The sequence below is a fragment of the Mesorhizobium sp. M0166 genome, from assembly GCF_040322255.1.
GTDB lineage: Bacteria > Pseudomonadota > Alphaproteobacteria > Rhizobiales > Rhizobiaceae > Mesorhizobium.
In genome coordinates this window covers 1-54,916 of the sequence record NZ_JAMYTD010000025.1, presented here as the reverse complement: position 1 = coordinate 54,916, position 54,916 = coordinate 1, and the positions used below count along the sequence as shown (strand labels likewise).

General features: G+C 63.5%; 59 protein-coding genes (1 of these 59 cut by a window edge). 23 read left to right on the top strand and 36 right to left on the bottom strand.

The annotated features are described in order from the left end of the window. A protein-coding gene (locus tag NKJ46_RS23740; protein WP_352668082.1) for an RAD23 family protein crosses the window boundary here: on the bottom strand, window positions 1-89 show its start. 292 nt of this gene lie to the left of the window's left edge; 89 of the gene's 381 nt are visible here — the first part of the coding sequence; the start codon lies at window positions 87-89; its stop codon lies beyond the left edge, outside the window. Between the two features lie 252 nt (window positions 90-341). Between NKJ46_RS23740 and NKJ46_RS23735 the strand changes: the two genes are divergently transcribed. After that, complete coding sequence (locus tag NKJ46_RS23735) at window positions 342-701, top strand: hypothetical protein (protein WP_352668080.1); 360 nt, start codon at window positions 342-344, stop codon at window positions 699-701. Here the strand turns inward: NKJ46_RS23735 and NKJ46_RS23730 are convergent. Next, entirely contained in the window at window positions 685-1,905 is a 1,221-nt protein-coding gene (locus NKJ46_RS23730; protein ID WP_352668077.1) for a GGDEF domain-containing protein, read from the bottom strand. The genes NKJ46_RS23735 and NKJ46_RS23730 overlap by 17 nt on opposite strands. A 78-nt stretch (window positions 1,906-1,983) precedes the next feature. After that, a complete protein-coding gene (locus NKJ46_RS23725) occupies window positions 1,984-3,180 on the bottom strand; it encodes a GGDEF domain-containing protein (protein ID WP_352668075.1) in 1,197 nt (398 codons plus the stop codon). Between the two features lie 160 nt (window positions 3,181-3,340). On the opposite strand from NKJ46_RS23725, the gene NKJ46_RS23720 reads away from it, so the two are divergent. Next, a complete protein-coding gene (locus NKJ46_RS23720; RefSeq protein ID WP_352493166.1) occupies window positions 3,341-3,652 on the top strand; it encodes a hypothetical protein in 312 nt (103 codons plus the stop codon). Between the two features lie 62 nt (window positions 3,653-3,714). On the opposite strand, the gene leuC is transcribed toward NKJ46_RS23720, so the two are convergent. The 6 genes from leuC to rplS all read right to left on the bottom strand — a co-directional run bounded on the left by leuC (window position 3,715) and on the right by rplS (window position 8,965). After that, window positions 3,715-5,124 (bottom strand): 3-isopropylmalate dehydratase large subunit, encoded by a 1,410-nt coding sequence (gene leuC, locus NKJ46_RS23715; protein ID WP_352493165.1) that lies wholly within the window; start codon window positions 5,122-5,124, stop codon window positions 3,715-3,717. Between the two features lie 73 nt (window positions 5,125-5,197). Further along, the gene (locus NKJ46_RS23710) at window positions 5,198-5,350 is read right to left on the bottom strand and encodes a hypothetical protein (protein WP_352668119.1); all 153 of its coding nucleotides are present in this window, start codon (window positions 5,348-5,350) and stop codon (window positions 5,198-5,200) included. 249 nt (window positions 5,351-5,599) lie between these two features. Beyond that, window positions 5,600-6,235 (bottom strand): class I SAM-dependent DNA methyltransferase, encoded by a 636-nt coding sequence (locus NKJ46_RS23705; protein WP_352668073.1) that lies wholly within the window; start codon window positions 6,233-6,235, stop codon window positions 5,600-5,602. Between the two features lie 50 nt (window positions 6,236-6,285). Further along, window positions 6,286-7,098, bottom strand: a complete 813-nt coding sequence (locus NKJ46_RS23700; RefSeq protein ID WP_352668070.1) for an amino acid ABC transporter permease — start codon at window positions 7,096-7,098, stop codon at window positions 6,286-6,288. Window positions 7,099-7,364: 266 nt separating this feature from the next. Then, window positions 7,365-8,162, bottom strand: coding sequence for a transporter substrate-binding domain-containing protein (locus tag NKJ46_RS23695; RefSeq protein ID WP_352468079.1), 798 nt, complete (start codon window positions 8,160-8,162; stop codon window positions 7,365-7,367). A 263-nt stretch (window positions 8,163-8,425) separates the two neighbouring features. Further along, a complete protein-coding gene (gene rplS, locus NKJ46_RS23690; protein ID WP_254817835.1) occupies window positions 8,426-8,965 on the bottom strand; it encodes a 50S ribosomal protein L19 in 540 nt (179 codons plus the stop codon). A 368-nt stretch (window positions 8,966-9,333) separates the two neighbouring features. Here rplS and NKJ46_RS23685 point away from each other — a divergent pair, with 368 nt between their 5' ends. After that, window positions 9,334-10,086 carry a sulfite exporter TauE/SafE family protein gene (locus NKJ46_RS23685; RefSeq protein WP_352668068.1) on the top strand — a complete coding sequence of 251 codons (753 nt, stop codon included), beginning with the start codon at window positions 9,334-9,336 and terminating at the stop codon, window positions 10,084-10,086. Here NKJ46_RS23685 and trmD read toward each other — a convergent pair. Together trmD and rimM are read right to left on the bottom strand one after the other, a co-directional pair. Beyond that, on the bottom strand, window positions 10,068-10,766 hold the full coding sequence (gene trmD / locus NKJ46_RS23680; RefSeq protein WP_352668066.1) for a tRNA (guanosine(37)-N1)-methyltransferase TrmD: 699 nt from the start codon (window positions 10,764-10,766) through the stop codon (window positions 10,068-10,070). The two genes, NKJ46_RS23685 and trmD, sit on opposite strands and share 19 nt — an antisense overlap. Continuing rightward, on the bottom strand, window positions 10,763-11,362 hold the full coding sequence (rimM, locus tag NKJ46_RS23675) for a ribosome maturation factor RimM (RefSeq protein WP_352668063.1): 600 nt from the start codon (window positions 11,360-11,362) through the stop codon (window positions 10,763-10,765). The genes trmD and rimM overlap by 4 nt, the downstream gene beginning before the upstream one ends. A gap of 129 nt (window positions 11,363-11,491) precedes the next feature. Between rimM and NKJ46_RS23670 the strand changes: the two genes are divergently transcribed. Further along, on the top strand, window positions 11,492-12,430 hold the full coding sequence (locus NKJ46_RS23670) for a tyrosine recombinase XerC (RefSeq protein WP_352668062.1): 939 nt from the start codon (window positions 11,492-11,494) through the stop codon (window positions 12,428-12,430). Window positions 12,431-12,515: 85 nt separating this feature from the next. Further along, window positions 12,516-13,583, top strand: coding sequence for a TraB/GumN family protein (locus NKJ46_RS23665; RefSeq protein WP_352668060.1), 1,068 nt, complete (start codon window positions 12,516-12,518; stop codon window positions 13,581-13,583). Window positions 13,584-14,327: 744 nt separating this feature from the next. Here the strand turns inward: NKJ46_RS23665 and lpdA are convergent. The 10 genes from lpdA to mdh all read right to left on the bottom strand — a co-directional run bounded on the left by lpdA (window position 14,328) and on the right by mdh (window position 25,495). Beyond that, window positions 14,328-15,734, bottom strand: coding sequence for a dihydrolipoyl dehydrogenase (gene lpdA / locus NKJ46_RS23660; protein ID WP_352668058.1), 1,407 nt, complete (start codon window positions 15,732-15,734; stop codon window positions 14,328-14,330). Between the two features lie 18 nt (window positions 15,735-15,752). Beyond that, a complete protein-coding gene (locus tag NKJ46_RS23655) occupies window positions 15,753-16,508 on the bottom strand; it encodes an SDR family oxidoreductase (protein ID WP_352668057.1) in 756 nt (251 codons plus the stop codon). Beyond that, window positions 16,505-17,014 (bottom strand): hypothetical protein, encoded by a 510-nt coding sequence (locus NKJ46_RS23650; protein WP_352668114.1) that lies wholly within the window; start codon window positions 17,012-17,014, stop codon window positions 16,505-16,507. Before NKJ46_RS23650 ends, NKJ46_RS23655 begins: the two co-directional genes overlap by 4 nt. Window positions 17,015-17,055: 41 nt before the next feature. Beyond that, the gene (gene odhB / locus NKJ46_RS23645; RefSeq protein ID WP_352668054.1) at window positions 17,056-18,357 is read right to left on the bottom strand and encodes a 2-oxoglutarate dehydrogenase complex dihydrolipoyllysine-residue succinyltransferase; all 1,302 of its coding nucleotides are present in this window, start codon (window positions 18,355-18,357) and stop codon (window positions 17,056-17,058) included. A 29-nt stretch (window positions 18,358-18,386) separates the two neighbouring features. Then, window positions 18,387-21,374 (bottom strand): 2-oxoglutarate dehydrogenase E1 component, encoded by a 2,988-nt coding sequence (locus NKJ46_RS23640; protein WP_352668053.1) that lies wholly within the window; start codon window positions 21,372-21,374, stop codon window positions 18,387-18,389. 126 nt (window positions 21,375-21,500) lie between these two features. Continuing rightward, a complete protein-coding gene (gene sucD / locus NKJ46_RS23635; protein ID WP_352668052.1) occupies window positions 21,501-22,403 on the bottom strand; it encodes a succinate--CoA ligase subunit alpha in 903 nt (300 codons plus the stop codon). A 12-nt stretch (window positions 22,404-22,415) separates the two neighbouring features. Further along, on the bottom strand, window positions 22,416-22,913 hold the full coding sequence (locus NKJ46_RS23630) for a DUF1579 family protein (protein ID WP_352668050.1): 498 nt from the start codon (window positions 22,911-22,913) through the stop codon (window positions 22,416-22,418). A 2-nt stretch (window positions 22,914-22,915) separates the two neighbouring features. Then, window positions 22,916-23,287 (bottom strand): cupin domain-containing protein, encoded by a 372-nt coding sequence (locus NKJ46_RS23625; protein WP_352668047.1) that lies wholly within the window; start codon window positions 23,285-23,287, stop codon window positions 22,916-22,918. A 4-nt stretch (window positions 23,288-23,291) separates the two neighbouring features. Further along, window positions 23,292-24,485, bottom strand: a complete 1,194-nt coding sequence (gene sucC / locus NKJ46_RS23620) for an ADP-forming succinate--CoA ligase subunit beta (RefSeq protein ID WP_352668045.1) — start codon at window positions 24,483-24,485, stop codon at window positions 23,292-23,294. Window positions 24,486-24,526: 41 nt separating this feature from the next. Continuing rightward, entirely contained in the window at window positions 24,527-25,495 is a 969-nt protein-coding gene (gene mdh / locus NKJ46_RS23615; RefSeq protein WP_352668043.1) for a malate dehydrogenase, read from the bottom strand. A gap of 231 nt (window positions 25,496-25,726) precedes the next feature. Between mdh and NKJ46_RS23610 the strand changes: the two genes are divergently transcribed. After that, window positions 25,727-25,933 (top strand): hypothetical protein, encoded by a 207-nt coding sequence (locus NKJ46_RS23610; RefSeq protein WP_352668042.1) that lies wholly within the window; start codon window positions 25,727-25,729, stop codon window positions 25,931-25,933. Between the two features lie 76 nt (window positions 25,934-26,009). On the opposite strand, the gene NKJ46_RS23605 is transcribed toward NKJ46_RS23610, so the two are convergent. From NKJ46_RS23605 to NKJ46_RS23595, 3 genes are all read right to left on the bottom strand, one after another. Then, window positions 26,010-26,657, bottom strand: coding sequence for a suppressor of fused domain protein (locus NKJ46_RS23605; protein ID WP_352668039.1), 648 nt, complete (start codon window positions 26,655-26,657; stop codon window positions 26,010-26,012). Window positions 26,658-26,777: 120 nt separating this feature from the next. Further along, window positions 26,778-27,980: a cell division protein ZapE gene (zapE, locus tag NKJ46_RS23600; RefSeq protein ID WP_352668037.1), complete on the bottom strand. Its 1,203-nt coding sequence runs from the start codon at window positions 27,978-27,980 to the stop codon at window positions 26,778-26,780. An 83-nt stretch (window positions 27,981-28,063) separates the two neighbouring features. Beyond that, window positions 28,064-28,603 (bottom strand): protease inhibitor Inh/omp19 family protein, encoded by a 540-nt coding sequence (locus NKJ46_RS23595; protein ID WP_352668036.1) that lies wholly within the window; start codon window positions 28,601-28,603, stop codon window positions 28,064-28,066. A gap of 303 nt (window positions 28,604-28,906) precedes the next feature. On the opposite strand from NKJ46_RS23595, the gene NKJ46_RS23590 reads away from it, so the two are divergent. From NKJ46_RS23590 to NKJ46_RS23555, 8 genes are all read left to right on the top strand, one after another. After that, window positions 28,907-29,917 (top strand): MBL fold metallo-hydrolase, encoded by a 1,011-nt coding sequence (locus NKJ46_RS23590; RefSeq protein ID WP_352668034.1) that lies wholly within the window; start codon window positions 28,907-28,909, stop codon window positions 29,915-29,917. Between the two features lie 70 nt (window positions 29,918-29,987). After that, the gene (locus tag NKJ46_RS23585; RefSeq protein WP_352479665.1) at window positions 29,988-30,149 is read left to right on the top strand and encodes a DUF1328 domain-containing protein; all 162 of its coding nucleotides are present in this window, start codon (window positions 29,988-29,990) and stop codon (window positions 30,147-30,149) included. A gap of 74 nt (window positions 30,150-30,223) precedes the next feature. Beyond that, window positions 30,224-31,108 carry a diaminopimelate epimerase gene (gene dapF / locus NKJ46_RS23580; RefSeq protein WP_352668031.1) on the top strand — a complete coding sequence of 295 codons (885 nt, stop codon included), beginning with the start codon at window positions 30,224-30,226 and terminating at the stop codon, window positions 31,106-31,108. Next, a complete protein-coding gene (gene mtaB / locus NKJ46_RS23575; RefSeq protein ID WP_352668029.1) occupies window positions 31,108-32,409 on the top strand; it encodes a tRNA (N(6)-L-threonylcarbamoyladenosine(37)-C(2))-methylthiotransferase MtaB in 1,302 nt (433 codons plus the stop codon). The genes dapF and mtaB overlap by 1 nt, the downstream gene beginning before the upstream one ends. Before the next feature lie 11 nt (window positions 32,410-32,420). Beyond that, complete coding sequence (gene ftsY, locus NKJ46_RS23570) at window positions 32,421-34,175, top strand: signal recognition particle-docking protein FtsY (protein ID WP_352668028.1); 1,755 nt, start codon at window positions 32,421-32,423, stop codon at window positions 34,173-34,175. Between the two features lie 60 nt (window positions 34,176-34,235). Beyond that, window positions 34,236-34,901 carry a septation protein A gene (locus NKJ46_RS23565; RefSeq protein WP_352468104.1) on the top strand — a complete coding sequence of 222 codons (666 nt, stop codon included), beginning with the start codon at window positions 34,236-34,238 and terminating at the stop codon, window positions 34,899-34,901. 80 nt (window positions 34,902-34,981) lie between these two features. Beyond that, window positions 34,982-35,602: a pyridoxamine 5'-phosphate oxidase family protein gene (locus NKJ46_RS23560; protein ID WP_352668025.1), complete on the top strand. Its 621-nt coding sequence runs from the start codon at window positions 34,982-34,984 to the stop codon at window positions 35,600-35,602. A gap of 40 nt (window positions 35,603-35,642) precedes the next feature. Beyond that, window positions 35,643-36,176 carry an NADPH-dependent FMN reductase gene (locus NKJ46_RS23555; protein ID WP_352668112.1) on the top strand — a complete coding sequence of 178 codons (534 nt, stop codon included), beginning with the start codon at window positions 35,643-35,645 and terminating at the stop codon, window positions 36,174-36,176. Window positions 36,177-36,450: 274 nt separating this feature from the next. On the opposite strand, the gene NKJ46_RS23550 is transcribed toward NKJ46_RS23555, so the two are convergent. Continuing rightward, on the bottom strand, window positions 36,451-36,660 hold the full coding sequence (locus NKJ46_RS23550) for a tautomerase family protein (protein ID WP_352668024.1): 210 nt from the start codon (window positions 36,658-36,660) through the stop codon (window positions 36,451-36,453). Window positions 36,661-36,692: 32 nt separating this feature from the next. Next, entirely contained in the window at window positions 36,693-37,610 is a 918-nt protein-coding gene (locus NKJ46_RS23545; RefSeq protein ID WP_352668023.1) for an SMP-30/gluconolactonase/LRE family protein, read from the bottom strand. Window positions 37,611-37,873: 263 nt separating this feature from the next. On the opposite strand from NKJ46_RS23545, the gene NKJ46_RS23540 reads away from it, so the two are divergent. After that, the gene (locus NKJ46_RS23540) at window positions 37,874-38,041 is read left to right on the top strand and encodes a hypothetical protein (RefSeq protein ID WP_023721879.1); all 168 of its coding nucleotides are present in this window, start codon (window positions 37,874-37,876) and stop codon (window positions 38,039-38,041) included. Window positions 38,042-38,280: 239 nt separating this feature from the next. Here the strand turns inward: NKJ46_RS23540 and NKJ46_RS23535 are convergent, their stop codons facing one another. The 4 genes from NKJ46_RS23535 to ccmA form a co-directional block, all read right to left on the bottom strand. After that, complete coding sequence (locus NKJ46_RS23535; RefSeq protein WP_352668020.1) at window positions 38,281-38,856, bottom strand: DsbE family thiol:disulfide interchange protein; 576 nt, start codon at window positions 38,854-38,856, stop codon at window positions 38,281-38,283. Continuing rightward, a complete protein-coding gene (gene ccmD, locus NKJ46_RS23530) occupies window positions 38,853-39,020 on the bottom strand; it encodes a heme exporter protein CcmD (protein WP_352567342.1) in 168 nt (55 codons plus the stop codon). Before ccmD ends, NKJ46_RS23535 begins: the two co-directional genes overlap by 4 nt. Before the next feature lie 126 nt (window positions 39,021-39,146). Further along, window positions 39,147-39,812, bottom strand: a complete 666-nt coding sequence (gene ccmB / locus NKJ46_RS23525; protein WP_352668019.1) for a heme exporter protein CcmB — start codon at window positions 39,810-39,812, stop codon at window positions 39,147-39,149. Between the two features lie 70 nt (window positions 39,813-39,882). After that, entirely contained in the window at window positions 39,883-40,491 is a 609-nt protein-coding gene (ccmA, locus tag NKJ46_RS23520) for a heme ABC exporter ATP-binding protein CcmA (RefSeq protein WP_352668017.1), read from the bottom strand. A gap of 282 nt (window positions 40,492-40,773) precedes the next feature. Between ccmA and acnA the strand changes: the two genes are divergently transcribed. Next, entirely contained in the window at window positions 40,774-43,464 is a 2,691-nt protein-coding gene (gene acnA, locus NKJ46_RS23515; protein ID WP_352668016.1) for an aconitate hydratase AcnA, read from the top strand. A gap of 66 nt (window positions 43,465-43,530) precedes the next feature. On the opposite strand, the gene NKJ46_RS23510 is transcribed toward acnA, so the two are convergent. Continuing rightward, the gene (locus tag NKJ46_RS23510; protein WP_352668015.1) at window positions 43,531-44,193 is read right to left on the bottom strand and encodes a ceramidase domain-containing protein; all 663 of its coding nucleotides are present in this window, start codon (window positions 44,191-44,193) and stop codon (window positions 43,531-43,533) included. Between the two features lie 175 nt (window positions 44,194-44,368). Here NKJ46_RS23510 and NKJ46_RS23505 point away from each other — a divergent pair, with 175 nt between their 5' ends. Beyond that, window positions 44,369-45,118 carry a DUF1223 domain-containing protein gene (locus NKJ46_RS23505; RefSeq protein ID WP_352668013.1) on the top strand — a complete coding sequence of 250 codons (750 nt, stop codon included), beginning with the start codon at window positions 44,369-44,371 and terminating at the stop codon, window positions 45,116-45,118. 478 nt (window positions 45,119-45,596) lie between these two features. Continuing rightward, window positions 45,597-45,983 (top strand): DUF2794 domain-containing protein, encoded by a 387-nt coding sequence (locus tag NKJ46_RS23500; RefSeq protein WP_352668011.1) that lies wholly within the window; start codon window positions 45,597-45,599, stop codon window positions 45,981-45,983. A gap of 4 nt (window positions 45,984-45,987) precedes the next feature. Here NKJ46_RS23500 and NKJ46_RS23495 read toward each other — a convergent pair whose 3' ends face one another. The 4 genes from NKJ46_RS23495 to NKJ46_RS23480 all read right to left on the bottom strand — a co-directional run bounded on the left by NKJ46_RS23495 (window position 45,988) and on the right by NKJ46_RS23480 (window position 50,983). Continuing rightward, window positions 45,988-46,557 (bottom strand): GNAT family N-acetyltransferase, encoded by a 570-nt coding sequence (locus NKJ46_RS23495; protein ID WP_352668009.1) that lies wholly within the window; start codon window positions 46,555-46,557, stop codon window positions 45,988-45,990. A 167-nt stretch (window positions 46,558-46,724) separates the two neighbouring features. Continuing rightward, window positions 46,725-47,504, bottom strand: a complete 780-nt coding sequence (locus NKJ46_RS23490; protein WP_352668007.1) for a Bax inhibitor-1/YccA family protein — start codon at window positions 47,502-47,504, stop codon at window positions 46,725-46,727. A gap of 219 nt (window positions 47,505-47,723) precedes the next feature. After that, window positions 47,724-50,273 (bottom strand): ABC transporter permease, encoded by a 2,550-nt coding sequence (locus NKJ46_RS23485; protein WP_352668005.1) that lies wholly within the window; start codon window positions 50,271-50,273, stop codon window positions 47,724-47,726. Beyond that, complete coding sequence (locus tag NKJ46_RS23480; protein ID WP_352668002.1) at window positions 50,273-50,983, bottom strand: ABC transporter ATP-binding protein; 711 nt, start codon at window positions 50,981-50,983, stop codon at window positions 50,273-50,275. Before NKJ46_RS23480 ends, NKJ46_RS23485 begins: the two co-directional genes overlap by 1 nt. A gap of 107 nt (window positions 50,984-51,090) precedes the next feature. On the opposite strand from NKJ46_RS23480, the gene NKJ46_RS23475 reads away from it, so the two are divergent. The 4 genes from NKJ46_RS23475 to NKJ46_RS23460 all read left to right on the top strand — a co-directional run bounded on the left by NKJ46_RS23475 (window position 51,091) and on the right by NKJ46_RS23460 (window position 53,230). Continuing rightward, window positions 51,091-51,738 carry an arylesterase gene (locus NKJ46_RS23475; RefSeq protein WP_352668000.1) on the top strand — a complete coding sequence of 216 codons (648 nt, stop codon included), beginning with the start codon at window positions 51,091-51,093 and terminating at the stop codon, window positions 51,736-51,738. Between the two features lie 137 nt (window positions 51,739-51,875). Then, the gene (thpR, locus tag NKJ46_RS23470) at window positions 51,876-52,472 is read left to right on the top strand and encodes an RNA 2',3'-cyclic phosphodiesterase (RefSeq protein ID WP_352667998.1); all 597 of its coding nucleotides are present in this window, start codon (window positions 51,876-51,878) and stop codon (window positions 52,470-52,472) included. A 6-nt stretch (window positions 52,473-52,478) separates the two neighbouring features. Beyond that, the gene (locus NKJ46_RS23465; protein ID WP_352667997.1) at window positions 52,479-52,775 is read left to right on the top strand and encodes a 4a-hydroxytetrahydrobiopterin dehydratase; all 297 of its coding nucleotides are present in this window, start codon (window positions 52,479-52,481) and stop codon (window positions 52,773-52,775) included. 92 nt (window positions 52,776-52,867) lie between these two features. Next, window positions 52,868-53,230, top strand: a complete 363-nt coding sequence (locus NKJ46_RS23460; RefSeq protein WP_031212728.1) for a YkvA family protein — start codon at window positions 52,868-52,870, stop codon at window positions 53,228-53,230. Window positions 53,231-53,276: 46 nt separating this feature from the next. Here the strand turns inward: NKJ46_RS23460 and NKJ46_RS23455 are convergent, their stop codons facing one another. Further along, window positions 53,277-53,882: a methyltransferase family protein gene (locus tag NKJ46_RS23455; protein WP_352667994.1), complete on the bottom strand. Its 606-nt coding sequence runs from the start codon at window positions 53,880-53,882 to the stop codon at window positions 53,277-53,279. Between the two features lie 362 nt (window positions 53,883-54,244). On the opposite strand from NKJ46_RS23455, the gene NKJ46_RS23450 reads away from it, so the two are divergent. After that, on the top strand, window positions 54,245-54,751 hold the full coding sequence (locus NKJ46_RS23450) for an invasion associated locus B family protein (RefSeq protein ID WP_352667992.1): 507 nt from the start codon (window positions 54,245-54,247) through the stop codon (window positions 54,749-54,751). Window positions 54,752-54,916: the final 165 nt, after the last annotated feature.

The following is a 54,916-nucleotide window of genomic DNA, read 5'->3' as shown; positions in this document are numbered from 1 at the left end:
TTGGGCGCGCTGGTCTGCGGCGCGCAGGCGGCGGCGGTTAGCAGCGGCGGAATGGCCAGCGCCATCCGAAACGTGCGGCGTAATCTCATGCTGCTTTTCTCCCGCGCATCGAACCCGCCGCGATGCTCCGGCAAGCCCCCGGATTTTCATGCTTTTTGAGTCGCGCTCGATGCCGGCGATGGTGGGAACACGGCATGGCCGAATGATGGCCGGTGGGTGCTCGAAATTAACCATGTTTTCCGAGACCTCGCCCCGGCTGCCGTTGCCCTCTTAACAAAGGTTAATAAAAGGTTAATTTCTGATTCGAGGAGGCTTGCCTCTCAGCAAAGGAGCAGCACGCCATGCATTCGAATTCAGCAGGATCGCGCCTTCCCTGGTTCCTATTGGCGGCGCTCGCCCTCGGCATCGCCGCACCAGCACTCGCCGGGACGCGTCACCACGACCGCGTCTATGCCGATTCCTTCGGCAATCTCGTCATCGAAAGCGCCGCCGGCTACAAGCGTATCCTCGTCGGCGAGGGCAAGCTCGCCAAGGAATTGTCCGCCTACACCAGCGCCGGCCAGCCCGACGTGATCTACGAAAACGAATCGGACGATGTCCGCGGCGGCGACTGCTACAGGCCGCCGGTTTTCGTCAAGGGCCGCAGCTATATGTACGGCCTCTCCGACGGCGAAATGCCGGAGCTCAGCCCCTGCCGCTGACGGCCACGCCGCCTTTTGCCACCGCTGCCGGCTGGGCAACAGCCGACCCCACCGAGACACGCACACAATCGCGGCCGCTGCCCTTCGCCTGATAGAGCGCTTTGTCGGCGCGCCGCAGCAGGTCGGAAAAGCTTTCGCCCGGACCAAGCTCGGCAACGCCGAAACTGGCGCTGCAGCGGTGATCCGCGGGCAGGCAGTCGATCGGCGTGGCACCGAAGGCGCTACGCGTACCCTCGGCAAAGAGCCGGGCGGCGGCTAGATTGGTCCCTGGCAGGAAAATAGCGAATTCCTCGCCGCCGATGCGGCCGGCAACATGATGGTCGGCCGCGGCATCGCGGAGAAAACCGGCAAAGGTCTCGATGACCCGATCGCCGGACGCGTGGCCGTAAGTATCGTTGATGCGCTTGAAATGGTCGAGATCGGCAATGACCAGTGCCGCTGGAACGGCCCGCCGCATGGCGTCGCGCAGTGCGATCTCGGCATGGCGCTCGAAGCCGCCACGGTTGAGCAGCCGTGAAAGCGTATCGGTTTCCGACTTCGACGTCGCCTCGGCGAGCACGTCGCGGACCAGGATAGCCAGCGTCACCAGCGCAAGCGCCAGGCCGAACACGGTGCCGATCGACTGCGACACCAACGCGTAACTGGTCTGCGCATAAGATTGCGGGTTGGCACCCCAGCCGCCGAGCGCATGGGCGATGAAGGGTTTGCTGGCGAACTGCAAGGTGCTGGCCGCCAGGACAGCCATCAGCATATAGTCGAGCCGCTCGCGTCTTTGCCTGGACGACAAGACGATCGCCAGCCCGGTGAATTGCATGGCCGCATAGGGAAGCTGGTAGGCCGCCATTCGCACAAAGGATTGGCGTGGCAGGTCCTGGACGAAGTAGACCGCGAGGGTGGCGAAGACCAGGAAGAACAGCATCGGCGGCCAAGGCGGCGAAACGCGGTATTTATGGGCAAGCCCGCCATTGAAGGCGACGGTAGCGCCGAGGAAGGCGGCAAAGGCGGCGACAACCACGGGACGCGCATTGTCGAAGGCAGGAATGCTGAACTCGATCGCGAAATAAGCCATGCCGAGCACATAGCCGAACGCCAGCCAGCGCGCCGACACCCGGCCGGCGTCATAGACCGCGATCGTCATGAAGGCCGCCGCCAGCAGCCCGGCAACGAACAGGTTGATCACCAGGATGAAATTAGCGCTGCCCATGGCGTTTTTGGCACTCCCCGCCGAACAGCAAATCACCGAGGCGCGAAAAAGACGTTAATTCGACGGCGCCGCTGACGCTCAGCCAGCACTGGTCCGATTGGGAAGGACGACTGTTTCAGGCCGCTGATAGGACAGGCACACGCTGTCGCGGCCATTCCTCTTGGCTTTGTAGAGTGCTTCGTCGGCACGGCGCATCAGCGGGTCCAGCCCTTCGTCGCTAGTGCGGGCGGCCACGCCGAAGCTCGCGGTCACCCTTGTCTCGGGCGGAAGCCCGTCGATTCTGCCCGCCGAATAGAGCGTGCGAATGGTTTCGGCAAACAGTCTCGCCGCGCCAAGGTCGCTGAGCGGCAAAAGCACGGCAAACTCCTCGCCGCCGATGCGGCCGGCAACGCCACCCGTACCTGCAGCCGATAGAAGCTTGGCGGCGAAGTCAGCGATGACACGATCGCCGGCCGCGTGACCATGCTGATCGTTGAGTGCCTTGAAATGATCGAGATCGGCCAGCACCAGCGTAACCGGCAACCGCGCCGTGGCACAGTGCTGCAGGACCACCGTGGCACGCTCTTCGAAACCGCGGCGGTTGAGCAGCCCCGACAGCGGGTCTGTCAGGGTTTCGGTCTTCAGGGCCTTCATCACATCCAGCGCGGCGGCGCCGAACAGGCAAAGTGCAATAAGCAGCGACAGCAATGCATGCGACAGCAGCGCCGTCGTCCAGTAGGACGAGGTGTAAAGCCCTTCATAGCTGGTGAACGGCCCATGCGCGATGACGACGGCAAGGGTCCGCGCCAGGAAGTTCAGGCCGGAAAGCAGCGACAGCACGAACAAGATCATTTCCGTCGGGCCGTTGTTGCGCACCACGCGCAACTCGGCGGCGACAACCAGGCTGATGCCCCCGAAGCTGAAATTGATTGCAAGGATGCGCCAGGTGAGATCCGGCCGGGCAAAAAGAAACCACGAGAACGCGGCCAGTCCGCCGCAGGCCAGAATGCCGACCGCCGGGTAAGGCACGCGCCGCCCGTAGCGCGCAATGTCCGCGCCGGCGAGACAGCAGGTGGCAAAGGTGAAGCACAGGATCGAGATGAGCTTGGTGGGCGCCATACCGACCGGCAGCGTGAAATACTGGAGCAGGAAGCCTGCGGCCGAAGCCGAGTAGCCCGCCGCCAGCACAGCCAGATAGGGACGGTGACGCTGATGGAACCACAGCACGAGAAATGCCGTGCCGAGTGTGAGGGCGATAGCTGGATTGAGCAGCGCTATGAGCAGTCCGGTGTCCAAGCGCTGTAATTTCCCCTCGCTTCCCTCAGGAGACGTTAGAGCGGAAGCCCAAACAAGCGGTTAAGCGAAAGCGAATATACGACGGGTGCGTCGACAAGGCCGCTGGGCGGAACCGCGAACGGCGAGCGGCGTTTCACGACGGCAACCAGGAGACGCTCCGATGGCCGACACGATCATGCTGACCGATCACGATGCAATTCGCTCATGGGCCGCGGCGCGCGCCGGCTTTCCGGCGATCGTCGACGTGTCGCCCGAAGCCGGAACGCAGCCCATGCTGAGGCTGGTCTTCGGCCAGCATGCCTACCAGGACCAGGATGAGGCCGAACGCCCAGTCAATGCCGGCGGCTATGAACTGGTCGAATGGGACGAATGGTTCAAACTCTTCGACGAGCGCGAACTGGCGCTGGTCGTCGCAAAGGATCAACCCGGCCGCCGTGAGGGATTCCACGAATTCGTCAGGCGGCCCGGCTGAAGAATGCCCGAACCGCATTGCGGCTCGGGCACCTCATATCTAACTGCGCGAGAGCCCCTGCCCTATTTCCACTCGCGGATGTCGACGAAATGGCCGGCAATCGCTGCCGCCGCCGCCATTGCCGGCGATACCAGATGCGTGCGGCCCTTGAAGCCTTGGCGCCCTTCGAAATTGCGGTTCGAGGTCGAGGCGCAGCGCTCATGCGGCTTCAGCCGGTCGTCGTTCATGGCAAGGCACATCGAGCAGCCCGGCTCACGCCAGTCGAAGCCGGCGGCGACAAAGATCTTGTCTAGGCCTTCGGCCTCGGCCTGTTCCTTGACCAGACCGGAGCCCGGCACGATCATCGCACTGACCCGCGGGTTGACCTTCTTGCCCTCGATCACCTTGGCGGCGGCGCGCAGATCCTCGATGCGGCCATTGGTGCAGGAGCCGATGAAGACGCGATCGAGTTCGATATCGGTGATCTTGGTGCCCGGCTTCAGGCCCATATAATCGAGTGCGCGTTGCTTGGACGTGCGCTTGTTCTCGTCGGTTATATCGTCCGGGTTCGGCACGATGCCTTGCACCGAGACCACGTCCTCGGGCGAGGAGCCCCAGGAGACGATCGGCGGCAGTTTTGCCGCGTCGAGCACGACCACCTTGTCGAAATGCGCGCCTTCGTCGGACTGCAGCGTCTTCCAATAGGCGAGCGCGGCGTCCCAGGCTTCGCCCTTGGGGGCGCGCGGCTTGTCCTTGACATAGGCGAAGGTGGTCTCGTCGGGCGCGATCAGGCCGGCGCGCGCGCCGGCTTCGATCGACATGTTGCAGATCGTCATGCGGCCTTCCATCGACAGCGCGCGGATCGCCTCGCCGGCATATTCGATAACATAGCCGGTGCCGCCGGCCGTGCCGATCTCACCGATGATGGCGAGGATGATGTCCTTGGCGGTGACGCCTTCCGGCAGTGCGCCGTCGACGCGCACCAGCATGTTCTTGGCCTTGCGCTGGATCAGCGTCTGCGTCGCCAGCACATGCTCGACTTCCGAGGTGCCGATGCCATGCGCCAGCGCCCCGAACGCGCCATGCGTCGAGGTGTGGCTGTCGCCGCAGACGATGGTCATGCCGGGCAGCGTAAAGCCCTGCTCGGGACCGATGATGTGGACGATGCCCTGGCGGATATCCTTCTCGGAATAATATTCGATACCGAAATCCTTGGCGTTCTTGGCCAGTGCCTCGACCTGAATGCGGCTTTCCTCGTTCTTGATGCCGAACTTGCGTTCCGGCGAGGTCGACACATTGTGGTCGACCACGGCCAGCGTCTTTTCCGGATGCCGAACCTTGCGGCCGGTCATGCGCAGGCCTTCGAAAGCCTGCGGGCTGGTGACTTCGTGGACCAGATGGCGGTCGATATAGAGCAGGCAGGTGCCGTCGTCCTGGCGGTCGACGACATGGTCGTCGAAAATCTTGTCATAGAGGGTGCGCGGTGCGCTCATTTGCGTAAATCCGTCGATTTAAAAAGGGAAAAGGACGCCGGTCGGCCCGGCGAAACAGCCTGGCGAGTCCGCCCTAGCTAAGTCGGCTGGTCAGCGCCCCGCAGACGCGCGCGGAAAATCGCGACGGCAGGCGTTTTCTGTCCTGCAGCACGAAACCTTTATAGGCCGGATCGCCAAAAAGCTCTTCCATGGCGTTGCTCATATCAAAGTTTTGGCTTTTCAGCAATCGGCGGGTGCGTGGCGCGAAACCTGGGTTCCTCGCCCCACGGAGTGGGGAGAGGTGGCCCGGCGAAGCCGGGACGGAGAGGGGCCATCGCGGCGTTGGAGCATTTTGGCAGATTTCGCATATGGCCGGTCTCTCGCCCGATTCCTCACCGGGTTCTGGCTTCGCGGATGTGGTCCCCCTCTCCGTCCCGGCTTCGCCGGGCCACCTCTCCCCCGCTTTGCGGGGGCGAGGAGCAACCGCCAAGCTTACTCAAATTACCTCGAACACAAACGTTTTCACCAGCGCGTCGGGCTCGGCGATCGCATAGCAGCGGAACCATGGGCTCTCCTCGACCGGCCGCCATTTTTTCGCCTGCTCCAGTTCGCCAAGCACAGCCTTGAACCCGCCGCTTTCAAACACCTGGTCACGGACCGTGAAGATGGCGTGGCCGCCCTTCCTGGTGATGCGTACCAGTTCATGCAGGGCCGACGCCGGCGCGTGGCTGATGGTGAACACGCCGGTCGAGAAGAAGGCGCGGAAATACCCGTCCGGCCAGGGCAATGGCCCGCCGAGCATCGCCTGTTTCAGCTCGCTGTAGGCCTGCCGGCTGCCGGCGATTTTCAGCATGCCCTGCGACAGGTCGAGCCCGGCAATATCGTGGTAGCCGAGCGCCTTGAGCGACGGCCCCGACAGGCCGGTGCCGCAGCCGGCGTCGAGGAGCGGCCCTTCGCCCGGCGGCACGTGGCGCGCCACCCAGGCGGTGATCAGGAACGGCAGGAGATAGCCGAGCGCCGCGGTTTCGCCGTCATAGGTCGCGGCCCATTGCGCATAGGCCTTGGCGAGCGCCTCAGGCGTGTCGGCCGTGTAAACCGCTTCCAGCGCCGCATTGGCCTTGTCGATGATCATGGGTCCTCCCCGGTCCGCTCGATGGTAGCGCCGATTTCGCCTGCCTTCTATTACCCATTCTGGTGGCGCAGCCGCTTCTCCAGCGCCCGCAGGACCAGCGACAAGCCGACGGTCAGCATGAGATAGATATAGGCGACGATGGAATAGGTTTCGAAGAAGCGGAACGAGCCGGCGGCGTAGATCTTGCCCATCTGGGTGATGTCGGCGACGCCGAGCACCGAGACCAGCGAGGAATCCTTGACCATGGCGACGAAATCATTGCCGAGCGGCGGCAGGATGGTGCGGATCGCCTGCGGAAAGATGACGAGCCGGAAGCGCTGCGTGCGCGTCAGCCCGAGCGCCTTCGCCGCCTCGATCTGGCCCTTCTCGACCGCCTGGATACCGGCGCGGAACACCTCCGAGATGAAGGCGGAATAGCCGATGGTCAGCGCCATGACGGCGCGCCATAAAAGCGACACGTCGCGTACCAGCAGCTCACCGAAGAGGCCGGCGCTTTGCAGCGGCGCCGTCAGCGCGTTCCATGCCGCGACGAAGGCCGGCGCGCCGGCAAAGGCGATCCAGAACAACAGCACCAGCATCGGCACGCCGCGGATGATCTCGACATAGAAGCGGGCGATCTGGCTGAGCCAGCGTGAGTCCGACAGGCCCATCAGCGCGACGCCGAGCCCGATCGCGCAAGCCAGCGCGAAGGCGACCACAGTGACGAAGATGGTGACGCCGATGCCCTTGGCGACGGTTGTGAAGACCTGGGCATAGAGGTCGCTGGCAGCGATGAAGATAGCGGCGGCCAAGGCGATCGCCACGGCCACGGCAAGCCACCAGGGGAAGTCGGATTTGGCGGTGGCTGGGGGCGCCGACGGCATCAAGCGGTACCGGTGACAGTGTCACGAAGGCAGCGTTCTGTCACACCCCCCTCTGGCCTGCCGGCCATCTCCCCCGCAAGGGGGGAGATCGGCTGTCGCGCCTGCTTTCGCCAACCCCCAACGTTGCAGAATGTGCGGTGAGACCAAAGCTGCCAATCTCCCCCCTTGCGGGGGAGATGTCCGGCAGGACAGAGGGGGGTGGGAAGAAACGAAATTCGTGCGAATTTCAGCACACGATCATCGCGCATCGCACGTAGCAATGGAGACTACTGCCCCATCTTGTAATCAAGGAACCACTTCTTGTTGAGCGCGTCGAGCGTGCCGTCCGCCTTGAGCGCGGCGATTGCCGCGTTGACCGGCTTCACCAGGTCGGAGCCCTTGGGGAAGATGAAGCCGAAATCCTCGGTGCCGAGCGGGCCGCCGATCAGCTTCAGGCCGCCATTGGACGCATCGACATAGCCCTTGCCGGCAGTGCCGTCGGTGAGCACGACGTCGACGTCGCCGGCCTTCAGCGCCTGCACCGTCGCGCCGAATGTCTCGAACAGCTTGATGCGCGGGTTCTGCTCGTTGCCGTCGAGCACGCTGTAGACGGCGGTGTAGAACGGCGTGGTGCCGGCCTGCGCGCCGATCAGCCCGTCCTTGAAGGCGGCGAACGTCTTGGCATCGCTGAAGCGCTTCTCGTCGCCGCGCACCAGCATGAACTGCTCCGAACGCATATAGGGGTCGGAGAAGTCGACCTTCTGCTTGCGGTCGTCCTTGATGGTGATGCCGGTCATGCCGATGTTGTACTGGTTGTCGGAAACCGCCTGGATCATCGCGTCCCAGGAGGTATTCTGGTACTCGACCTTGAAATTCAACCGCTTGGCGATCTCGTTCATCGCGTCATATTCCCAGCCGATCTGCTTGCCGGTCTTGGCATCGATGAACTGCAGCGGCGGATAGGCATTTTCAGTCACCACCACCACTTTCTTGCCGCCGAGGTCGGGCAGCGCTTGCGCCAGAGCCGCGACAGGCACGAGAAGGCAAGCCAGCAGGCCGGCCAGCAGCAGTTTCGAATTGATCATGACGATGCTCCCCAGGAACTGAACCGCCTCGATCGGCCGAGGCATGCAGGAAAATCCGGCGCCGACTTTAGCTTTCCGCAGGCGCCTTGCAAGCCGCTCCGATGCGGCGTTCGGCACGAAAATGGATTCCAATGCTTTCGACGGCGGCATTACGGAACGATCCGTTTCGATAGCGGACCGAGGCGGCCCGGCAAATCGGCTCCACCTCGCGAAACAAAAAGGCGGCCGAAGCCGCCTTTCCGAAAGTACGTTCTTGAAGAGCCTTATTCGGCGGCAGCTGCTTCCGCGGCCTTGGCGGCCTCGTCGGCGGCCTTCTTCTCGGCGGCGTCCTGCGCGGCCTTCTCGGCGGCCAGCGCCTGGGCGGCGGCCACTTTCTCGGCCTCGATGCGCGCCTTCTCGGCGTTCAGCGCATCGCGCTCTTCGTCGTTGAGCTTGCGGGCGCGCACGCCGGTGTTTTCCGAAATGCGGGCCGACTTGCCGCGACGGTCACGCAAATAGTACAGCTTGGCGCGACGCACCTTGCCGCGGCGCACGATCTCGACGCCCTCGACCATTGGCGAATAGACCGGGAACACACGCTCCACGCCTTCGCCGTAGGAGATCTTGCGGACGGTAAAGTTTTCCTGGAAGCCGGCGCCGGCGCGGGCGATGACGACGCCCTCATAGGCCTGGACGCGGGTGCGGGTGCCTTCGGTCACGCGGACCTGGACGCGCACGGTGTCGCCGGGCTGGAATTCGGGGAGCTTGCGCTTGGCTTCGATCTTGGCGGCCTGCTCGGCCTCGAGCTGACGGAGGATATCCATCTCATAAATCCACTTCTTGTTCTTCCGACAGTCAGAGCGTCCGACACTCGCCTTGCGGTCGCATCGACCGCTCGGCTATGCCCTTCGTTCGGGAACGTCTGTTCGAGAACATCGGGCAGGGGCGACTACACCGTCATTGTTGACGGGCCAGAAGATCGCTCTTGGCAAATTTTCTTCCGGTTCGGCGCGCACATACAGCTATTTCGGCGCTTTGTCACGTCTTCGCCGTTTCTTTTTTGGCGCTGTTTCTTTTTGGCTGGCGCCCGCTGTGGCAATCCTATGATCGCTTGTGGTCCAGGGGGTTGCGCCCGCGCGTCAAGCTTTCTAAGCCGGAAGATAAGCATTTTCCTCCAGCGACGACACCCCTCATGCCAATCTTGGACGCGGTCCTGCTCTTTCTCGCCGGCTTTCTGTCAGGCGCGGTCAACGCCGTTGCCGGCGGCGGCACGTTCATAACCTTTGGCGCCATGACCCTGGCCGGCCTGCCGCCGATCGTCGCCAATGCGACATCGTCGGTGACGCAGTTTCCTGGCTACATCACCTCGACGCTCGCCTATTGGCACGACATCAAGCATTTCTGGCGCGGCGCACTGCTGCTCAGCCTCATTTCGGGTCTCGGTGCGCTGTCTGGCGCGCTTATCCTTTTAGGGCTCGATAACCCGTCGTTCCGCGCCTTGGTGCCGTGGCTGCTGCTGGCGGCAACCGCATTGTTCGCTGCCGGGCCATGGCTGAAGCCGGCGCCCAAGCCGGAGCATGAGGCCGCGGTGGGTTCGCTGGTCGGGTCGCTGGCGCAGTTCGCCACCGCCGTCTATGGCGGCTTCTTCGGCGCCGGCATGGGCGTCATGATGCTGGCGACGCTCGGTCTCACCCAGTCCGGCGACTATCACCGGCTGAACGCGCTGAAGAACATGCTGGCCGTGGTCATCGCGGCGATAGCTATCCTGGTCTTCGTCTCGGGCGGCGTCATCGCCTGGTTGCAGGCGATCATCATGATCCCGGGTGGCGCGCTCGGCGGCTATGCCGGCGTCTGGATCGCCAGGCGCGTGCCGCAGAACGCGGTGCGCGGCTTCGTCATCGCCGTCGGCCTGTTCCTGGCTTTTTACTATTTCGACAAGGGCTGAGCGGCTAAAAGATCGGGCCTTCGCTCTTTCGTCAGCCTCTCCGCTTCGGCCCGCCGCCAGGCCGCGATCTTCCTGTGATTGCCCGAAATCAGCACTTCGGGAATCGGTCGGCCCTCGAACTCCTGCGGCCGCGTATAATGCGGATGTTCGAGCAGGCCGTTCTCAAAGCTCTCTTCGTCGCCCGATACCGCATTGCCCATGACGCCGGGCAGCAGGCGCACCACGGCGTCGAGCAGCACGAGTGCCGCCGGCTCGCCGCCGGACAGGATGAAATCGCCGATCGAGACTTCTTCCAGCCCCCGCGATTCGATGACCCGCTGGTCGACGCCTTCGAAGCGGCCGCAGACGATCACCGCACCCGGCCCGCCGGCGAGCTCGCGCACACGGCGCTGCATCAGCGGCTTGCCGCGCGGGCTCATCAGCAGGCGCGGACGCGGATCGCCGGGCGGCGAGGCATGGTCGATGGCACGGGCCAGCACGTCTGCCCGCATCACCATGCCGGCGCCGCCGCCGGCCGGTGTGTCATCGACGGTACGGTGACGATCGCTGGCAAAGTCGCGGATCTGGATCGTTTCGAGCGACCAAATGCCGGTCTCGAGCGCGCGGCCGGCCAGCGACAGGCCGAGCGCGCCGGGAAACATCTCGGGATAGAGCGTCAGCACCGAAGCCGAAAAACTCACCGGTTGCCTCCGGCGTCCCTCGGCCCGCGCGGCCTGCCCTTCGGGTCGAAACCGTCGTCACCGGCAGGCTCGCCGTCCTCGTCCTCGACCAACCCTGCGGCGGCTGGATCAACACGGACAAAGCCGCCGGCGATCGACACGTCTGGAACAGCGGCCTGCGTGAACGGGATGAGCACGCCTTTGCGCCCGGCAAGCGTCACGTCGAGAATGTCGCCGCCACCGAAATTATGCACGGCGACGACCTTGCCGATGACCGCACCGGTGTCATCCTTGACCTCCAGTCCGACGAGGTCGGCATGGTAGAATTCATCCTCTTCGCCCTCATCCGGCAACACCGAACGGTCGACGAACAATTCGGTGCCGGCAAGCGCCTCGGCGGCATTGCGATCGTTGACGCCTTTGAACCGCACCACCACCACGGTGTTGGCAGGCCTGATGTCGACGATCTGGAAGGCGCGGCCATCCCTGGTGTAGAGCGGACCGTAATCGGCCAGTGCCAGTGGGTCGCCGGTAAAGCTCTTGACGCGCAATTCGCCCTTGATGCCGTGCGCGGCACCGATCACGGCCATCTGGACGGGGTTTTGCGGCTTGCTCATCTGCGGAAAATCCTTTGCCTTGCTCTAACCCCAGCCCGTCGTCATTTCAATGACGCCGCTCTTCACCGCTTCCTAACCCGCGTGCCGGAAGATGGCCCAGAACTGGAAGAACGGAACTGGAAGATCGCAATGCAGGAATTCCTCATACCGGCGAAACCCGATCTTCAGGCGGCGCGCGAGGCCTGGCTGAAGATGCTGGCGCGAGAACGCCGGCTGTCGCCCGAAACCGTCGAGGCTTATGAACGCGACACGCGCCAGTTCCTGCATTTCCTGACCGGCCATTGCGGCGGCTCGCCCGGCATCTCCGACATCGCCGATCTGCGCCCCGCCGATCTGCGCGGCTTTCTCGCTGCCCGCCGTGCCGAGGGCGCCGGCGCCCGCACGCTCGGACGCGGGCTGGCTGGCATCCGCTCGCTGCTGCGTTTCCTGGAGCGGCGCGGCCTCGCCAATGCGGCAGGTGCGGCAGCCTTACGCGCGCCGCGGCAGCCGAAATCGCTGCCCAAGCCACTGACCGCAGGCGATGCAAAACACGTCGTCTCGGTGGAAGGCCAGCTGGCGGAGGAGCCGTGGATCGCCGCGCGCAACGCCGCCGTGCTGACCCTGCTCTATGGGTCCGGCTTGCGCATTTCCGAGGCGCTCGGCCTGTCGGGCGCCGATCTGTCCTCACCTGGTGAGACCGTGCTGCGCGTCACCGGCAAGGGTGGCAAGACGCGGCTGGTGCCGGTGCTGCCGGTGGCGCTGCGCGCGATTGCCGAATACCGCCGCTTGTGTCCCTATCATCTCGATCCCAAGGGCTTGCTGTTTCGCGGTGCCCGCGGCGGCCCGCTGAACCCGGCAATCGTCCAGCGCGACATGGCCAAGCTGCGCTCGGCGCTCAACCTGCCCGACACAGCGACGCCGCATGCGTTGCGCCATTCCTTCGCCACGCACCTGCTAGGGCGCGGCGGCGACCTGCGCACCATCCAGGAGTTGCTCGGCCATGCCAGCCTGTCGACGACCCAGATATACACCGGCGTCGACACCGCCAGGCTGCTCGAGATTTACGAAGCAGCCCATCCGCGCGCGTGATCGATGCATATATCGGTGGCCATCTCGCAACAATTTGGATGCGCCGGTTAACCGTTTTGCCGCTTTTTGCGCCTAGAACCGCAACATGAAACGCCTCATCGCCATCGCCGACCGCGCGACCCATATGTCGCTGAAGCTGCTTGTCGCGCTCAACGCCCTGTTTTTCCTCTCCTTCCTCATCATCGCGCTGCTCGCCGCGGGCAAGGCACGCGCCGAGACCCCGGCCTGCGCCGGTAGCGATATGCTGAGCGCGCTGCAAAAGGACGACCCGGCTGCCTACCGCAAGATCGAGGCAGACGCGGCAGCGACGCCGAACGGCAAGGGCCTGCTGTGGAAGCTCGAAAAATCAGGCGAAAAACCGTCTTTCCTGTTCGGCACCATGCACGTTACCGACCCGCGCGTCACCACGCTGCCGCCCGCCGCGCAGAAGGCATTCGATGCGGCTGGCACCGTCGTCATCGAGACCACCGAAGTGCTCGACAAGCAGAAGGTGATGGCCACACTGCTGAAAGAGCCGGATCTGATGATGTTCACCGACAAGACGACGCTTTCGTCGCTGCTGTCGCCGGAGGATGCGGCGGTGGTCGACAAGGCGCTCGATGCGCGTGGCATCCCGCCAGCGACCGTCGCCAAGATGAAGCCCTGGTTGCTGTCGGCGACGGTGGCGCTGCCTGCATGCGAAGTCGCCCGCCAGGCTGGCGGTGCGCCGGTGCTCGACGTCAAGCTTGCCAAGGACGCCGAGGCTTCGGGCAAATCGGTCGAGGGGCTGGAGACAATCGCCGACCAGCTGCATGCCATGGCTTCGCTGCCGATCGCCTTTCACCTGAAGGGGCTGGTCGATACGCTGAAGCTTGGCGACAAGGTGAACGACGTCAACGAAACCATGATCGTGCTTTACCGGCGTGGCGACACTGGCATGTACGTACCGCTGTTTCGGGCCGTCATCCCCGAACAGGTCGACGACCAATCGGGTTACGCCGAATTCGAGCAGACCATGATCACCAGCCGCAACAAGGTGATGGTCGATCGGGCAGCGCCGATCCTCGCCCACGGCAATGTCTTCATGGCGGTCGGCGCCATGCACCTTCCCGGCGCGCAAGGCTTGGTCGAGGGTTTCCGCAAGACTGGCTATACGGTGACCGCCGTCAACTGAACAACACGGCGGAGTTGCACACCGAATCATTGCCAAGGCGGGGTCAGTCCTTACTCGTGGCGCGACGGCGGACCAGCCGCGCTTCGTGCCAAGAAACTGAAAAAGGTTCGGTTTGGCTCGATCGAACCCATTTTGCGGTGGAAATGCATGCCTGCAAGCGATTCCGGATCAGAATTGCCCTGTTTTCGGCGTTTTCAACGCCTAATGTGAAACCGATTCAACGATTGTACGTTGATGGCTATTACTTGATGTTTTTCATCCACGGAGGACACTTTTATGGCGAACACACCCAATCCGAACGACCCATTCACCTCGCCGGGCACCGCACGGCCACGCGGCGGCGGCAGCGGCTGGCTGATTGCCCTGGTCGTCGTTATCCTGGCAATTGTCGCCTATTATGTTTTTGGAAGACGTAGCGAGGCACCTGCGCCTGCCGAACCGCCCGCAGCCAGCACACCGGCCCCGGCGCCTGCACCCGCCGAGCCGATGAAGCCGGCCGAACCGGCTCCTGCGCCAGCTCCGGCAACACCCGCTCCGGCTCCGGCTCCGGCAGAACCTGCACCCGCTCCGGCCCCTGCGCCAGCCCCGGCACCAGCACCTGCGCCGGCACCAGCACCGGCCCCTCAGTGATCAGACTGCCGACTTAATATATGAACGGCCCGCTGAAAGGCGGGCCGTTTTGTTTTTGGGAGCAATCGCAGATGTTTCAGCCAATCTCCAAGGTTTGCGATTCTCCGCGTTTGCTCAGATATGGATCGGCTTGAAGAACGTCGCCAATGCCGCCTCCTTTACCGCCTCCGACATTGTCGGATGGGCGTGACAGGTGCGGGCTAGGTCTTCCGACGAGCCGCCAAACTCCATCAGCACGGCCGCCTCGTGGATCATCTCGCCGGCGCCGAAGCCGACGATGTGGACGCCGAGCACACGGTCACTGGCCTTGTCGGCCAGGATTTTCACAAAGCCGTCGGTGTGCAGCATGGCGCGCGCCCGGCCGTTGGCGCTGAACGGAAATTTTCCGGCCTTGTAGTCGATGCCGGCCTTCTTCAATTCTTCTTCGGTCTTGCCGACCGAGGCGATTTCCGGCGTGGTGTAGACGACGCTCGGAATCACGTCATAGTTCACATGACCGGCCTGGCCGGCGATGGTTTCGGCCACCGCCACGCCCTCGTCTTCGGCCTTGTGGGCAAGCATCGGCCCGGCGATGACATCGCCGATGGCGTAGATGCCAGGCACGTTGGTCCTGAGATGACCGTCGGTCTTGACCCGGCCGCGCTCATCGACGTCGACGCCGGCCTCCTTCAGCCCGAGAGCGTCCGAATAGGCCCGTCGTCCCGTCGCAATCAGCACCGCGTCCGCCTCGATCGTCTCGGCCGCTCCGCCTTTGACCGGCTCGAAGGTGACGGTCGCCCCCTTCTTGGCCTTGGCGACGCCGGTCACCTTGGCGCCCAGCCTGAACTCAAAGCCCTGCTTCGACAGCATGCGCTGGAACTGTTTGGAGACCTCGCCATCCATGCCGCCCAGGATGGTGTCGAGGAACTCGACCACGGTGACCTTGGCGCCGAGCCGCGCCCATACCGAGCCGAGCTCTAGACCGATGACACCGCCGCCGACCACCACCAGATGGCCCGGCACCTTGTCCAGCGACAGCGCGCCGGTCGACGAGATGATCACCTTCTCGTCGAAATCGACCTTGACGCCGGGAATGCCGGCGACGTCGGAGCCGGTGGCGATGACGATGTTCTTGGTCTCGATCTCCTCGATCTTGCCGTCATCGGAGGTCACCGACACCTTGCCGGCCGCAACCACCTTGCCGGTGCCACGAAAACTGTCGATCTTGTTCTTCTTGAACAGGAAGGCGACGCCATTGACGTTGGCCGTCACCGTCGCATCCTTGTGCGCCATCATCTTCCCAAGGTTGAGCTTGGGCGCGCCGATCTCGACGCCGAGCGCATCGAAGGAATGGCCGGCCTCGGCAAACATCTCGGACGCATGCAGCAGCGCCTTCGACGGGATGCAGCCGATGTTGAGGCAGGTACCGCCGAAGGTCGGGTTCTTTTCGACCACCGCCGTCTTCAGACCGAGCTGCGCCGCCTTGATGGCGCAGACATAGCCGCCTGGTCCCGATCCGATGATAACGACGTCATAGGCCATAATACTGTCCCTTTTGCTTTAGCGGCCGCCGCCGATTTCCAGATTGGCGCCTGTTGTGTAGGACGCCTCGTCCGACAGCAGCCAGAGAATTGCGGCTGCGACTTCCTCGGCGGTGCCGACGCGCTGCATGGGCACCACCTTGCGCATTCTCTCGGCGCGATCCGGCTGCCCGCCGGAGGCATGAATTTCTGTGTCGATGATGCCCGGGCTGACCGCATTGACACGAATGCCTTCGCCGGCCACTTCGCGGGCAAGCCCGATGGTGAAGGAATCGAGCGCGCCCTTCGAGGCGGCGTAGTCGACATATTGAGCCGGCCCGCCAAGCCTTGCCGCGATCGAAGAAACATTGACGATCGCGCCGCCCTTGCCGCCATGCCTGGTCGACATGCGCTTCACCGCCTCGCGGGCGCAAAGCATCGGTGCGATCACATTGATGCGCATCATGCGCTCCAGCCTTGCAGCGCTCAGCTCGTCGACGCGCGCGCTCTGGTCGACCACGCCGGCATTGTTGACGAGCGCGTCGAGCCGACCGAAACGGGCATCGACAGCCTCGAACATGGCCAACACGTCCGTCTCGCTGGCGACATCGCCCTTGACAGCGAAGGCTTCTCCGCCAGCGGCTTCGATGTCGGCGACCACCGTTTCGGCTGCTTTTGCATTCGACACGTAATTGACCGCAATGCGATAGCCGGCCTTGGCGGCAAGCCTGCATGTAGCGGCGCCGATGCCACGGCTGCCGCCGGTCACCAGCAGGATTTTTCCGCTCGCGCTCATTCCTGACATCCTTTCAGGGCAAAGACGTCCCAGGGCACCTTGGAAAAGCCGTTGGCGCCATAAGCCGCCGACATCTGCAACGACGCTCCCAAGTCGGGAAGGATCAGCTTCTTCGGCGCATCCTTTCCTTCGCCCGGCAGCAACGCGATATTGCCTTGGTCGTCGGCAGTGTAGATGACGCCCTCCCACACGGTGCAGGCGGCGAGCTCGTCGCCGGTGACGTCGCCGGCCGGGCATTTGTACATCAGCGAGCCATGCGGCCGCGCCACGCCCTCGGTCCACATGACGATGCCGTCGAGCACGACGCCGTTGTCGAGCACCATCTTGAAGGTGTTGCTGACGGCAGCCGACTCGCCGGTCGGCCTGAAATCGATCTCGGCGGCGTTCTCAGGATCGCCATAGACGGCGAGCTCGATGGGACAGGCGGCAAGGGCGGCGGAGACCGCCTGTACGCCAACCGCGCAGATCGTGACAAACAATCCAGACCGGAAACGAGGGGAATTCATCCGGCGGCGCAGATCCATTCTCCCGCTCACGTGAGCCGCCACTAGAGGTCGAGCACCAGCCGCTCAGGATCCTCCAGGCTTTCCTTGACCCGCACCAGGAACGTCACCGCTTCCTTGCCGTCGACGATGCGGTGGTCGTAGGACAGCGCCAGATACATCATCGGCCGGATGACGATCTGGCCGCCGACCACCATCGGCCGCTCCTGGATCTTGTGCATGCCCAAAATGCCCGACTGCGGCGCATTGAGGATCGGTGTCGACATCAGCGACCCGTAAACGCCACCGTTGGAAATCGTGAACGTGCCGCCTTGCATATCCGCGACGGACAGCTTGCCGTCGCGCGCCGCAAGTCCCAGCCTACCGATTTCCTTCTCGATTTCGGCGATGGACATCTGGTCGGCATTACGCACAACCGGCACGACCAGGCCTTTCTCGGTACCGACGGCAACGCCGATATGGGCGTAGTTCTTGAAGATGATGTCGGTGCCGTCGATCTCGGCATTGACCGACGGTATCTCCTTCAGCGCATGGGTGACCGCCTTGGTGAAGAAGCCCATGAAGCCTAGCTTCACGCCGTGCTTCTTCTCGAACACGTCCTTGTATTTGCTCCTCAGCGCCATCACCGCGCTCATGTCGACCTCATTGAAGGTGGTCAGCATGGCGGCGGTCGATTGCGCTTCCTTGAGGCGGCGCGCGATGGTCTGGCGCAGCTTGGTCATGCGCACGCGCTCCTCGCGCGACGCATCGTCGACCGAGGACGGCGCACGCGCCGCGGCAGGTGCCGGAACAGGCGCTGCCTTTGGCATTTCGGCCGGCTGCGACGGCGCGCCCCTGGCGATCAGGTCGAGCACGTCGCCTTTCAGCACCTGGCCGCGCTTGCCGGACCCCGAGACCTGGTCGACCGCGAGATTATGCTCGGCCAGCAGCTTTGCCGCCGACGGCGCCGGCGGCATTGTGCGTGTCTCGATCGCGCCGGCGTCGCCGGCGATCTTGGCCGTCTCGGCCGCGGCCTGCTTGACGCTCGAGGCTGCGGTGGGAGCCGAAGCCTGCGACACCGCATCCTGTTTCTCCGCCGGCGCGGCGGCGGCATTGGCTGCCGCGCCGGCGCCTGCCGAAATCGTGCCGAGCAGTGCGCCGACGCCGACCGTCTCGCCTTCCTTGACGGCGATCTCGGCGAGCGTGCCCGCGGCGGCGGCCGGCACTTCCACCGTCACCTTGTCGGTTTCGAGCTCGACCAGCGGCTCATCGGCGGTGATCGCGTCGCCGACCTTCTTGAACCATTTGCCGATAGTCGCCTCGGTGACGGATTCACCAAGTGTCGGGACGCGGATTTCGGTTGCCATTGTGCCTGTCCGTTTCTTTCGGTTCTGTTCTATTCACCAAGCGCGTCGTCGAGCAAGGCGGCAAGCTGGGCGAGATGCTTCGACATCAATCCGGTCGCCGGCGAGGCGGCGGCCGGCCGGCCGGTATAGCGCACCCGCTGATGCTTGGCGTCGATATGCGCCAGCACCCATTCGAGATACGGATCGATGAACGACCAGGCGCCCATGTTCTTGGGCTCCTCCTGGCACCACACCATCTCGGCATTGCGGAAGCGCGACAGTTCGGTGATCAGCGCCTTGGCCGGGAACGGATAGAGCTGCTCGACACGCAGCAAATAGATGTCGTTGATGCCGCGCTTCTCGCGCTCCTCGTAGAGGTCGTAATAGACCTTGCCCGAACAGAGCACGACACGGCGGATCTTCGAATCCTTGGTGAGCTTGATGGCCTGGCCCGACAGCAGCTGGGCGTCGTCCCACAACAGCCGGTGAAAGGCGCTTTCGCCCGACATTTCCGGCAGCGTCGACACCGCCCGCCTATGGCGCAGTAGCGACTTCGGCGTCATCAGGATCAGCGGCTTGCGGAAGTCCCGCTTCAATTGCCGGCGCAAGATGTGGAAGTAGTTGGCCGGCGTCGTGACGTTGGCGACCTGCATGTTGTCTTCGGCGCAAAGCTGCAGGAAGCGCTCGAGCCGGGCCGACGAATGCTCAGGCCCCTGGCCTTCGTAGCCGTGCGGCAGCAGGCAGACGAGGCCCGACATTCTGAGCCATTTGCGCTCGCCCGACGAGATGAACTGGTCGAACACCACCTGGGCTCCGTTGGCGAAGTCGCCGAACTGCGCTTCCCAGAGCGTCAGCGCCTTCGGCTCGGCCAGCGAGTAGCCATATTCGAAGCCGAGCACGGCCTCTTCCGACAGCATCGAGTTGATGACCTCGAAACCGGCCTGCGCCGCGGACAGATTGTTGAGCGGGATGTAGCGTGTCTCGTCGCGCTGGTCATAGAGCACGGAATGGCGCTGCGAGAAGGTGCCGCGCTCCGAATCCTGTCCGGACAGCCGGATCGGATTGCCGTCGAGCAGGATGCCGCCGAAGGCCAGTGCCTCGGCCGTCGACCAATCGATGCCTTCACCGGACTCGATCGCCTGGCGGCGGTTGTCGAGGAAGCGGATGATCGTCCTGTGCGCCTCGAAATCCTTCGGCACCTCGGTCAGTTTCTTGCCGATCTCCTTCAGCGTCTTGACCGGCACGGCGGTCTTGCCGCGCCGCTGTTCGTCCTGGTTGTCGGCCGAGCGCAGGCCGGACCACGCGCCGTCCAGCCAATCCGCCTTGTTCGGCTTGTAATGCTGGCCGACCTCGAATTCCTGCTCGAGATGCGCCCGCCAATCGGCCTTCATCTTTTCGAACTCGACCTGGGTGATGTGGCTTTCGGAAATCAGCCGGTCGGCATAGATCTGCACCGTCGTCTTCTGGTTGCGGATCTTGCGATACATGATCGGCTGGGTGAAGGCGGGCTCGTCGCCCTCATTGTGGCCGAAGCGGCGGTAACAGAACATGTCCACCACGACAGGCTTGTGGAACTTCATGCGGAATTCGATCGCCACCTTGGTCGCATGGACCACAGCTTCCGGATCGTCGCCATTGACGTGAAAGATAGGCGCCTCGATCATCTTGGCCACATCGGACGGATAGGGCGACGAGCGCGAAAAGCGCGGGTTGGTGGTGAAGCCGATCTGGTTGTTGATGATGAAATGCAGCGTGCCGGCGACGCGGTGGCCGCGCAGGCCCGACAGGCCGAGGATTTCGGCAATCACGCCCTGGCCGGCAAAGGCGGCGTCGCCATGCAACAGCAGCGGCAGCACCTTGGCGCGCTCTTCCAGCGGAACGATCTCCTCGCGGCTGCGACCGAACAGATAGTCCTGCTTGGCGCGCGCCTTGCCCATCACCACCGGGTCGACGATTTCCAGATGCGAGGGATTGGCAGTCAGCGACAGATGCACCTTGTTGCCGTCGAACTCGCGATCCGACGAGGCACCGAGATGGTACTTCACGTCGCCCGAGCCTTCGACCTCGTCGGGCGCGGCCGAGCCGCCCTTGAACTCATGGAAAATGGCACGGTGCGGCTTGGCCATCACCTGCGACAGCACGTTCAGCCGGCCGCGATGCGCCATGCCGAGCACGATCTCCTTCATGCCGAGCTGGCCGCCGCGCTTGATGATCTGCTCCAGCGCCGGGATCAGCGACTCGCCGCCATCGAGGCCGAAGCGCTTGGTGCCCTTGTACTTGACGTCGATGAACTGCTCGAAGCCTTCCGCCTCGACCAGCTTCTGCAGGATCGCCTTCTTGCCGGCTGCAGTGAAGGAGATCTCCTTGTCGGTGCCCTCGATGCGCGCCTGGATCCAGGCCTTCTCCTCGGGATCGGAAATATGCATGAATTCGACGCCGAGCGTCGAGCAATAGGTCCGGGTCAGGATATCGAGCATCTGCCGGATGGTGCCGAATTCCAGCCCGAGCACATTGTCGAGGAAGATCGGCCGGTCGTAGTCGGCTTCGGTGAAGCCGTAATTCTCCGGCGACAGCTCGTTATAATCCTCGAGCGGCTTGGCAATGCCGAGCGGATCGAGATTGGCGTGCAGGTGGCCGCGCATGCGAAAGGCGCGGATCATCATGATGGCGCGGACGGAATCGCGCGTCGCCTGATGTACGTCGGCGTCGGAGAGCGCTGCGCCGTTGCCGACCGCCCTGTCCTTGACCTTCTTTTCGATGTGCTTTTCGACCAGGCCCCAATTGCCGTCCAGCGCCGAGACCAGCTCGCCATTGGCCTGCATCGGCCAGGAGGGCTTGGCCCAAGACGCGCCCTTGGCATTCTTGCGCACGTCGCCGGCGTCGTCCTTCAGCGCCGCAAAGAAGTCCTGCCATTCGGGATCGACCGACGCGGGATCGTCCTCATAGGCGGCATAGAGCGCGTCGATATAATCGGCATTGCCGCCATAGAGGAAAGAGGTAAGCGAAAACTGGTCGTTGGCCTGATCTTGTCTTGCCATGTCACTGTCGAAGCCTTTGCTTCGTCTCCTTTGTTGGAGGGGAGTAAGGGAATAGGGGAGTAAGGGAGTAGGGCAAATGCCCTCGTCTTGTTCCCTACTCCCCTATTCCCGTACTCCCTTACTCCCCTAACCTTTGATCGCCTCGACCAGGGTCGTACCCAGCCGGGCCGGCGACGGCGACACCTTGATGCCGGCCGATTCCATCGCCGCGATCTTGTCTTCCGCGCCGCCCTTGCCGCCGGAGATGACCGCGCCCGCATGGCCCATGGTGCGGCCCGCCGGCGCGGTGCGCCCGGCGATGAAGCCGGCCATCGGCTTGCTGCGGCCGCGCTTTGCCTCGTCCTTGAGGAACTGCGCGGCGTCTTCCTCGGCCGAGCCGCCGATCTCGCCGATCATGATGATCGACTTGGTCTCGTCGTCGGCGAGGAACATCTCCAGCACGTCGATGAACTCCGTGCCTTTGACCGGATCGCCGCCGATGCCGACGGCGGTGGTCTGGCCGAGGCCGACATTGGTGGTCTGGAATACCGCCTCATAGGTAAGCGTTCCCGAGCGCGAAACAACGCCGACCGAGCCCTTGCGGAAGATGTTGCCGGGCATGATGCCGATCTTGCATTGGTCGGGGGTCAGCACGCCGGGGCAGTTCGGCCCGATCAGCCGCGATTTCGAGCGGTCGAGCCTTGCCTTGACCTTGATCATGTCCATCACCGGTATGCCCTCGGTGATGCAGACGATCAGCGGGATCTCGGCCTCGATCGCTTCCAGAATCGCTTCGGCAGCACCCGCCGGCGGCACGTAGAGGACGGAGGCATTGGCGCCGGTCTTGGCCTTACCTTCGGCTACGGTGCCGAAGATCGGCAGTGCCTCGCCCTTGGCGCCGGTCCAGGTCTCGCCGCCCTTCTTGGGGTGGATGCCGCCGACCATTTTGGTGCCGTGATAGGCCAGCGCCTGTTCGGTGTGGAACGTCCCGGTCTTGCCGGTCAGGCCCTGCACCAGCACCTTGGTGTTCTTGTCGACGAGAATGGACATCGGAGCCCTTTTCTAAAAACCGTTGATCGAGGAAGGCGAGACGCGCCGGTAGACGCCGCTCACCATGTCTTGCCAGCTATCGCTGCCGGCAGGTTTGAAATGCAGTCGCATGAGGTAGGTGTCGGCATCGTCAAAAATATACGTCACGCGCGCCGCGCCACGCGGCGACAACCGATCCAGAACCAATTCGCTGCCGTTCCAAGCGCCGGTGGCGGGCGATGCCGGCACGAGCCCCATCGAGTCGAACTGATGCATGGTGACGAGGCTGTTCTGCTGATCGAAGCCGAACACATTGTGCGAGCCGAACGAAACCGTGCCGTCGCGGCGCTGGCGATAGCGCTGCACCACGAACAGGCCGCCGAATTGCGCCTCGGCCAGCACTTCCGAAGCCGCCGTGCCGGGGTCGGCCCACTGAGTGCCCGAAATCTCCTCCTCGCCACGCCAGGCACCGACCAGCGCCTGCAGGCGCTGGTGATCGGCTGAGAGGGAGGAGAACGGTGCCGCGTTCATGGTCAGAGCCGCTTCAGCTCGGTGACGGTGAGGTCGCTCTTGGCATTGCCGGTGTTGAGCGTCGTCGCCGGCTCGAACATCAGCACGACAGGTTCTTCGCTCCGCGAGCGTGGCCGGTGCTCGACGGCGCGCGGCACGACGATGAAATCGCCGCTGCCAAGCTCCACCGTGCCGTCGCGGAAATCGATGGCGATGCGGCCGCGCAGCACCAGGAAGGCCTCGTCCTCGTTGTCATGCGCGTGCCAGTCGAAGACATCGCCGAACTTGGCGATCTTGACCTGGCTGTCATTCACGTCGCCGGCAATGTGCGGATCGAACACCTTGGCGATCTTCGCGTCCGCCGCCTCGACGAGATTGATCTTGCGGGGAGGCACAGGCTCAGCCCTTCACCGCCGCGACAATCTTCTTGGCTGCGTCATCGAGGTCATCGGCCGACACCACGTTCAGCCCGCTGTCGTTGATGATCTTCTTGCCGAGCTCGGCATTGGTGCCTTCCAGCCGCACCACCAGCGGCACCTGCAGGCCAACCTCCTTGACCGCGGCGATGACACCCTCGGCGATGATGTCGCACTTCATGATGCCCCCGAAGATGTTGATCAGGATGCCTTTGACCGCCGGATCCTTGGTGATGATCTTGAACGCCGCCGTCACCTTCTCTTTCGACGCGCCGCCGCCGACATCGAGGAAGTTGGCGGGCTCGGCGCCATAAAGCTTGATGATGTCCATCGTTGCCATGGCGAGGCCGGCGCCGTTGACCATGCAGCCGATATTGCCGTCGAGCGCGACGTAGGCGAGGTCGTATTTCGACGCCTCGATCTCCTTCTCGTCCTCTTCGGTGGTGTCGCGCAATTCGAGCACGTCCGGATGACGGAACAGCGCGTTGTTGTCGAACGACACTTTTGCGTCGAGCACGCGCAGCCGGCCGCTCTTCATGACGATCAACGGGTTGACCTCGAGCAGGCTCATGTCCTTCTCGACAAACGCCTTGTAGAGGATCGGAAACAGGGTCGCGCCATCCTTGGCGGCGTCGCCGTCGAGCCTCAGTGCGGCGTTGAGCTTCTTCACATCGTCGGCCGTCACGCCCTTTTCCGGGTCGATGGCGACGGTAATGATCTTTTCCGGCGTGTCGTGGGCGACCGCCTCGATGTCCATGCCGCCCTCGGTCGAGACGACGAAGGCGACGCGCCCGACCGAACGGTCGACCAGGATCGACAGATAGAGTTCGCGCTCGATGTCGGCGCCGTCCTCGATATAGAGCCGGTTGACCTGCTTGCCGGCCGGGCCGGTCTGCTTGGTGACCAGCGTATGGCCGAGCATCTCCTTGGCGTTGGCGACGACCTCGGCCACCGACTTCGCCAGCCTGACGCCGCCCTTGGCATCGAGGCCGAGCTCCTTGAACTTGCCCTTGCCGCGGCCGCCGGCATGGATCTGGCTCTTGACCACATAGAGCGGGCCGGGCAGCGCCTTGGCGGCGGCTTCCGCCTCGTTCGCCTTGAACACCGGCACGCCCTCGGCCACGGGTGCGCCAAAACCTTTCAGCAGCGCCTTGCCCTGATATTCATGGATGTTCATGCGCTATGTCTCCAGCTTGCTTGGCGGGCTTGGTTGCCGGCTTACTTGGCCGCGAGATGCGGAGCGATCTTGACGCAGGCGTCGCAGAGGCCCTGCACCGCCGCGACCGAACTGTCGAACATCTTCTGCTCGCTTTTCGAGAGCTCGATCTCGATGATCCGCTCGACGCCGCCGGCGCCGATTACCACGGGAACGCCGACATAGGTGTTCTTGACGCCATATTGGCCCGAAAGATACGCCGCACAGGGCAGCACCCGCTTCTTGTCCTTGAGATAGGCTTCGGCCATGGCGATGGCCGAGGCGGCCGGCGCGTAGAAGGCAGAGCCCGTCTTGAGCAGGCCGACGATCTCGGCGCCGCCGTCGCGGGTACGCTGCACGATCTGGTCGAGCCGCTCCTTCGAGGTCCAGCCCATCTTGATGAGGTCGGGCAGCGGGATGCCGGCAACCGTCGAATAGCGGATCATCGGCACCATGGAATCGCCGTGGCCGCCGAGCACGAAGGCAGTGACGTCCTCGACCGAGACCTTGAATTCCTCGGCCAGGAAATAACGGAAGCGCGAACTGTCGAGCACGCCGGCCATGCCGACGACATGGCTCTTCGGCAGGCCGGAAAACTTCTGCAGCGCCCAGACCATGGCGTCGAGCGGATTGGTGATGCAGATGACGAAGGCTTTCGGCGCGTATTTCTTGAGGCCGGCGCCGACCTGCTCCATCACCTTCAGGTTGATGCCCAGAAGATCGTCGCGGCTCATGCCGGGCTTGCGCGGCACGCCGGCGGTTACGATGCAGACGTCGGCGCCCTCGATGCCGGCATAGTCGTTGACGCCGGTCAGCCTGGAGTCGAACCCATCGACCGGCGACGACTGCGCGATGTCCAGCCCCTTGCCTTGTGGGATGCCTTCGGCGATATCGAACAGCACGACGTCGCCGAGATCCTTGAGGCCGACCATGTGGGCGAGGGTGCCGCCGATCATGCCCGAGCCGATGAGCGCTATCTTGTTGCGTGCCATGTCAGGATGTTTTCCCTTTGACTATGACGGCGCCCAAATCTTAACGATTTGATGACGGCGTCGGAGGAAGAGGCCGGGATGCTGCGGAACCGCGAAATTCGCCGCACGCAATAGCCTTGGCCGCACAAAAATTCAAACGATTATTTTGGAGTGAATAATTTCAATCGGTTAGAAACAATGGGACTTACGTAAACGTCAAACTTCTGAAGCCAGCTAGAGGAATTCTACACAATGGCACTGGAAATCAGAAGGCTATTTCCGGGCGATGACGCCCTTGTGATGCGGGTTGCCGACGAAGTCTTCGACGAGCCGGTCAGGCCGGATCGGCTTTCCGCCTATCTCGCGGCGCCCGGTCATTTCATGGTCGTGGCCCTCGCCGACGGCATCGTTGTTGGCCAATGCGCAGCCGTCATCCACCGGCGCACTCGGACAAGGTGAGCGAACTAGGGGTCCGGACCCGTAAACTGAGCGGAAGCGCCAAATGCCGGCTTCCGGCTCGAAGCTGTCATGCGTCCTAGACGTAGGACTTCCGTTCTGGGTTGAAGATTGGGGGATAATCGTGCTCGTCGAGGACGTCGAGAAACGCGTCCAGCCCGGCCGTCTTGATGAAGTCATACTCAATGCCGGAGATCAAATGGACGGACAGGATTGCGACTTCATCGTTTTCGATGTTGAGCGCATCCGCAATACGTTGGTCCGGCGCGATGATGGGGGTCAAGAACAGGAAAGTTCTGAACTCCGATCTTGGGACGGGCGGCCAAGACATTGGAATACGGTGGCCAAAGCCTAACCAGGTATCGTCAATGAAGGGATACTCCGCCAGCCAGCGTAGGTTTTTGATGATATTTGGTTCAGGCTTGCGAACGTACCACATCAACTCAGCTCGCCGCTTCGCGTCCTCGCCTGCGTTTGAAGGCACCGTCATGCGGCGATCGCTCATGCCGTTGGTCAGACACACAAAACCGTCGCCCGCAGGATCGATGAGCGAGAAGTCTCGACCAAACGCAAGAACTTCAATGGCTTCCGGCCCGTTACCAGGGAAGACATGGTCGGGCTCACCAAGTTCTTCGATGTAAATCGATCTCCTGTATGTGTGGTTGGAAGCTCCCGATTTGGGCTGCTCGCTGCTGAAAAATCTCTTCAAATCTAGAAGCCGAGCCATTCCCATCCGCTCCTGACGTGCCAACCACGCCTGGAATGATTAGTGGCATGATTCATTCCCATCTGTCATCTGCGACCTTTCTTCAGCGCGATCTGCATCGCCGCGGCAGAGTCTTGGCCTCTAGCCCTGAGCCTGCCGTGCCTCCGCCGATGATCCCTGCGCCGTCTGCCTCTCCGCCCAGTCCTCCAGCCAGTCGTGGCTCTGCATCTCGATCAGCCGCGATGCGGTGCGCTCGAACTCTAAGACTTCGTTGCCGCGCTTGGCCGTATAGAGCTGCGCCGGCGGTGCCGCCGCGCTCATCACCAGCCGTACATGATGATCGTAGAGCGTATCGACCAGCAGGATGAAGCGCTTGGCTTCGTTGCGCTTGCCTTCGCCGAGCTCCGGCACATGGTCGATGAAGATGGTCGAGAACCGGCTGGCAATGGCAAGATAGTCGCGGGCGCCGAGCGGCCTCTCGCAGAGATCGGCGAACGAAAACCGCGCCGCCTCGCCGGCAGCACGCGGCACCACGACGTGCCGGCCCTTCACCGTCAGCATCGTCTCGGCCGTCGGCCTGCCATGCGTCATCACCGCCCACGCGTCGTCGAGCGCATGGTCGGCGGCGGCATCGGCCGGGGTGATGTAGACCGGCATGCGGCTGAGCTTGTCGAGGCGGTAATCCTTGTCGGCGTCAAGCGCCAGCACCTGCGCGTGGCGCTCCAGGATAGCGACAAACGGCAAGAACAACTGACGGTTCAGGCCGTCGCGGTAAAGATCCTGCGGCGCGACATTGGAAGTGGCGACCAGCACCACGCCATTGGCAAACAACGCCGAAAACAACCTGGACAGGATCATCGCATCGGCGATGTCGGTGACGGAGAACTCGTCGAAGCATAGCACCCAGGCTTCCTCGGCCAGCGCGCGCGCCACCGGCGGGATCGGGTCGTCCTCCTTGGCCGTGCCGTTCTTGCGAGCCTGCCGGTGCTTCTGGATGCGGTCCTGCACGTCGGCCATGAAGTCGTTGAAATGCACCCGGCGCTTGCGCCTCGCCGGGAGCAGCTCGAAGAACATGTCCATCAGCATGGTCTTGCCGCGGCCGACGCCGCCATGGATGTAGAGGCCCTTGACCGCCTCGTGCACCTCGCGCTTGCGGGCGAACAACCACCCCAGCGCGCTTGATTTCTGCGCCAGCCGCTTTGCCGATATCTCTTCGATCAGCCGGTCGAGCGCAGCGGCGATCCGCTCCTGCGCCGGATCGCACCCGATGGCGCCCGTCTCGACCAGATGGTCGTAGCGCTGCTTGACGGTCGCATGGGTCTGGAGGCCGTCACGCAGATGCATCGGTCACGTCGTTCCGGAGCAATCCCAAGAAAAGTGTGTAGCGGTTTTCTGTCCGGAATTGCGTAACAATGGGGGCCGTTCTCTTACCTTGTAAGCGAGATCGGCAGGCCGTTGGAAGTCTGGCCGTCGAATTTCTCGCCGCCCGAGGAATAAAGCCGTGCCAGCGTGCCGCCGTTCTCGTCAAAGAGCGTCAGCTGTTTGCCGGCGACGTTCCAGGATTTGATGCCGTCGAGCGGCGCCGGGCAATGCAGCGGTCCGGCGCGGTAGCCCGACCCGAATTTGGTCTGCGGCGTCGCCACCTGACAGCTCTGGCCGGATACGCTTGCCTTCCACACACCGGCGACGCTGGACGCGGTGAGGTCGGCCGCACCGGCCGGCGCCGTCCCGTCGGGCGGCAGCGAGGCGACCTGGGTGTTCTGCGGCGCGGTCGGGAACTTCGACGGATCGGCCCGGCCGGGTGTCGCCGGCGGCGGCAGCTGGTTTGCGGTCACCTTGCCGGCGGGCGCAGCTTCCAGCGGCGCCGGCTGCTGCTCGTCCATTGATGTGAACCGTGAGGTTGAACAGCCGCTCGCAACGAGCGCGGCCAACGATACGGCCAGCAGGCCGGTTTTCGAAAATTTCATTCTTCAACCTCCGTCGGATCCGGCTGGGGATGCCGTCCGCGCAATGTCCCCCTCACCAAGATGGAGAAGGTGGCGAAATTTCAACCCGATATGGTTAAAATACGGTTTGCGCCGCTAATGTTGTAAATTTGTCGCAAAATGCACATTGCCTGAATTGCGTTACGCCTCGGCCGTTTGGCCGGCACCTCCGGTTGATGCGATACGGCGCGCTGGCGCCAGATCCCTGGCGCTCACCTCAAATGCTTGTGCGGGCCGGCTCCGGCATTATCTCTTGGCGATCAGCAAACTGCAGGAGCCGATTTCTTGGCCGCGAGAAAGAGAGCCGCCAACCGCTATTACAGCGGGCCGCCCAGCGATCATTTCGACGGCACCTTGTTCTTCAATCCCGACGGACGGCCGCCGGGTCGCTTTGCCGATCTGTTGAAATGGCAGTTGAGCCGCGAGCGCTCGAAATGGCCGGCGGCGGATCCGAGCCCGTTTCCACCGGCAAGACCGGTCGAGCGCCTCGATGGTTCTGCGCTGCGCCTCACCATGGTCGGTCATTCCTCGCTGCTCGTCCAGACAGCCGGCCTGAACATCCTGACCGACCCAGTCTGGTCGCGACGCGTCTCGCCGCTCTCCTTCGCCGGTCCGAAACGCGTCAATCCGCCGGGCATCGCCTTTTCGCATTTGCCGCCGATCGACCTCGTGCTGGTCAGCCACAACCATTACGACCATCTCGACCTCGCCACGCTGAAGCGCCTGAAGACTAGACACGACCCGCTGCTGCTGACGCCGCTGGGCAACGACACAATCATCGGCGCTGCCGTGCCCCGTGTGCGGCTTTCCGCGCATGACTGGGGCGACCGGGTCGATATCGGCAATGGCGTCGCTGTCCATGTCGAGCCGGTGCACCACTGGTCTGCCCGCGGTACCCGCGACCGGCGCATGGCGCTGTGGGCAGGTTTCGTCGTCGAGACACCCGGCGCAAAGATCTATTTCGCCGGCGATACCGGCTTCCACGGCGGCATCAACTACCGGCTGATGGCGCAAAAGCACGGCGGCTTCCGCCTCGCCATCCTGCCGATCGGCGCCTACGAGCCGCGCTGGTTCATGGCGCCGCATCACCAGGATCCGGAAGAGGCGGTGCACGGCATGCTGTTGTGCAACGCTTCCTATGCGGCCGGCTGTCACTGGGGCACGTTCCGGCTCACCAACGAGCCGATCGACGAGCCGCCCAGAAAGCTCGGCGAAGCGCTCGATGCCGCCGGCCTGCCGCGGCAACGTTTTCGCGCCTTGCGGCCGGGCGAAGTCTGGGACGTGCCGGAGGTTTAGCGCGGCGGAACCTAAGGCATCACATAGACGTTTGTAGGTGTTCAAACCTGTCGGCTGTGAGGTGTCTCTCATGATCAGGTGGATCATCATTCTTTTGATTATCGCGGCCGCGGCGAGCCTGCTCGGCATGCCGGTACTGGCCGGAGCCGCCGCCACCGGCGCGCGCATCCTCATCGGCATCGTGCTGATCATCTTCCTGCTGATCGTGCTTGGCGTCTTCGCGGTGACTTGAAAATCACGCCGCGCTGGTAATTTCTGCCGCTATCCGCCATATAGGCGCCAAACCGGCAAGAGACCTTTCGATCGATGGCAAGCGCGGCCCCTTTCGCGAAGATGAACGGCATCGGCAACGAGATCATCGTTGCCGATATGCGCGGCCGTGCCGATCGCGTGACGCCTGCGGCAGCCATCGTGCTTAATGCCGATGCGGCGACCAGGTTCGACCAGATCATGGCGATCCACGACCCCAGGACGCCGGGCACCGCCTTTTTCATCGACATCTTGAATTCCGACGGAACCAGCGCGCAAGCCTGCGGCAACGGCATGCGCTGTGTGGTCCAGGCGCTCGCCGCCGAGACCGGCCAGAAGACATTTGCCTTTGAAACAGTCGCCGGCATCCTCAATGCCGAGGAACATGCAGACGGAACGATCTCAGTCGACATGGGCACGCCGCGCTTTGGCTGGCAGGACATCCCGCTGGCCGAGGAGTTTCGCGACACCCGCATGATCGAGCTGCAGATCGGCCCTATCGATTCCCCGGTGCTGCATTCGCCGTCGGTCGTCTCGATGGGCAATCCGCACGCCATCTTCTGGGTCGACCGCGACGTCTGGTCGTACGAACTCGAGCGCTTCGGCCCGCTGCTCGAAAACCACCCGATCTTCCCCGAGCGCGCCAACATCACCATCGCGCAGGTGACTTCGCCGGAGACCATGGCAATCCGCACCTGGGAGCGCGGCGCCGGCCTGACCAAGGCCTGCGGCTCGGCCGCGTGCGCTGCCGTGGTAGCTGCGGCCCGCACAAGGCGTACCGGCCGCAGCGTGACGCTGATGACGCCCGGCGGCGGCTCGCTGCATGTTTTGTGGCGCGACGACGACCACGTCATCCTCACCGGTGCCGCCGAATGGGAATTTTCCGGCAGCTTCGATCCGTCGACCGGGGCGTGGGCGCGCGACACCGAAAGTGCCGCCTGATGGCTGCTCCTGGCAACAAGGGTATCGAGGTCGTCACCTTCGGCTGCCGGCTGAACACCTATGAATCCGAGGTGATGCGGCGTGAAGCCGAAGGTGCCGGCCTCGGTAGCCTCGAAGGCGGCGCCATCATCTTCAACACCTGCGCCGTCACCGGCGAGGCGGTGCGCCAGGCCAAGCAGTCGATCAGAAAAGCCCGTCGTGAGAACCCGGCTGCCCGCATCATCGTCACCGGCTGCGCTGCGCAGACCGGCCCGCAGGATTTCGTCGCCATGGACGAGGTCGATCTCGTCCTCGGCAACGAGGAAAAGCTCAGGGCGCATTCCTATCGCGCGCTGCCGGATTTCGGCGTCAACGACACCGAAAAGGCGCGCGTCAACGATATCTTTTCGGTGCGCGAGACGGCCGCCCACATGGTCGACGCCATCGAAGGCCGCGCGCGCGCTTTCGTCCAGGTGCAGAACGGCTGCGACCACCGCTGCACCTTCTGCATCATTCCTTACGGTCGTGGCAATTCGCGCTCGGTGCCGATGGGCGCCGTGGTCGAGCAGGTCAAGAGACTCGTCGGCAACGGTTATGCCGAGATCGTGCTGACGGGCGTCGACATGACCAGTTTTGGCGCCGATCTGCCGGGCGCCCCGAAGCTCGGCAAATTGGTCAAGACCATCCTGAAGCAGGTGCCCGACGTCAAACGCCTGCGGCTTTCCTCCATCGATTCGATCGAGGCCGACGACGATCTGCTGGACGCCATCGCCACCGAGCCGAGGCTGATGCCGCATCTGCATCTGTCGCTGCAATCGGGTGACGACATGATCCTGAAGCGGATGAAGCGCCGGCACAGCCGCGACCAGTCGATCCGCTTTTGCGAGGATGTGCGCAAACTGCGCCCCGGCATCGTTTTCGGCGCCGACATCATCGCCGGCTTCCCGACCGAGACGGACGCCATGTTCGAAAACTCGCTGGAGATCGTCGAGGAATGCGGCCTGACGCATATCCACGTCTTCCCGTTTTCGCCGCGCCAGGGCACACCCGCCGCGCGCATGCCGCAGCTTCGCCGCGACGTCGTCAAGCAACGCGCGGCACGCCTGCGCGCCGCCGGCGAGGCCGCCTATCGCCGTCACCTTTCGGCACTTGCCGGCACACGCCAGTCGATCCTGGTCGAGCGCGACGGGCTCGGCCGCACCGAAGGGTTTACGCTGGCCGCGGTCTCTGCCGGCGCTCCGGGCGACATCGTCGAGGCTGATATCGCAGGCCATGACGGTGTCAGACTGATCGCCGCGCCGCTTGCCGCCCGCGCCGCCTGAGAGCGCAAGACATGGCTGGGTTTTTCAAGAAGATATTCTCGTTCGGCAAGAAGGAAGTCGTCGAGGAGCGGCCCGACGAGGCCGCACCGCTGCCGCCGATCAAATGGGATGAACTGGAAGCGCTGAAGCCGGCCGCCGAGCAGGCCGTCCCGGAGTTTTTGAAACGCGAAGAGCCGCGGCCCGAGGCCGAGGCCGCAGCTCCGCCGCCAGCCGAACCAGAGTTGCCTCCGGCACCGCAACCGGCGCCCGCGGAAGAGCCGAAGCCCGAACCACCGCCGACCATTCCACCCGAGCCAGACATCCAGCCGGAGCCGCAAACGCCTGCTGAGGAACCGGAGGAGATCCGAGCCGGACCCGTCGCTCCCGAGCCAGTTCCTGAGCCGGAGCAGCCGGAGATCGTTCAGCCCGAGCCTCCGTCCGCGGAAGCTGGCGCTGCCCCTCATCCGCCTGCCGGCACCTTCTCCCCGTATAGTGACGGGGAGAAAGGGGCTGATCGGCAGGCCGAGCCTCCTTTTGAAAGTGGCGAGGAAAAAGCTCCGACGCTGACGCCCCCCTCTCCCCGTCTCTTACGGGGAGAGGGGCAGCGCCAACCTCTGCAAGACGCGGCACCCGCGGCCGAAGTCACGCCACCAGCACCCGCAGCGCCCGAAGCGCCACCGGCCGAAATCCCGCCTCCGATCCGCCAGCCCGCGCCGGTCGAGGCGAAGCCGGTCCTCGCCCAGATCGCACCCGAGCCAGAAGCCGTTCCGCAACCATCGCCAGAGCCAAAGCCCGCCCCCGGCAAAGTCACCGTAACCAAGAAGGTCGAGCAGAAAGCCGAGCCGCAGAAGGCGCCCGAACCGGCGCCGAGGCGTTCCTGGTTCCAGCGCATGCGAGACGGGCTTGCCCGCTCTTCCCGGGAGTTGTCGGGCAACATCGCCGGCGTCTTCACCAAGCGCAAGCTCGACGAGGACACACTGCAGGACCTCGAGGATGTGCTGATCCGCGCCGATCTCGGCATGGAGACGGCTTTGCGCGTAACCGACGCGCTCTCCGCCAGCCGCTACGGCAAGGACGTCTCCGACACCGAAGTCCGCACCATCATGGCGGCCGAAGTGGAAAAGGTGCTGACCCACGTAGCCATGCCGCTGGAGCTCGACCTCAGCCACAAGCCGCATGTCATCCTGGTCGTCGGCGTCAACGGAACGGGAAAAACAACGACCATCGGCAAGCTGGCGGCAAAGCTCACCGATGGCGGCCTCTCGGTGATGCTCGCCGCCGGCGACACTTTCCGCGCAGCCGCGATCGAGCAGTTGAAGATCTGGGGCGAGCGTACCAACTCGCCGGTCATTGCCTCGAAGCTCGGCGCCGATGCCGCTGGCCTCGCCTACGACGCATTCGAGCGCGCGAAGGAGGCCGGCTCCGACGTGCTGATCATCGACACCGCCGGGCGGCTGCAGAACAAGACCGAACTGATGGCGGAACTGGAAAAGATCGTCCGCGTGCTGGGCAAGCTCGATCCGGAAGCGCCGCACACCGTGCTGCAGACGGTCGATGCCACCACCGGCCAGAATGCTCTCAACCAGGTCGAGATCTTCCGCAATGTCGCCGGCGTCAACGGCCTGGTGATGACCAAGCTGGACGGCACGGCGCGCGGCGGTATTCTGGTGGCGATCGCGGCAAAGCACAAATTGCCGGTCTATTTCATCGGCGTCGGCGAACAGGTCGACGACCTCGAACCCTTTTCCGCAAGCGAATTCGCCAGGGCGATCGCTGGAGTGGCTTGACGAGCATGATCCCGAAAAGTTGCAGGCTTTTTGGATTGGATCATGCGTAAGAAGGACCCTATGAACCCACCCATCCTCGAAGGCGACCCGTCCGATCCGCGACGCAAGGCGTTGAACCCGGGCTTGAAATTCCTGCTCGAACTCGGGCCTGGCTTGGTGTTCTTTTTCACCACCATCCGCGGCGCGTGGCTTGTCGGGAAGTTTCCGATCCTCGGCCATATCGGCGAGCCTATCCTGATTGCCACGGCGTTCTTCATGGTGGCGACGGCGCTATCGCTCAGCGTTTCGTGGATTTTGACGCGCAGCTGGCCGATCATGCCGTTGGTCTCGGCCATCGTGGTGTTTGTGTTTGGCGCGCTGGCGCTGTGGCTGCAGGACAAGACCTTCGCTTTCATGAAGCCGACAATTATCAACAGCCTGTTCGGCATCACGTTGCTTGGCGGGTTGGCGTTCGGCAGATCGCTGTTGGGCTATGTCTTTGATTCCGCCTTCAATCTCGATGCCGAAGGCTGGCGCAAGCTCACTTTCCGATGGGGGCTCTTCTTCCTTTTTCTGGCTGCGCTGAACGAGGTTGTGTGGCGCAACTTTTCTGAGGAAGCCTGGCTTTATTTCAAGGTCTGGGGCACGATTCCCATTACCCTTGTCTTCACGTTAAGCCAAATGCCGTTGATCCTGCGCCATTCGCTCGAGGACAAGGCCGGCAAGGAAGAGAAGGCCGGCAAATAGAGCAATTCCAGGAAAGTGTGTAGCGGTTCCGTCCGCAATTACGTCAGAACGTAATTACGTCAGAATAAGAGGAGAGGAGCATGGAATTCATCGCCACGCGCGACGAGTTGAGGACGATCTACAAGACGCCTCGTCCGACCGACGGCTCGATCCGCAAGGAGCTGAAGGCCCTGGATGGCCACTGCCGTTCCTTCATCGGCAAGAGCCCTTTCGTGCTGATCGGCTCGTCCGACGGCGCCGGCAATGCCGATGTGACGCCGAAGGGCGACAGGCCGGGCTTCGTAACAGTGCTCGACGAGAAGACCATCGCCATCCCCGACCGGCCCGGCAACAACCGGCTCGACACGCTGGAGAACATCCTTCTCAATCCCTCGATCGGGCTGCTCTTCCTCATTCCCGGCATGAACGAAACGCTGCGTGTCAATGGCGATGCCCGCATCACCGTCGATGCGGCATTGCGTGAGCGGCTGGCGGTCGACGGCAAGGCACCGCAAAGCGTCGTCGTGGTGACGGTTAAGGCTGCCTACATGCATTGCGCCAAGGCCTTCATGCGCTCCGAACTGTGGAAGCCGGAGAGCTGGTACGACCGCGCGACGCTGCCAACGCTCGGCCAGATCCTGCGCGACCAGTTGGCGCTCGCCGATTCGGCCGAGGCGACCGACCGCTGGCTGGACGAGGAATACAGGGAAACCATGTGGTAGCGTGCCCGGTAACGAATCGCCCAAGCCGGTCTCCATTCCTTTGCTCAACATCCTCGCCATCTCCGGCAGCCTGCGCGCCGCCTCGACCAATTCAGCCCTGCTCGCGGCACTCGCGCGAAACGCGCCGCCGGACTGTCACGTCGCCGTCTATGACGGGCTTGGCCGGCTGCCGATTTTCAACCCCGACGACGAAGGCGAGCGGACGCCGCCGCAAGCAGGGGCGCTGATCGACGTGGTCACCCGCGCTGACGGCGTCATCGTCTCCTGCCCGGAATATGCCCACGGTGTGCCAGGCGGCCTGAAGAACGCGCTCGACTGGCTGGTGTCGCGCGATGCAGCCGTCGACAAACCGGCCACGCTGGTGCATGCCTCGCCGCGCTCGCTGTTTGCCCGCGCCGCACTGGCCGAGATCATGCGGACAATGTCTTTTGCGCTCTATGAGGAGGCAGCGCTCGAAATAGCGCTGCTCGGCAAGAGACCGCCGGAGGTGGAGGATATCTTGTCGCAGCCGGCAAGTAGGCAGACAATGCGCGATGCCCTATCCGCCTTCGCGGAGTTCATCCGCTCGCGGTGAACGCCCTTTCGTCATCCTAGGGCGGAGCAAGGAGCGAAGCGACGCGGCGCAGACCCTAGGATCCATGCCGTGACATTCGTCGGAGATGCAGCGTTTCGGGAAGGCCGCCAGAGGCCTGACGTTGGACATTACACCGGCGCGCTGCACAACAGAATCGCACCGCTGTTCTACTGGTAGGTCACGGCATGGATCCCAGGGTCTGCGCGACGGAGCTTCGCTGCTGCTCCGCCCTGGGATGACGACGCTAGGGGCTGCGGCCCATCTGTGCCGTGAACTATCCCTTGCCCCTGCGCGTCTCGACGTCGGTCTCGCCGACGAACCAGTCGCGTGCAGCGACTTCCTCGAAGACCACCCAGACATCGTTGTTGGTCAGGCCGGTGACGCCGGTGATGGCCGCCGTCACCTGGGCGGCGATCGCGGCCTTTTTGGCGGCCGGGTCATCGGCAATCACCTCCTTGACCAGGCGGATATTCACGAATGGCATGGTTCCCTCCCTTGCATATGCTTGGCGGCCGCTCAGTAGGTTTTGGCGCCATTGACCATGAGCCGGACCATGTAGAGCGAGGTCGTGCCGGCGATGTAGAGGCAGTTCAACTTGTTGCCGCCGAACACGCAATTGGCGACGACTTCCGGTACCTTGACCTTGCCGATCAGCGTCCCGTCTGGATCGTAACAGTGGATGCCGTCGGCGGCGCTGGTCCAGATGCGGCCGTCCGCATCCAGCCTGAAACCGTCGAACAGGCCGGCGGTGCAGTCAGCAAAGACCTTTTCGCCTGAGACCTTCTTGCCGCCCTGGCCGACATTGAACACCCGGATGTGCGCCGGGTTCTGCGCACCATGCGTGCGGCCGGTATCGGCGACATAGAGCTTGCTCTCGTCGAGCGAGAAGGCGAGCCCGTTGGGCCTGACCATGTCGGTGATCACCGCCTCGGTCTCGCCGGTGCCGGGATCGACCCGGTAGACATGGCAGGCGCCGATCTCGCTTTCGGCCTTGTCGCCCTCGTAATCGGTATCGATGCCGTAGCTCGGATCGGTGAACCAGATCGACCCGTCGGACTTGACCACGGCGTCATTGGGCGAGTTCAGCCGCTTGCCGCGCCATTTGTCGGCGATGGTGACAACCGACCCGTCATGCTCGGTGCGGCTGACGCGGCGGCCGGAATGCTCGCAAGTGACCAGCCGGCCTTGCCGGTCGACGGTGTTGCCGTTGGAATTGCCGGACGGCTGACGGAACACGCTGACGCTGCCGTCGGTCTCGTCGTAACGCAGCATGCGATTGTTCGGGATGTCGGACCAGACCACATAGCGCCCGGCCGCAAACCAGGCGGGCCCTTCCGCCCATCGGCAGCCAGTAAACAGCCGGTCGACCTGTGCATTGCCGTTGAACAGCCGCGAAAAGCGCGGATCGAGAACTTCGTAGAATTCGCTGGCCATGGTTCCTCCCGGTAGCAATCGCTTGGCAAGGCGCGATCAAGCCAGCCTGCGATCGATATGGCAAGATCGATGATGCGTCAGAAGCATCATGGAAGCGAATGCTGGCGCGGACGGCAGGTCACATCCCGTTAACCGGCTATGCGCCCAGCGCAATGGTGCATTGCAACATCTTATTTTTGCAACGCACCATAACTATGTCATGCTTCGTATCGATCAAGGGAGGAACAACTGGCCGCGAAATGCGGCGCAAAAGGAAACTCGCTATGATCATCGACAGCCTCATGAGCCGCGCTCGCGCCAGCATCGCCAAGCGCCGGCATTACAACCGCCTCGTCGCCGAAATCGACAGCTTCAGCAGCCGCGACCTCGCTGACATGCGCGCCGACCGCTCAGAAATGCTCTACCAGGTCCACAAGCAGATCTACGGCTGAGCAGCATCACCTTCGTCATCCTAGGGCGTAGCGACGCAAAGCGGAGCGCAGACCCTAGGATCCATGCCGTGACTTTTGAGCACCCGCAACAGTGCAAAATCTATGTCCGGCATCACCTAGCGGGCGACTATTTTGCCCCGCTGCATTCGTTGGCTGATCTCACGGCATGGATTCTGGGGTCTGCGCCGCGTCGCTTCGCTCCTTGCTTCGCCCCAGGATGACGAAGCCTAGCGGACGCATCAGCCCGGCACGGCCAGCGCCTTTTCGATCTCCGGCAACAGCAGCGTCCGCGCCGAGTCCGGCGTCAGCGGCCCTACATGCTTGTAGGCGATCTTGCCATCCTTGCCGATGACGAAGGTCTCCGGCACGCCGTAGACACCCCAGTCGATCGCCGTGCGCCCGGCCTGGTCGACGCCGATCGCCTGGAATGGATTGCCGAGATCGCCAAGGAACCGACGGGCGTTTTCCGGCTGGTCCTTGTAGTTCAGCGCCGCCATAACGAAGCGCTTGTCCTGCGACAGCGCCAGCAGCACCGGATGCTCTTCGCGGCACGGCGCGCACCAGGACGCAAAGACGTTGACCAGCGTCACCTTGCCGGCGAACTGTCTTGAATCGAGGCCCGGTAAATTGGTGCCCTCGAGCGCCGGCAGGTTGGTCTGCGGCGCCGGCAGGCCGATCAGCGCCGACGGCACTTCCGAAACGTCGCGCCCGGACAAAAGCTGCGCCAGGAACAATCCCGCCAGCCCGAGAAAGACCAGCAGCGGCACGAGCACGATCAGGCGGCGGCGCGCCGGTGTTTGCGTTTCCGTGCTCATGATTTTGCTGCCTTATCGGAGCGCCGGCGCACGCCAGACGCCTCCAGCTCGGCGAGCTCTCGCTTGCGGCCGCGCTGGTCGAGCAGAATCCAGCCGATCAGCCCGCCCAGCACCACGGCCGTGATCGCATAGGCGGCGGTGACATAAAGCGCGTGTACGCTCATGCTTTTCGCTCCGCGGCGCTTTCCAACCGGTCCGTCTCGCCTTGTTCCGACATGTCCTCTCTTAACGCCGCGCCACCGGCTCCGCAATTGTTCGCCGCGCCGCAGGCATGAGCTGAAGCCAACACATCAATCCGTACCGTGCCGCAGCGCCAGCGCCGCCGCCACCGGCCCGAGCACGGCAAGGAACAAGGTCAGCGCGGCAAGAATGAGGAAGGGCTGCAGGAACGGATCGGGGTCCGCCACCGCGCCATAGCTTGCAGATACGCCGAAGATCAGCACGGGAATCGTCAGCGGCAGCACCAGCACAGAGATCAGCAGCCCGCCGCGCGGCAGCGCCACCGCCACCGCGGCACCGGCAGCACCGATGAAGGTGATCGCCGGCGTGCCGACCAGAAGCGTCAGCGCCGTGGCGCCGATGCCGGCCGGCTCCATGTTCATGAACAGGCCGAGCAGGGGAGCGGCTATGACCAGCGGCAGCACGCTTCCCGCCCAATGCGCCAGGCATTTCGTCAGCACGGTCAGGGCCAGCAGGTGCCGGTCGTTGCCAAGCACCAGAAGATCGAGCGAGCCGTCTTCCCGATCAGCCTGGAACAGCCGGTCGAGGCCGAGCAGGCAGGCCAGCAAGGCTGATATCCAGAGAATCGCTGGCCCGATGCGGGCCAGCAGCCTCAGGTCGGGACCGACGCCGAAGGGGATGGTCGCGATGACGGCGAGAAAGAAAATCACGCCGGTCAACGCCCCGCCGCCGGCGCGGATACTCAGGCGGATGTCGCGGAGGAAGAGCGACCACATTATGGTGCGGTCCCGATGCATGCGTGAAGGCCAAGCAAAGGATGGAGTTCCGTCGCGTAGAGCACCAACATCAAGCGGCCCCGCCCATCATCAGCCCTTGTGCCCCCTCGATCCCCAGCGGCAGATGCGTCGCCGCAACCACGATCCCCCCACTCTCGAGGTGCTTTCCCATCAATTCGCCGAATCTCTCCTCCGAAGCCTTGTCCAGTCCTGCCGTCGGCTCATCCAGCAGCCACAATGGCCGGTGGCTGACCAGCAGTTTTGCAATCGCCGCACGCCGGCGCTGGCCGGTCGAGAGATAGCCGAACGGCAGATGGCCGATGCTGCCCAGCCCGACGGTCTCCAGCGCCTCTTCAACACCCGCGGAACCGGCGCCCGAAAAATCGCGCCAGAAGCACAGGTTTTCCGTAACGCTCAGCGCCGTCTTCATCGCGTTGAGGTGGCCGAGATAGTGACAGGCCGAGGCGGCCGACGGAAAGTCCTCGCCACCACCTTCGAACCGCACACGGCCTGCCGCCACTGGCAACAGTCCGGCGATGATCCTGAGCAGCGTCGATTTGCCGGCGCCGTTCGGCCCGGAAACGACCAGCGCCTGACCAGCCCCCAGCGCGAATTCGATGCCGGAAAATACCGTCTCGCCGCCGCGTTCGCCGCCCAGATTTTCGGCGATCAGCCGCATCCGTTCCCCTTCGCCGAAAGTTCAGGTGCGGCTTCGGTGCGCCGCAGCAAAAATGGCGATTCCGTGTCTAGAACTATTCCAGAAAATTCTCTATATCCGCATCATCCGTGCCAGCGGTCGGCACGGGAACCGAATTTGCGCCGAACCAGCGCGCGTGCCGCCTTGAACGGCCCGGACGCTTGGGAACGGATAGCGGAAATGGCCGTACCCGCACCTTTGCGCGTGATTTGCATGCCCACTGGCGTCCGTTCCCTCCCGGCAACCGACAGTTAGGGATCGCACGTGTCCAAATCACTCGACAGCTTCAATTGCCGCCGCACGCTGACCGCCGGCGGCACCGAGTACATCTACTATGACCTTGTCGAGGCCGAAAAGAACGGCCTCACCGGCATTGCCCAATTGCCCTATTCGATGAAGGTGCTGCTGGAGAACCTGCTGCGCAACGAGGACGGCCGTTCCGTTACCAAGGAGAGCATCCAGGCGGTCGCCGGCTGGCTGACCGACCGGGGCACCGCCGGCGTCGAGATCGCCTATCGCCCGGCTCGCGTACTGATGCAGGATTTCACCGGCGTTCCGGCCGTGGTCGACCTTGCCGCCATGCGCGACGCCATGGCCTCGCTCGGCGGCGATCCGCAAAAGATCAATCCGCTGGTGCCGGTCGATCTGGTCATCGACCACTCGGTCATCGTCGACGAATTCGGCACGCCGCTGGCCTTCGCCCGCAATGTCGAGCTTGAATATGAGCGCAACGAGGAACGCTACAAATTCCTGAAATGGGGCCAGCAGGCGTTCCGTAATTTCCGCGTCGTGCCGCCCGGCACCGGTATCTGCCATCAGGTCAATCTCGAATATCTCGGCCAGGTGGTGTGGACCAACAGCGAAGACGGCGAAACCACCGCCTATCCCGACACCTGCGTCGGCACCGATTCGCACACCACCATGATCAACGGCCTCGGCGTGCTCGGCTGGGGCGTCGGCGGCATCGAGGCCGAGGCGGCGATGCTCGGCCAGCCGGTCTCCATGCTGTTGCCCGAAGTCATCGGCTTTCGCCTTACCGGCAGGCTGAGGGAAGGCGTCACCGCTACCGACCTGGTGCTCACAGTCACCCAGATGCTGCGCAAGAAGGGCGTCGTCGGCAAGTTCGTCGAATTCTTCGGGCCGGGCCTGTCCAACATGACGCTGGCCGACCGCGCCACCATCGGCAACATGGCCCCGGAATATGGCGCCACCTGCGGCTTCTTCCCGGTCGACAGCGAAACCATCCGCTATCTCACAATGTCCGGTCGCGACGAAAGCCGCATCGCCCTGGTCGAGGCTTATTCAAAGGCGCAAGGCTTGTGGCGCGATCCCGGCTCGGCCGATCCAGTCTTCACCGACCTGCTCGAGCTCGATCTCGGCAGTGTCGTGCCGTCGATGGCCGGCCCGAAGCGTCCGGAAGGCCGGGTCGCACTTGAAGACATTCCGGCCGGCTTCGCCAAGGCCATGGAGACCGAATACAAGAAGGCCGCCGAAATCGACAAGCGCTATGCCGTCGAGGGCACGGACTACGATCTTGGCCATGGCGATGTCGTCATCGCCGCAATCACCTCCTGCACCAACACCTCGAACCCGAGCGTGCTGATCGGCGCCGGGCTGTTGGCGCGTAACGCCAACCGGCTCGGCCTAAAGCAGAAGCCGTGGGTCAAGACCTCACTGGCGCCGGGCAGCCAGGTCGTCGCCGAATATCTCGAGAAATCCGGCCTGCAGAAGGAGCTCGACCAGATCGGCTTCAACCTGGTCGGCTTCGGCTGCACCACCTGCATCGGCAATTCCGGCCCGTTGCCGGGGCCGATCTCCAGGACCATCAACGACAAGGGCTTGATTGCTGCGGCAGTCTTGTCCGGCAACCGCAATTTCGAAGGCCGCGTCTCGCCCGACGTGCAGGCGAACTATCTCGCCTCGCCGCCGCTGGTCGTCGCCCACGCGTTGGCCGGGACCGTGACCAAGGATCTGACCACCGAGCCGCTCGGCGACGATCGCGACGGCAATCCGGTCTATCTCAAAGACATCTGGCCAAGTTCGGTCGAGATCCAGGAATTCATCGAGAAGAACGTCACGCGCGAATTGTTCGCCCGCAAATATGCCGACGTCTTCAAGGGCGACAAGTACTGGCAGAACGTCAAGGCGCCGGAAGGCCAGACCTATGCCTGGGACGACAATTCGACCTATGTGCAGAACCCACCCTATTTCGCCGGCATGAAGTCAGGCTTCGGCAAGATCGGCGATATCAAGGGCGCGCGTGTGCTCGGCCTGTTCGGCGACAAGATCACCACCGACCACATTTCGCCGGCCGGTTCGATCAAGGCGGCCTCGCCGGCCGGCAAGTATCTCACCGACCACGGCGTCGGCGTCGCCGATTTCAACCAGTACGGCACGCGCCGCGGCAACCACGAGGTCATGATGCGCGGCACCTTCGCCAATATCCGCATCCGCAACCATATGCTGGGCGAGAACGGCCGCGAGGGCGGCTACACCATCCATTACCCCTCGAAAGAAGAGGAATCGATCTACGACGCCGCGATGCGCTACAAGAAGGAAGGCGTGCCGCTGGTCATCTTCGCCGGCGTCGAATATGGCAACGGCTCGTCACGCGACTGGGCGGCCAAAGGTACGAATCTGCTCGGTGTCCGCGCCGTCATCGCCCAGTCCTTCGAGCGCATCCACCGCTCCAACCTGGTCGGCATGGGCGTGATCCCGTTCGTCTTCGAGGAAGGCACCTCATGGGCCTCGCTCAACCTCAAGGGCGACGAACTGGTCGAGATCGACGGACTGAGCAACATCAAGCCGCGGCAGAAGATGATCGCCAGGATCACCTACGGCGACGGCAGCGTCAAAGAAGTTCCGATCATCTGCCGCATCGATACGCTGGACGAGCTCGACTACTTCAAGAATGGCGGCATCCTGCAATACGTGCTGCGCGATCTGGCAGCATAGAGAGAGGGGAGTACGGGAGTAGGGCAGTAAGGGAGTAGTGAACGCTTCCCCTATTCCCCTATTCCCCTACCTTGGCTTTCCAAACCGCGCTGTCGCCGCCAGCAGCACGCCGAGCATCAGCCCGTTCAATATGTGCCACAGGAAATGCGTGCCGAGCGGAAAGCCGCCGCAGACCAGCGGATCGATCATCCTGCAGATGACCGACACGACGAAGATCGCCGAACCCGCTAGATTGTACCAGCCGGCGCGATTGCCGCTGGCCGCCACCCAGGCGCCGAAGAAGGCGAGCGCCAGAAACGGCGGCAGATAGCCGGTCGTCCCGTTCGACGCCTGGCGCAGCCAGTCGGGCACGGCGAAGGTAAGCAACCCGGCAACGGCATAGAAGGCGACGAAGATGGCGATCGCCTTGCCCCATTTCATGCCGAGAAAACGTCGCAGGTTGAACAGCGTGTAGGCCAGCGTGAACCCTGCAATCGGCAGCACGTCGGCCAGGACCATTGCCCTTGTGGCAAAGGTGTGGAACAGCGACGAGCCGACGCCGATCGCCACCACCCACCAGGCCAGCACTTCGGCGAAAGTGCCGGTACCGCGCTTGCGCACCTGCCAGACACCCCATAGTCCGGCGGCAAAGAAAGCCAGATTGCTCAGCGCATTGAGCGGTTCGGCCCAGAATTCCGGCCCCGTCCGTTCGCAATAAAGATCGACCGGCGCCAGGAGAGATTGCCACATGCTGATTGCCGCCCGAATCGCTTCCATGGTGAAGTGCAAGTCCACCTATTGCGCCCTTGCCAGCGGTTGCAACGGCAAAATTTCACCGCAACGTGACTTCCCGTTGACTGCCGCTTCTGCCACATATTTCGACAACCAGAACAAAGCCGGCGTCACCGGCGGGATCGGAACGGCCATGCCATCTCGAAGACCATTGCGGCTTGCGGCCCTTGCGCTGGCCCTCTCGGCGTTTGCCGGCAGGGCCCTTGCCGAGCCAGCCGATAAGCCATTAGGCGTCGTCGAGCTCTTCACCAGCCAGGGATGCAACTCCTGTCCGCCAGCCGACGAATTCTTCGCCGAGCTTGCCGCCAAGGAGGACATCGTCGCGCTCGCCTATCATGTCGATTATTGGGATTACCTCGGCTGGCAGGACACGCTGAGCCGCAAGGAAAATACCGAGCGGCAATACGAGTATATGCGCGCCTTCGGCAGTCGTTCCGTCTACACCCCGCAAGCCGTCATAAACGGCCGCAGCCATGTCAACGGCGCCAGCCGCAAGGAAGTCGACGGCGCGCTGGCCCGCATGGAGAGGGTCGGCGAAGGCATGCGGGTCGGCATCAAGGTCAGCCGGACCAGCGATCGCGTCATGATCGATGCCGGCGACGCCGTGACCGGCCCCGCCGACGCGCATGTCGTCATCGTCTATTTCAACCCGCCACAGACGATAAAGATCGGCAAGGGTGAAAACAGCGGCCGCAGCATGACCTATTGGAACGCCGTCTCCAGCATACAGACCGCCGGCATGTGGCACGGCAAGGCGCAGCGCTACGAACTGCCCATGAGCGAGATCGCCAAGAAGGGCGGCTGCGCCGTGCTGCTGCAGTCGGTCGGCAAGGACGGCATGCCCGGGCCGATCCTGGGCGCAGCCTTTATCCGCAAGCCTTAGATAGAGCGTTCTCCCTTCTCCCCTTGTTGTGGGAGAAGGGATAACCGCGCTCAAGCCTCCGACGACAGCCTATCTGGATCGCACCGCCGCGGCGGCCGGCCAATAAAAAACCGGCGTCAGCTTGCTTCTGACGCCGGTCATTTAGGTTTTGGGATCGTCGCACCCGATCTTTCCAAGGAAAAACCGAGGTTGGTTCGATCCGACGCAGACCCGTGGGCGGGGGGCTTGGGGTTTACGAGCCGGTGCCGGACCGAACCGTCTCAGGCAACACCGGTAAATTCGTCGGACATTGGGGCATGAGCACGGATAAAAAAAGGCAGGATTGTGGCGAAGCATCACCAATTCCAACAGGCGTTTCGCAAACGTGACTGGACGCTGGAGAAACCGCGCGGTGCTGGCCTTGCCCGGCCGGGCCTTGCAATTCGGTAACGAAAGCGCCAACTTTGGTCGGCGTACGATTCATTGCGAGGATCCAGGCATGACTGATCGCAGCAGCGGGACGGAGGATGGGGACGCATCCGCAATATTGATCCCGCTGCATGAGGCAAGACGCGAACGCCTCGACCAGCCGGTGCGGTTCGACCGGCGCGAACTGGACCAGATCCTCAGGCTTTACGGCCGTATGGTTGCCGCCAATGAGTGGCGCGACTATGCCATCGACCATCTCGCCGACCGCGCCATTTTTTCCGTCTTCCGCCGCACCAGCGAAGTGCCGCTTTTCCAGATCGTCAAGGATCCGAAGCTGGCGCGCCGGCAAGGCGCGTTCGCCGTCATCGCCGCCGGCGGACGCATCCTCAAGCGTGGCCAGGAACTCGGCCGGGTGCTTGGCGTGTTCGACCGAACGCTGAAGCTGGTCGAGGCGTAACCCTTTATTTTTGCTGGCGGAACTTCCGCTCGGGCAGCGATTGCGGATCGGGCGGGATCGATGCCCCGCCATTGATCGGCAACTGCATGAACACCGTGTCGAGCCAACGCCCGTGCTTGTAGCCGGAGCCTTCCAGGCGGCCGGAATGGCGGAAGCCGAGCTTCTCGTGCAACCGTACCGAGGCGCTGTCGGGTCTGCCGTCGCCGATCACCGCGATGATCTGGCGAAAGCCCGCCGCCTTGGCCGCCTCGATCAGCCCTTGCATCAGTAGCAGCCCGACGCCTTGCCCTTTGGCCGCGGGCGCGACATAGACGGAATCCTCAACGACGAAGCGGTAGGCCGGGCGTGGCCGGAACGCTCCGGCATAGGCATAGCCGAGCACGCCGCTGGCCTTTTCCGCAACGAGATAGGGAAAGCCGCCCGCCATCAGGTTGTCGAATCGCGCGCCCATCTCGATGCGGCTTGGTGGCTCGAGTTCATAGCTCGCCGTGCCATTCGTCACCGCGTCGGCATAGATTTCCGTGATCCGGTCGAGATCGGCCGACGTCGCGGCCCGTAACGTGATGCTGCTCATATTTTATGCAAGTCGTTCATCTGCCTTATATCAAAGCAAAAGCCGGCACAAAAGAAAAGGGCGGCTGTTGGGCCGCCCTTTCCAAACTCGCTGGTCCAGTCAGACCATGATCCCGAAAAGTCGAAACCGGTTCTCGGAAAAGACCATGGTCGGCAAAGAACGCCGTACTAGCGACGGTCGCCCATGAACTGCAGCAGGAACATGAACAGGTTGATGAAATCGAGATAGAGCCTCAATGCGCCCATGATCGCCTTGCGGCCGGCGACATCAGTCTCGTCACCCTCGAAGTACATCTCCTTGATGTTCTGCGTGTCGTAGGCGGTAAGGCCTGCGAAGATCAGCACGCCGATCGCCGAAACGGCGAAGGAAAGCGCCGACGATTGCAGGAAGACGTTGATCACCATCGCGATGATCAGGCCGACCAGGCCCATGACCAGGAACGAACCGAACGCCGAGAGATCGCGCTTGGTCGTGTAGCCGTAGAGCGACAGCCCGCCAAAGGCGGCGGCGGTGGCGAAGAAGGTCTGCGAGATACTGGCGGTGGTGTAGACCAGGAAGATCGACGACAGCGACAGGCCGACGAGGCCGGCGTAGACCCAGAACGTCGTCTGCGCGGCCGAAACGGTCATCGACTGGACGCGGAACGACAGGAACATCACCGCTGCCAGCGGGGCAAAGATCACCAGCCATTTCAGCGGCGAGCCGAAGATCGCGTAGCCGAACGAGGTCAGCATCTCGCCGCTTGGCAACGTCGCGACCGCCGAGGCGGGATCGCTGGTGGTGGCCAGCATGATTGTGCCGACCGCGGCAAGGCCGGTGATGAGGAGGCCAAGCCCCATCAGATTGTAGACCTTGATCATGTAGGCGCGCAGGCCCTGGTCGATGGCAGCATCGACGCCGGCGCCGGGCACGGCGCGCGTCTGATAATTGCGAACGGGATCAGCCATGGAAATCCTCATATTGCTTCTGCCCCGTCCGGTGTCAGGTCCTTTTGAACCCAGGCGCCGCTGGCGGGGCTCCAGCATGCCTGCGCCGAAATATGATGGTTCTTGGCGTAAAGGACAAGACCGTAACCAGGCGTAATGCTCCGTGAAGTGCCGGAGATACGGTTTTATTGGACTTCCCGCCCGGAACATTAACGAGATTTAATCAAAACCGGCTCTGGTTCAAAGATTCCGCAGCACCGGCGCCGCCTTATGGCCCAGCACCCGCCACGTGCCGGCAAGGCCGATACCGACCGTGACCATCAGTGAAAAGCCGATGGTCGCCACCGCCACCTCGGGCATGAAGTGGGATGGCAGCGTCATGATGCGCGTGACGACGAACCACGCCGCCACACCGCCCGCTGCCAGCGCGAACATCGCAGTGGCAAGGCCGATCAGCATGTATTCCAGTGAAAAGGCGGCGATCAGTGTTCTCCTGGTCGCTCCCAGGGTCTTCAGCACCACCGCGTCGTGAATGCGGGCCCGGTTGCCGGCGGCGAGCGCCCCGGCCAGCACCAGCACCGAGGCGATCAACGCCACGCCCGCTGCTGCCCTGATTGCCGTGCCGAGCTGCGCCACCAGCCGGTTGACGATGTCGAGCGCGTCCTTGACCCTGACCGTCGTCACCGCGGGAAAGGCACGCGTGACGGCATTGAGAAGATGCGCATCGTCGGCCGCCGATGCGTTCGTCTCGGTCAGCGTCGCCAACCAGCCATGCGGCGCACCGGCGAATGTGTTGGGCGAGAACACCATGACGAAATTGATACCCATGGTTTCCCATTCGACTTGGCGGAAATTGGCGATCTTCGCCGTGATGTTGCGGCCGAGCACGTTGACGGTGATGGTGTCGCCGAGCTTCAGCCCGATCTCTTTGCCTTCCTCGGCGGAAAACGAGACCAGCGGCGCGCCGGAATAATTCTCCGGCCACCAACTGCCCTCGGTCAGCGTCGCATTCTCCGGCAGCTTTGCGTCATAGGTCAGGCCACGGTCGCCGCGCAGCACCCAGGCGCCTTCGGCCGGAACCTTGACCTTGTCGACATCGACGCCGTTGAGCGCCATCACCCGGCCGCGCAGCATCGGCACCTTGATCAGCGTGCCCTGCGGCGCCTCTTTGCCGACCAGCGCGGAGAAGGCATCGACGTCGCCGCTCTGGATATCGACGAAGAAGAAGTTCGGCGCCCGTTCCGGCAGGCTGCCGGAAATCTGCCGCCTGAGATTGCCGTCGATCAGCGCCAACGTGACCAGGAGCGTCAGCCCGAGACCCAGCGACAGAACCACCGATGGCGTCAAGGCGCCTGGCCGATGGATGTTGCCGATCGCGAGCCTGAGCGCGGTCGAGCGCACGCGCGGGCTTTTCTTCGCCGCCCACTGCACCAGCGTGCCGACGACACGCAGCACCAGGAACGAAAAGATCGTGCCGCCGACGAAGATCGAGGCAATACGGCGGTCGCCGGAAAACAGGATCGCCAGCACCGCGAGTAGCAGCGCGATGGCCATTGCCGCGGCGATATAGAGCGGGCGGGGAAAACCGCGGCCCTCGAAACCCATTTCGCGAAACAGCGCCGTTGCCGGCACGTCGCGGGCACGGCCGAGCGGCAGCAAGGCGAAAGCCAGCGTCACCAGCAGTCCGAACAGCGCCGCCATGCCGAGCGCGCCGGGGTAGAACCCGCCTTCCGCCGGTACCGGAATGACCGACTGCAGTGCCGCGCTGGCCGCGAACGGCATCAGCGCGCCAAGCACAAGGCCCAACGTGATGCCGAGGGCTGCGATCATCAGGATCTGCACCAGGTAGACGGCAAAGACGAACCCGCCCGAAGCTCCCAGGCTCTTGAAGGTGGCGATGACGCCGCGCTTGCCGTCGAGATAGGCCCGCACCGCATTGGCCACGCCGACGCCGCCGACCACCAGCGCCGTCAACCCGACCAGCGTCAGGAATTGCGAGAACCGCTCGATATTCGAGGACAGCGCCGGCGCTGCGTTGCTGCGTGTGCGGATCGACCAACCGGCCTGCGGGAACTGGTTTCCCGCCCGCTCCTGGATCGCCTTGATCTGTGCCTCAGTGGTGCCACCGGGCAGGCGGACCTTATAGGCGTTCTCGACCAGGCTGCCCGGCTGGATCAGGCCGGAAGCGGCAAGCCCGTCGGTCGACACCATCAGCCGCGGCGCAAAACCGAAGCCATCCGACACCGCATCCGGCTCATTGACCAGCCTCGCACGCAGCTCGAACGTCGCGCTGCCGAGCTTCAGCCGGTCGCCGATGCCAAGGTTTAGCCGCTCGAACAAGAGATCCGGGGCGGCGGCGCCGAAGACGCCGGATTTTTCGCCGAACAGATCCTCTCGCGACAGCACCGGCTCGGTCTCCAGCGCGCCATAGAGCGGATAGGCGCCGTCGACCGCCTTGGCCTCGACCAGCGCCTGGTCGGAGCCGTCCTCGAGCCTCGCCATCGAGCGCATGTTGGCACTGTGCGAAACCGTGCCAAGCCGGTCGAGGAAGCTGCGTTCGGCTCTGGTAAGATCGCGCTGGTTGAGCTGGAAGCGGAGATCGCCGCCGAGCAGCGTCTGGCCCTGATCGGCAACACCGGCGGAAATCGCTTGCGCCACCGAATTGACGCCGCCGATTGCCGCGACGCCGAGCGCGATGCAGGCAAGGAAGATCAGGAAGCCGGACAGCCCGCCACGCATTTCTCGCAGCGAAAACCGAAAGGCGAGCCTCAGCGTTTGCGACAGCGGCATCAGGCGGTCACCTTGCCGGCCCTGGTGGCCGGCTCAGGCGCGACCTCGATCAGCCCCGACCGCATCGACACCTGGCGCGAGCAGCGCGCCGCAAGCACTGGGTCATGCGTGACCAGCACCAGCGTCATGCCGCGTTCGGCCGCCTTGGCAAACAGCAGGTCGGCGACGTGCCGCCCCGTCGCCTGGTCGAGATTGCCGGTCGGCTCGTCGGCGATCAGGATGCGCGGCGACGGCGCCAGCGCCCGGGCGATCGCCACGCGCTGCTGCTCGCCGCCAGACAATTCGCCGGGGTAATGGGTGACGCGATCGCTGAGACCGACCGCCGCCAGCTCGCGCGCCGCCACGCCGAAGGGATCGACATGGCCGGCAAGCTCCAGCGGGACGGCGACGTTTTCCAGCGCCGTCATATTCGGGATGAGATGGAAAGACTGGAATACGATGCCGATGTTTCGCCCCCGAAACGATGCGATCTGGTCTTCACTTTTGCCGTTGAGCAGCTCGCCGGCAACTCGGACCGTGCCCGAATCGACCCTTTCAAGCCCCGCCAAAACCATCAGCAATGTCGACTTTCCCGAACCTGAAGGCCCAACGATGCCTGTCGCTTCGCCGCCCGTCACATCGAGGCTGACGCCCTTCAGCACATGAACCGAGGAGGCACCTTCGCCGAGCGTCAGCGATACGTCTTTCAGCGAAATGACGGCTTCTTCCAAAATCAAATCGTCCTATATGGGAGATGAAGGCTAGAGCATCCGATGCTCGACAAAGACGAAAACCTGCCTTCGCCAACAGATGTTCCTGGTCATATGGGGCCTGCCGCATGGCTTTCAAACACACCTTTGCCGCAGCCTTCGCCCTTTTCCTCGCCATTTGCGGCGGCGCCATTTCATCGGCGCGCGCCGAACCCTTCACCATTGTCGGTTTCGGCGACAGCTTGATGGCGGGTTATGGCCTCGGGCCAGGTCAGGGCTTCACCGAAAAGCTGCAGGCGGCGCTGCGCGCCAAGGGCTACGATGTCACGGTCGCCAATGCCGGCGTCTCCGGCGATACGACGAGCGGCGGCCTGTCGCGGCTCGACTGGTCGGTACCGGACGGCACGCAACTGGTCATCCTGGAGCTCGGCGCCAACGACATGCTGCGCGGCGTTTCGCCCGCCATAGCGGAAAAAAACCTGGACGCGATGCTGGCAAAACTGAAGCAGCGCAAGATCGCGGTGTTGCTTGCCGGAATGCGCGCGGCGCCCAATCTCGGTGCCGACTACCAGAACGCCTTCGACGCAATCTTTCCGCGATTGGCTGAAAAATACGGCGTGCCGCTCTATCCTTTCTTTCTCGAGGGCGTAGCCGGCCAATCCGTCCTGCAGCTCGAGGACGGCCTTCATCCAAGTGCCCGAGGCGTCGACCGCATCGTCGAGGGTATCCTGCCCAGTGTGGAGAAGACCATTGCAACGGTGCGGGGTAATTCCTGAAGGCGAGGGTTCGCCGCCGCACCACATTCCGCTGGGGAAGCTTTTAGGCAGCCCTGCGACCAACAAACCGCTTGCCCCGTTCGAATATCGATGATTCGCTAGGGGCAAGAGTTCGATTCGAGGACAGGAGGCTTCCCATGCCGCGTCTTTTTACCGCCCTCGAAATGCCGCGTGATGCCGCTCTTTCGCTGTCCCTGCTCAGGGGCGGCCTGCCCGGAGCCCGCTGGATTGACGTCGAAAACTATCATCTGACGCTGCGCTTCATCGGCGATGTCGAGGGCCATGTCGCCGACGAGATCGCCAACGCGCTCGACCGTGTTCACCGCGCCTCCTTCCCGCTGACGCTGTCCGGCGTCGGCGCCTTCGGCCAGAAGAAGCCGCATGCGGTGTGGGCCGGGGTCGCCGCTTCGCCCGATCTTTCCGCGTTGCAGGCCGAGATCGAGCGCATCTGCCAGCGGCTCGGCATCCCGGCCGACCCGCGCAAGTTCATGCCGCATGTGACGCTGGCCCGCCTGCGCAATTCGAACCCGCTCGATGTCGCCCAGTATCTGTCGGCGCGCGGCAATTTTTCGACGCTGCCGTTCCGGGTCGGCCGCTTCGTGCTGATGTCGTCGCGCGACTCGGTCGGCGGCGGGCCTTACGTCGTCGAGGAGGCCTGGCCGCTTTCAGGTGCCGACAATCGCGTCGCCAGCCGTTTGGTCGGCGCCGCCGACGCTTCGCGGATCATGCGGTAGGCGGATATGGCCAGGGAGAAACTAGCAAAAGAGGCGATCCGCGCCGAACTTGCCGGCCTCGAAGGCTGGTCGCTGGCCAAGGATGGCGGCTCGATCACCCGCACCTTCACCTTCAAGAATTTCTCCGAAGCCTTTGCCTTCATGACCCGCGTCGCCCTGGCGGCGGAGAAGATGGACCACCACCCCGACTGGTCGAACGTCTACAAGACCGTAAACGTGACCCTCAACACGCACGACGCTGGCGGCCTGACGGCGCTGGATTTCGAGCTGGCCAGGAAGATGAACCGCTATTTCGGCGGCTGAGACTATCTGCACCTTGCAGCGAGGTTCGGCTTTCACCACATTTTGTCTCGCGGTCATGCGTGAAGTCACGCGACGGCCGCAAGGAGAGGTTGATGGCGCAAAAATCCGGTTTTGATTTCTTCGGCCTCGGCAGCAAGCCGGGCAATGAGAGCGAAGTGCGCGAAAAGTTCTGGCGTACGGCGAAGAAAGCCGCCCGGCAGATCCCGTTCATGGAAGAGGTGGTCGCCGCCTATTACTGCGCCATGGACAAGAAGACGCCGCTGCGCGCCAAGGGCACCTTGCTGGCTGCGCTCGGCTATTTCGTGCTGCCGACGGACGTCATCCCCGATTTCATCCTTGGACTAGGCTTCACCGACGACATCGCCGTGCTGACCGCCGCGATTACCGCCGTCAGCGCCCACATCACGCCGGCGCACCGGCTCGCCGCCAGGCAGGCCATCGCCGACAAGAGCTGAGCCGGTGCGGCGCAAAAAAATCGCGCGAGAACCGACTTTCCGGCCGTCAAACCCACCGCCGCACCCGCGCCTTGTAGGCGCGATAGGCATCTCCGAACTTCCGCTCGAGATAGCGCTCTTCCGGCGCGATGACGCCGGCATTGATCACCCACAGCAGGGGGATGACGAGCGCGATAGCCCAAAGACTTCCGGCCGCGACGCCGAGGCCCAGATAGATGAGGGTCGTTCCCAGATAGAACGGGTTTCTGGTCCGCCGATAGATCCCGTCGACGACCAGCGAGGTCGTTGGCAAGGTCGGTGGTATGTTGGTTCCAGCTGCCTGAAAGCGGCCCGCCGCCATAAAGATGAGCACGAAGCCGCACACCGCGAGCACGGCGCCGGCCAGATAGCGGGCGAGCGCCTGCCCGGCCTTGACCGGGAGGGGAACGAGCACCTCGAGCACGGTTGCCGCCACCAGGAAGCCGAGGAAGATCAAAGGCGGCAGCGCAATGACCCCGGGCACGTCGGGCGCGCCCGACGTGCCCGCCGCCTCCCCGCCATCGGAGGGCACCGGGCCACCGGCCGCCACGCGGACGGCGACACGAATGCCGAACACGATCGCCAGGACGACTGTGCCGCCCGCCAGGATAAGCCCTGTCTCGGAAATGGCCATGGCCAAATCTCCCGTAAGCCGCCAAGGAGGGCACCCTGGCCGAGTGCCGTGGCGGCGAACGCAGACATGGTAGCGCCTGCAGGGAAATTCGTCACGTACCTCAGAAAAGCGAGAACCGCTGCAGGACCTAGCTGCTTGAAAAGTCAAACTCTTGCCGTTTTCGTGGCCTCCAAGTCGCGGCAGGGACATTGCGCCAGCCGCTTTTTTCGAGCGGCAGCGCGAAGACGGCGGCGGTTTCCTGGCGTGAACATCCTTTTCTCAGGGGAAATTCACCGTTTGGTAACCCAGATTAAATCAAAATGAAGCGACGGGCAGGACGCCGAGCCGGCCTGCCGCCGCACCAGTGGAATACGGGAAAAGCGATGCGCGGATTGATTGCTATAGTTTCCAGCCTGGCCCTGGTGGCCTTGACGGCGCCCGCGCTGGCGCAGTCGGCAACCAAGATCGGCCAGCACAATGCCTGGGGCACCTACAGTTATCAGGCGTCGGGCGGCGGCAAGGTCTGCTATGTCCTGACGGTGCCAACCGACAAGCAGCCGCCGACGCTCGATCACGGCGACATGTTCTTCTTCGTCAGCCAGCGGCCAGGGCAGCAAGTGTCCTACGAGCCGCAATTCATCGCCGGCTATACCTTCCAGGAAGGTTCCAAGGCCACCGTCACCATCGACAGGAAGTCTTTTTCGATGTTCACGCGTGGCAAGTCGGCCTGGGTCGAGAACGCCGCCGAGGAGCCGGTGCTGATCGCCGCGATGAAGACCGGCACCGACATGAAGGTGTCGGCCAAGTCCGGCCGCGGCAACACCACCACCTACGTCTTCTCGCTGAAGGGCATCTCGGCTGCGCTGGCCTCGATCGCCAAGTGCAAGTAGCTTAGAGTCGGAAGACCGACCTTTTAGGCGTTGACGCCGCCCCTCATTGCCCTGCCGGGCATTTCTCCCCGTATGGTGACCTATCGCATTCACACATCTGGGTTGCGCTTTGCGGCGAAGCTCGATTCTATTTCGGCCGGAAAAGCCGAAGGAGGGTTGAATGAC

Bases quoted from the DNA above. Each gene is read 5' to 3' on its own strand.
- NKJ46_RS23735 (WP_352668080.1), top strand. From the start codon at position 342: ATGCATTCGAATTCAGCAGGATCGCGCCTTCCCTGGTTCCTATTGGCG.
- NKJ46_RS23730 (WP_352668077.1), bottom strand. From the start codon at position 1,905: ATGGGCAGCGCTAATTTCATCCTGGTGATCAACCTGTTCGTTGCCGGG.
- NKJ46_RS23720 (WP_352493166.1), top strand. From the start codon at position 3,341: ATGGCCGACACGATCATGCTGACCGATCACGATGCAATTCGCTCATGG.
- leuC (WP_352493165.1), bottom strand. From the start codon at position 5,124: ATGAGCGCACCGCGCACCCTCTATGACAAGATTTTCGACGACCATGTC.
- NKJ46_RS23705 (WP_352668073.1), bottom strand. From the start codon at position 6,235: ATGATCATCGACAAGGCCAATGCGGCGCTGGAAGCGGTTTACACGGCC.
- NKJ46_RS23700 (WP_352668070.1), bottom strand. From the start codon at position 7,098: ATGCCGTCGGCGCCCCCAGCCACCGCCAAATCCGACTTCCCCTGGTGG.
- NKJ46_RS23695 (WP_352468079.1), bottom strand. From the start codon at position 8,162: ATGATCAATTCGAAACTGCTGCTGGCCGGCCTGCTGGCTTGCCTTCTC.
- rplS (WP_254817835.1), bottom strand. From the start codon at position 8,965: ATGGATATCCTCCGTCAGCTCGAGGCCGAGCAGGCCGCCAAGATCGAA.
- NKJ46_RS23685 (WP_352668068.1), top strand. From the start codon at position 9,334: ATGCCAATCTTGGACGCGGTCCTGCTCTTTCTCGCCGGCTTTCTGTCA.
- rimM (WP_352668063.1), bottom strand. From the start codon at position 11,362: ATGAGCAAGCCGCAAAACCCCGTCCAGATGGCCGTGATCGGTGCCGCG.
- NKJ46_RS23670 (WP_352668062.1), top strand. From the start codon at position 11,492: ATGCAGGAATTCCTCATACCGGCGAAACCCGATCTTCAGGCGGCGCGC.
- NKJ46_RS23665 (WP_352668060.1), top strand. From the start codon at position 12,516: ATGAAACGCCTCATCGCCATCGCCGACCGCGCGACCCATATGTCGCTG.
- lpdA (WP_352668058.1), bottom strand. From the start codon at position 15,734: ATGGCCTATGACGTCGTTATCATCGGATCGGGACCAGGCGGCTATGTC.
- NKJ46_RS23655 (WP_352668057.1), bottom strand. From the start codon at position 16,508: ATGAGCGCGAGCGGAAAAATCCTGCTGGTGACCGGCGGCAGCCGTGGC.
- NKJ46_RS23650 (WP_352668114.1), bottom strand. From the start codon at position 17,014: ATGAATTCCCCTCGTTTCCGGTCTGGATTGTTTGTCACGATCTGCGCG.
- odhB (WP_352668054.1), bottom strand. From the start codon at position 18,357: ATGGCAACCGAAATCCGCGTCCCGACACTTGGTGAATCCGTCACCGAG.
- NKJ46_RS23640 (WP_352668053.1), bottom strand. From the start codon at position 21,374: ATGGCAAGACAAGATCAGGCCAACGACCAGTTTTCGCTTACCTCTTTC.
- sucD (WP_352668052.1), bottom strand. From the start codon at position 22,403: ATGTCCATTCTCGTCGACAAGAACACCAAGGTGCTGGTGCAGGGCCTG.
- NKJ46_RS23630 (WP_352668050.1), bottom strand. From the start codon at position 22,913: ATGAACGCGGCACCGTTCTCCTCCCTCTCAGCCGATCACCAGCGCCTG.
- sucC (WP_352668045.1), bottom strand. From the start codon at position 24,485: ATGAACATCCATGAATATCAGGGCAAGGCGCTGCTGAAAGGTTTTGGC.
- mdh (WP_352668043.1), bottom strand. From the start codon at position 25,495: ATGGCACGCAACAAGATAGCGCTCATCGGCTCGGGCATGATCGGCGGC.
- NKJ46_RS23610 (WP_352668042.1), top strand. From the start codon at position 25,727: ATGGCACTGGAAATCAGAAGGCTATTTCCGGGCGATGACGCCCTTGTG.
- NKJ46_RS23605 (WP_352668039.1), bottom strand. From the start codon at position 26,657: ATGGCTCGGCTTCTAGATTTGAAGAGATTTTTCAGCAGCGAGCAGCCC.
- zapE (WP_352668037.1), bottom strand. From the start codon at position 27,980: ATGCATCTGCGTGACGGCCTCCAGACCCATGCGACCGTCAAGCAGCGC.
- NKJ46_RS23595 (WP_352668036.1), bottom strand. From the start codon at position 28,603: ATGAAATTTTCGAAAACCGGCCTGCTGGCCGTATCGTTGGCCGCGCTC.
- NKJ46_RS23585 (WP_352479665.1), top strand. From the start codon at position 29,988: ATGATCAGGTGGATCATCATTCTTTTGATTATCGCGGCCGCGGCGAGC.
- dapF (WP_352668031.1), top strand. From the start codon at position 30,224: ATGGCAAGCGCGGCCCCTTTCGCGAAGATGAACGGCATCGGCAACGAG.
- mtaB (WP_352668029.1), top strand. From the start codon at position 31,108: ATGGCTGCTCCTGGCAACAAGGGTATCGAGGTCGTCACCTTCGGCTGC.
- ftsY (WP_352668028.1), top strand. From the start codon at position 32,421: ATGGCTGGGTTTTTCAAGAAGATATTCTCGTTCGGCAAGAAGGAAGTC.
- NKJ46_RS23565 (WP_352468104.1), top strand. From the start codon at position 34,236: ATGAACCCACCCATCCTCGAAGGCGACCCGTCCGATCCGCGACGCAAG.
- NKJ46_RS23560 (WP_352668025.1), top strand. From the start codon at position 34,982: ATGGAATTCATCGCCACGCGCGACGAGTTGAGGACGATCTACAAGACG.
- NKJ46_RS23550 (WP_352668024.1), bottom strand. From the start codon at position 36,660: ATGCCATTCGTGAATATCCGCCTGGTCAAGGAGGTGATTGCCGATGAC.
- NKJ46_RS23545 (WP_352668023.1), bottom strand. From the start codon at position 37,610: ATGGCCAGCGAATTCTACGAAGTTCTCGATCCGCGCTTTTCGCGGCTG.
- NKJ46_RS23540 (WP_023721879.1), top strand. From the start codon at position 37,874: ATGATCATCGACAGCCTCATGAGCCGCGCTCGCGCCAGCATCGCCAAG.
- NKJ46_RS23535 (WP_352668020.1), bottom strand. From the start codon at position 38,856: ATGAGCACGGAAACGCAAACACCGGCGCGCCGCCGCCTGATCGTGCTC.
- ccmD (WP_352567342.1), bottom strand. From the start codon at position 39,020: ATGAGCGTACACGCGCTTTATGTCACCGCCGCCTATGCGATCACGGCC.
- ccmB (WP_352668019.1), bottom strand. From the start codon at position 39,812: ATGTGGTCGCTCTTCCTCCGCGACATCCGCCTGAGTATCCGCGCCGGC.
- ccmA (WP_352668017.1), bottom strand. From the start codon at position 40,491: ATGCGGCTGATCGCCGAAAATCTGGGCGGCGAACGCGGCGGCGAGACG.
- NKJ46_RS23510 (WP_352668015.1), bottom strand. From the start codon at position 44,193: ATGTGGCAATCTCTCCTGGCGCCGGTCGATCTTTATTGCGAACGGACG.
- NKJ46_RS23505 (WP_352668013.1), top strand. From the start codon at position 44,369: ATGCCATCTCGAAGACCATTGCGGCTTGCGGCCCTTGCGCTGGCCCTC.
- NKJ46_RS23500 (WP_352668011.1), top strand. From the start codon at position 45,597: ATGACTGATCGCAGCAGCGGGACGGAGGATGGGGACGCATCCGCAATA.
- NKJ46_RS23495 (WP_352668009.1), bottom strand. From the start codon at position 46,557: ATGAGCAGCATCACGTTACGGGCCGCGACGTCGGCCGATCTCGACCGG.
- NKJ46_RS23490 (WP_352668007.1), bottom strand. From the start codon at position 47,504: ATGGCTGATCCCGTTCGCAATTATCAGACGCGCGCCGTGCCCGGCGCC.
- NKJ46_RS23485 (WP_352668005.1), bottom strand. From the start codon at position 50,273: ATGCCGCTGTCGCAAACGCTGAGGCTCGCCTTTCGGTTTTCGCTGCGA.
- NKJ46_RS23475 (WP_352668000.1), top strand. From the start codon at position 51,091: ATGGCTTTCAAACACACCTTTGCCGCAGCCTTCGCCCTTTTCCTCGCC.
- thpR (WP_352667998.1), top strand. From the start codon at position 51,876: ATGCCGCGTCTTTTTACCGCCCTCGAAATGCCGCGTGATGCCGCTCTT.
- NKJ46_RS23465 (WP_352667997.1), top strand. From the start codon at position 52,479: ATGGCCAGGGAGAAACTAGCAAAAGAGGCGATCCGCGCCGAACTTGCC.
- NKJ46_RS23460 (WP_031212728.1), top strand. From the start codon at position 52,868: ATGGCGCAAAAATCCGGTTTTGATTTCTTCGGCCTCGGCAGCAAGCCG.
- NKJ46_RS23455 (WP_352667994.1), bottom strand. From the start codon at position 53,882: ATGGCCATTTCCGAGACAGGGCTTATCCTGGCGGGCGGCACAGTCGTC.
- NKJ46_RS23450 (WP_352667992.1), top strand. From the start codon at position 54,245: ATGCGCGGATTGATTGCTATAGTTTCCAGCCTGGCCCTGGTGGCCTTG.